At 70.2% G+C, this 57,671-nt stretch carries 49 protein-coding genes and 1 pseudogene (2 of these 50 cut by a window edge); 28 read left to right on the forward strand and 22 right to left on the reverse strand.

Translation table 11 applies throughout. The annotated features are described in order from the left end of the window. Window positions 1–813, forward strand: the 3' portion of a protein-coding gene (locus tag KBX00_RS17480) for an anthranilate synthase family protein (protein WP_210828262.1). It extends 1,095 nt beyond the left edge of the window; only the last 813 of its 1,908 coding nucleotides appear in the window; the start codon falls outside the window, past its left edge; its stop codon occupies window positions 811–813. A gap of 91 nt (window positions 814–904) precedes the next feature. On the opposite strand, the gene wrbA is transcribed toward KBX00_RS17480, so the two are convergent. Continuing rightward, a complete protein-coding gene (gene wrbA, locus KBX00_RS17485; RefSeq protein ID WP_210828264.1) occupies window positions 905–1,522 on the reverse strand; it encodes an NAD(P)H:quinone oxidoreductase in 618 nt (205 codons plus the stop codon). 146 nt (window positions 1,523–1,668) lie between these two features. On the opposite strand from wrbA, the gene KBX00_RS17490 reads away from it, so the two are divergent. The 7 genes from KBX00_RS17490 (at window position 1,669) to KBX00_RS17520 (ending at window position 7,796) form a co-directional block, all read left to right on the forward strand. Further along, window positions 1,669–2,508 (forward strand): ABC transporter ATP-binding protein, encoded by an 840-nt coding sequence (locus KBX00_RS17490; protein ID WP_210828265.1) that lies wholly within the window; start codon window positions 1,669–1,671, stop codon window positions 2,506–2,508. After that, window positions 2,505–3,338, forward strand: a complete 834-nt coding sequence (locus KBX00_RS17495; RefSeq protein WP_210828266.1) for an ABC transporter permease — start codon at window positions 2,505–2,507, stop codon at window positions 3,336–3,338. Before KBX00_RS17490 ends, KBX00_RS17495 begins: the two co-directional genes overlap by 4 nt. Then, a complete protein-coding gene (locus KBX00_RS29705) occupies window positions 3,335–4,609 on the forward strand; it encodes a sensor histidine kinase (protein ID WP_307868792.1) in 1,275 nt (424 codons plus the stop codon). The genes KBX00_RS17495 and KBX00_RS29705 overlap by 4 nt, the downstream gene beginning before the upstream one ends. Continuing rightward, window positions 4,606–5,223 carry a response regulator transcription factor gene (locus KBX00_RS17505; RefSeq protein ID WP_210828267.1) on the forward strand — a complete coding sequence of 206 codons (618 nt, stop codon included), beginning with the start codon at window positions 4,606–4,608 and terminating at the stop codon, window positions 5,221–5,223. Before KBX00_RS29705 ends, KBX00_RS17505 begins: the two co-directional genes overlap by 4 nt. A gap of 63 nt (window positions 5,224–5,286) precedes the next feature. After that, on the forward strand, window positions 5,287–5,775 hold the full coding sequence (locus KBX00_RS17510; protein ID WP_210828268.1) for a GNAT family N-acetyltransferase: 489 nt from the start codon (window positions 5,287–5,289) through the stop codon (window positions 5,773–5,775). Between the two features lie 45 nt (window positions 5,776–5,820). Next, window positions 5,821–6,408, forward strand: coding sequence for an HAD-IA family hydrolase (locus KBX00_RS17515; protein ID WP_301548141.1), 588 nt, complete (start codon window positions 5,821–5,823; stop codon window positions 6,406–6,408). A 317-nt stretch (window positions 6,409–6,725) separates the two neighbouring features. Next, window positions 6,726–7,796, forward strand: coding sequence for a winged helix DNA-binding domain-containing protein (locus tag KBX00_RS17520; RefSeq protein ID WP_210828403.1), 1,071 nt, complete (start codon window positions 6,726–6,728; stop codon window positions 7,794–7,796). On the opposite strand, the gene KBX00_RS17525 is transcribed toward KBX00_RS17520, so the two are convergent. Beyond that, window positions 7,780–8,187, reverse strand: coding sequence for a hypothetical protein (locus KBX00_RS17525; RefSeq protein WP_210828270.1), 408 nt, complete (start codon window positions 8,185–8,187; stop codon window positions 7,780–7,782). The genes KBX00_RS17520 and KBX00_RS17525 overlap by 17 nt on opposite strands. A 343-nt stretch (window positions 8,188–8,530) precedes the next feature. On the opposite strand from KBX00_RS17525, the gene KBX00_RS17530 reads away from it, so the two are divergent. The 3 genes from KBX00_RS17530 (at window position 8,531) to KBX00_RS17540 (ending at window position 17,862) form a co-directional block, all read left to right on the forward strand. Continuing rightward, window positions 8,531–11,425, forward strand: a complete 2,895-nt coding sequence (locus KBX00_RS17530; RefSeq protein WP_307868796.1) for an AAA family ATPase — start codon at window positions 8,531–8,533, stop codon at window positions 11,423–11,425. A gap of 81 nt (window positions 11,426–11,506) precedes the next feature. Further along, entirely contained in the window at window positions 11,507–11,659 is a 153-nt protein-coding gene (locus KBX00_RS17535; RefSeq protein ID WP_210828273.1) for a hypothetical protein, read from the forward strand. Between the two features lie 14 nt (window positions 11,660–11,673). Beyond that, window positions 11,674–17,862: a S8 family serine peptidase gene (locus KBX00_RS17540; RefSeq protein ID WP_210828275.1), complete on the forward strand. Its 6,189-nt coding sequence runs from the start codon at window positions 11,674–11,676 to the stop codon at window positions 17,860–17,862. Window positions 17,863–18,142: 280 nt separating this feature from the next. Here the strand turns inward: KBX00_RS17540 and KBX00_RS17545 are convergent, their stop codons facing one another. The 3 genes from KBX00_RS17545 to KBX00_RS17555 are packed head-to-tail and all read right to left on the reverse strand — an operon-like array spanning window position 18,143 to window position 19,716. Beyond that, the gene (locus tag KBX00_RS17545) at window positions 18,143–18,685 is read right to left on the reverse strand and encodes a GNAT family N-acetyltransferase (RefSeq protein WP_307868799.1); all 543 of its coding nucleotides are present in this window, start codon (window positions 18,683–18,685) and stop codon (window positions 18,143–18,145) included. A 46-nt stretch (window positions 18,686–18,731) separates the two neighbouring features. Further along, window positions 18,732–18,923 (reverse strand): DUF397 domain-containing protein, encoded by a 192-nt coding sequence (locus KBX00_RS17550; RefSeq protein ID WP_210828284.1) that lies wholly within the window; start codon window positions 18,921–18,923, stop codon window positions 18,732–18,734. Further along, complete coding sequence (locus tag KBX00_RS17555; RefSeq protein WP_210828286.1) at window positions 18,910–19,716, reverse strand: helix-turn-helix transcriptional regulator; 807 nt, start codon at window positions 19,714–19,716, stop codon at window positions 18,910–18,912. The genes KBX00_RS17550 and KBX00_RS17555 overlap by 14 nt, the downstream gene beginning before the upstream one ends. 298 nt (window positions 19,717–20,014) lie before the next feature. On the opposite strand from KBX00_RS17555, the gene KBX00_RS17560 reads away from it, so the two are divergent. From KBX00_RS17560 to KBX00_RS17570, 3 genes are all read left to right on the forward strand, one after another. After that, a complete protein-coding gene (locus tag KBX00_RS17560) occupies window positions 20,015–20,314 on the forward strand; it encodes a hypothetical protein (protein WP_210828288.1) in 300 nt (99 codons plus the stop codon). Next, window positions 20,311–20,565: a flavin reductase gene (locus KBX00_RS17565; RefSeq protein ID WP_210828295.1), complete on the forward strand. Its 255-nt coding sequence runs from the start codon at window positions 20,311–20,313 to the stop codon at window positions 20,563–20,565. The genes KBX00_RS17560 and KBX00_RS17565 overlap by 4 nt, the downstream gene beginning before the upstream one ends. A gap of 113 nt (window positions 20,566–20,678) precedes the next feature. Next, entirely contained in the window at window positions 20,679–21,737 is a 1,059-nt protein-coding gene (locus tag KBX00_RS17570) for a hypothetical protein (protein ID WP_210828297.1), read from the forward strand. Window positions 21,738–21,757: 20 nt separating this feature from the next. Here KBX00_RS17570 and KBX00_RS17575 read toward each other — a convergent pair whose 3' ends face one another. After that, the gene (locus KBX00_RS17575; RefSeq protein WP_210828299.1) at window positions 21,758–22,516 is read right to left on the reverse strand and encodes an IclR family transcriptional regulator; all 759 of its coding nucleotides are present in this window, start codon (window positions 22,514–22,516) and stop codon (window positions 21,758–21,760) included. Window positions 22,517–22,680: 164 nt separating this feature from the next. Here KBX00_RS17575 and KBX00_RS17580 point away from each other — a divergent pair, with 164 nt between their 5' ends. The 6 genes from KBX00_RS17580 to KBX00_RS17605 all read left to right on the forward strand — a co-directional run bounded on the left by KBX00_RS17580 (window position 22,681) and on the right by KBX00_RS17605 (window position 30,487). After that, a complete protein-coding gene (locus tag KBX00_RS17580; protein ID WP_210828301.1) occupies window positions 22,681–23,865 on the forward strand; it encodes a fumarylacetoacetate hydrolase family protein in 1,185 nt (394 codons plus the stop codon). Beyond that, window positions 23,862–25,385 (forward strand): aldehyde dehydrogenase family protein, encoded by a 1,524-nt coding sequence (locus KBX00_RS17585; protein ID WP_210828302.1) that lies wholly within the window; start codon window positions 23,862–23,864, stop codon window positions 25,383–25,385. Before KBX00_RS17580 ends, KBX00_RS17585 begins: the two co-directional genes overlap by 4 nt. A 48-nt stretch (window positions 25,386–25,433) precedes the next feature. Next, window positions 25,434–26,774 (forward strand): ABC transporter substrate-binding protein, encoded by a 1,341-nt coding sequence (locus KBX00_RS17590; protein ID WP_210828303.1) that lies wholly within the window; start codon window positions 25,434–25,436, stop codon window positions 26,772–26,774. Between the two features lie 76 nt (window positions 26,775–26,850). Further along, a complete protein-coding gene (locus tag KBX00_RS17595; protein ID WP_210828304.1) occupies window positions 26,851–27,792 on the forward strand; it encodes a carbohydrate ABC transporter permease in 942 nt (313 codons plus the stop codon). Further along, window positions 27,792–28,676 carry a carbohydrate ABC transporter permease gene (locus KBX00_RS17600; protein WP_210828305.1) on the forward strand — a complete coding sequence of 295 codons (885 nt, stop codon included), beginning with the start codon at window positions 27,792–27,794 and terminating at the stop codon, window positions 28,674–28,676. The genes KBX00_RS17595 and KBX00_RS17600 overlap by 1 nt, the downstream gene beginning before the upstream one ends. An 83-nt stretch (window positions 28,677–28,759) precedes the next feature. Further along, window positions 28,760–30,487: an IlvD/Edd family dehydratase gene (locus tag KBX00_RS17605; RefSeq protein WP_210828306.1), complete on the forward strand. Its 1,728-nt coding sequence runs from the start codon at window positions 28,760–28,762 to the stop codon at window positions 30,485–30,487. A 56-nt stretch (window positions 30,488–30,543) separates the two neighbouring features. Here KBX00_RS17605 and KBX00_RS17610 read toward each other — a convergent pair whose 3' ends face one another. The 4 genes from KBX00_RS17610 to KBX00_RS17625 are packed head-to-tail and all read right to left on the reverse strand — an operon-like array spanning window position 30,544 to window position 34,886. After that, window positions 30,544–31,752, reverse strand: coding sequence for an ABC transporter ATP-binding protein (locus KBX00_RS17610; protein WP_210828307.1), 1,209 nt, complete (start codon window positions 31,750–31,752; stop codon window positions 30,544–30,546). A gap of 11 nt (window positions 31,753–31,763) precedes the next feature. Continuing rightward, window positions 31,764–32,600, reverse strand: coding sequence for a carbohydrate ABC transporter permease (locus KBX00_RS17615; protein ID WP_210828309.1), 837 nt, complete (start codon window positions 32,598–32,600; stop codon window positions 31,764–31,766). A gap of 1 nt (window position 32,601) precedes the next feature. Next, window positions 32,602–33,600 (reverse strand): sugar ABC transporter permease, encoded by a 999-nt coding sequence (locus tag KBX00_RS17620; protein ID WP_307868802.1) that lies wholly within the window; start codon window positions 33,598–33,600, stop codon window positions 32,602–32,604. Further along, entirely contained in the window at window positions 33,597–34,886 is a 1,290-nt protein-coding gene (locus KBX00_RS17625) for an ABC transporter substrate-binding protein (RefSeq protein WP_210828311.1), read from the reverse strand. The genes KBX00_RS17620 and KBX00_RS17625 overlap by 4 nt, the downstream gene beginning before the upstream one ends. Window positions 34,887–35,416: 530 nt before the next feature. Here KBX00_RS17625 and KBX00_RS17630 point away from each other — a divergent pair. The 3 genes from KBX00_RS17630 to KBX00_RS17640 all read left to right on the forward strand — a co-directional run bounded on the left by KBX00_RS17630 (window position 35,417) and on the right by KBX00_RS17640 (window position 37,050). Continuing rightward, a complete protein-coding gene (locus tag KBX00_RS17630; RefSeq protein ID WP_210828313.1) occupies window positions 35,417–36,112 on the forward strand; it encodes a VOC family protein in 696 nt (231 codons plus the stop codon). A 190-nt stretch (window positions 36,113–36,302) separates the two neighbouring features. After that, window positions 36,303–36,734 carry a hypothetical protein gene (locus KBX00_RS17635; protein ID WP_210828405.1) on the forward strand — a complete coding sequence of 144 codons (432 nt, stop codon included), beginning with the start codon at window positions 36,303–36,305 and terminating at the stop codon, window positions 36,732–36,734. A gap of 46 nt (window positions 36,735–36,780) precedes the next feature. Further along, window positions 36,781–37,050 (forward strand): hypothetical protein, encoded by a 270-nt coding sequence (locus tag KBX00_RS17640; protein ID WP_210828315.1) that lies wholly within the window; start codon window positions 36,781–36,783, stop codon window positions 37,048–37,050. Between the two features lie 67 nt (window positions 37,051–37,117). On the opposite strand, the gene KBX00_RS17645 is transcribed toward KBX00_RS17640, so the two are convergent. The 7 genes and pseudogenes from KBX00_RS17645 to KBX00_RS17675 form a co-directional block, all read right to left on the reverse strand. Next, a complete protein-coding gene (locus tag KBX00_RS17645) occupies window positions 37,118–37,966 on the reverse strand; it encodes a nucleotidyltransferase domain-containing protein (protein ID WP_210828316.1) in 849 nt (282 codons plus the stop codon). A gap of 164 nt (window positions 37,967–38,130) precedes the next feature. Then, window positions 38,131–38,820 carry a hypothetical protein gene (locus tag KBX00_RS17650; RefSeq protein ID WP_210828317.1) on the reverse strand — a complete coding sequence of 230 codons (690 nt, stop codon included), beginning with the start codon at window positions 38,818–38,820 and terminating at the stop codon, window positions 38,131–38,133. 825 nt (window positions 38,821–39,645) lie between these two features. Further along, window positions 39,646–39,867: pseudogene (locus tag KBX00_RS29365) on the reverse strand (IS5/IS1182 family transposase); the annotation flags it as partial. Window positions 39,868–39,965: 98 nt separating this feature from the next. Next, entirely contained in the window at window positions 39,966–40,670 is a 705-nt protein-coding gene (locus KBX00_RS17660) for an HAD family hydrolase (RefSeq protein ID WP_210828406.1), read from the reverse strand. A 131-nt stretch (window positions 40,671–40,801) separates the two neighbouring features. After that, window positions 40,802–41,707, reverse strand: a complete 906-nt coding sequence (locus KBX00_RS17665) for an acetyltransferase (protein ID WP_210828319.1) — start codon at window positions 41,705–41,707, stop codon at window positions 40,802–40,804. A gap of 196 nt (window positions 41,708–41,903) precedes the next feature. Further along, window positions 41,904–42,485: a WHG domain-containing protein gene (locus tag KBX00_RS29710; RefSeq protein WP_307868804.1), complete on the reverse strand. Its 582-nt coding sequence runs from the start codon at window positions 42,483–42,485 to the stop codon at window positions 41,904–41,906. Window positions 42,486–42,560: 75 nt separating this feature from the next. Then, entirely contained in the window at window positions 42,561–45,257 is a 2,697-nt protein-coding gene (locus tag KBX00_RS17675) for a glucosidase (RefSeq protein WP_210828321.1), read from the reverse strand. Window positions 45,258–45,298: 41 nt separating this feature from the next. On the opposite strand from KBX00_RS17675, the gene KBX00_RS17680 reads away from it, so the two are divergent. From KBX00_RS17680 to KBX00_RS17690, 3 genes are all read left to right on the forward strand, one after another. After that, a complete protein-coding gene (locus KBX00_RS17680) occupies window positions 45,299–47,230 on the forward strand; it encodes an amylo-alpha-1,6-glucosidase (RefSeq protein ID WP_210828323.1) in 1,932 nt (643 codons plus the stop codon). Window positions 47,231–47,370: 140 nt separating this feature from the next. Beyond that, window positions 47,371–48,702: a glycosyltransferase family 4 protein gene (locus KBX00_RS17685; protein ID WP_210828326.1), complete on the forward strand. Its 1,332-nt coding sequence runs from the start codon at window positions 47,371–47,373 to the stop codon at window positions 48,700–48,702. Between the two features lie 55 nt (window positions 48,703–48,757). Continuing rightward, window positions 48,758–50,668 carry a serine/threonine-protein kinase gene (locus KBX00_RS17690; protein WP_307868806.1) on the forward strand — a complete coding sequence of 637 codons (1,911 nt, stop codon included), beginning with the start codon at window positions 48,758–48,760 and terminating at the stop codon, window positions 50,666–50,668. Window positions 50,669–50,674: 6 nt separating this feature from the next. Here the strand turns inward: KBX00_RS17690 and KBX00_RS17695 are convergent, their stop codons facing one another. After that, window positions 50,675–51,052: a VOC family protein gene (locus KBX00_RS17695; RefSeq protein WP_210828327.1), complete on the reverse strand. Its 378-nt coding sequence runs from the start codon at window positions 51,050–51,052 to the stop codon at window positions 50,675–50,677. A 310-nt stretch (window positions 51,053–51,362) separates the two neighbouring features. On the opposite strand from KBX00_RS17695, the gene KBX00_RS17700 reads away from it, so the two are divergent. Then, the gene (locus tag KBX00_RS17700) at window positions 51,363–52,172 is read left to right on the forward strand and encodes a metal-dependent hydrolase (RefSeq protein WP_210828329.1); all 810 of its coding nucleotides are present in this window, start codon (window positions 51,363–51,365) and stop codon (window positions 52,170–52,172) included. 23 nt (window positions 52,173–52,195) lie between these two features. Then, on the forward strand, window positions 52,196–53,119 hold the full coding sequence (locus tag KBX00_RS17705) for an amidohydrolase family protein (protein WP_307868819.1): 924 nt from the start codon (window positions 52,196–52,198) through the stop codon (window positions 53,117–53,119). A gap of 52 nt (window positions 53,120–53,171) precedes the next feature. Here KBX00_RS17705 and KBX00_RS17710 read toward each other — a convergent pair whose 3' ends face one another. The 4 genes from KBX00_RS17710 to KBX00_RS17725 all read right to left on the reverse strand — a co-directional run. Beyond that, window positions 53,172–53,765 (reverse strand): NTP transferase domain-containing protein, encoded by a 594-nt coding sequence (locus KBX00_RS17710; protein WP_164448187.1) that lies wholly within the window; start codon window positions 53,763–53,765, stop codon window positions 53,172–53,174. A 144-nt stretch (window positions 53,766–53,909) separates the two neighbouring features. Then, window positions 53,910–55,157 carry a glycosyltransferase 87 family protein gene (locus KBX00_RS17715; RefSeq protein ID WP_307868809.1) on the reverse strand — a complete coding sequence of 416 codons (1,248 nt, stop codon included), beginning with the start codon at window positions 55,155–55,157 and terminating at the stop codon, window positions 53,910–53,912. Next, window positions 55,154–56,575: a polyprenol phosphomannose-dependent alpha 1,6 mannosyltransferase MptB gene (gene mptB, locus KBX00_RS17720; protein WP_307868810.1), complete on the reverse strand. Its 1,422-nt coding sequence runs from the start codon at window positions 56,573–56,575 to the stop codon at window positions 55,154–55,156. The genes KBX00_RS17715 and mptB overlap by 4 nt, the downstream gene beginning before the upstream one ends. A 157-nt stretch (window positions 56,576–56,732) precedes the next feature. Further along, window positions 56,733–57,671 carry the 3' portion of a hypothetical protein gene (locus KBX00_RS17725; protein ID WP_210828331.1) on the reverse strand. Its footprint extends 168 nt past the window's final position, so the window shows 939 of its 1,107 coding nt (coding positions 169–1,107); its start codon lies beyond the right edge, outside the window; it ends in the stop codon at window positions 56,733–56,735.

Below are 57,671 nucleotides of genomic sequence, written 5' to 3' on the forward strand. Positions count from 1 at the left end.
GCCGCCGAGGTCGCGGAGACCCACGCCAAGGCCGCCGGTGTGCTGGCCGCCCTCGGTCTCGGCCCGCAGGCGCCGGACGGGCCGAACACGGCGCACCGGCTCGCCGACGATCCGCAGGTGCGTGCCGCCCTCGCCGCCCGCAACGCCCCGCTGGCCCGTTTCTGGCTGGACCAGCGGCCACCGGGTGCGCTGGCCCTGCCCGCCCTGGCCGGACGTCGGGCCCTGATCGTCGACGGGGAGGACACCTTCACCGGGATGCTGGCCCATCAGCTCGGCGCCCTCGGGTTGTCGGTGACCGTCCGGCCGTGGCAGGACGAGCAGCCGGTCCGGGCGTACGACCTGGTGGTGGTCGGTCCGGGCCCGGGTGACCCGAGCGGTGACACGGAGAAGATGACCAGGCTGCGCGCCCTGCTCACCGAGCTGCTGGACGCCGGGCACCCGACGCTCGCCGTCTGTCTCGGTCATCAGCTGCTCGCCGGTCTGCTCGGGCTGCCGGTGCACCGCCGCGACGCGCCCTATCAGGGGCTGCAACGCACGGTCACCCTCTTCGGCACGCCCCGCCGGGTGGGCTTCTACGCCACCTTCACCGCCCGCGCCGCCACCGAGCACCACGACGGCCCGTACGGACCGGTGGAACTGGCCCGCGACGAGGCCGACGGCGCGGTGCACGCCCTGCGGGGGCGCGGCTTCGCCGGGGTGCAGTTCCATCCCGAGTCGGTGCTCAGCCCGGACGGGCTGGCGGTCCTGACCGACCTGCTGCGCGAGCTGCTGCCGGCGCCGGCCGGTGAGTTGTCCCCCGCCGCACAGGCATAGCCGGCCCGATCCGGGGTAGCGCTGTGGACGGCCGACGGTCCGGGCGGGTCTGAGAGCCCCCGCCCGGACCGCCGGTCCTGCTGTGCCGACCTTAGCCAGCCAGGCCCTGCTTGAGCGCGGCACCGATGCGCACCGCCCGCTTCGCGGTCAGCGCGGTCGCCCCCAGCGCGATGTGGTCGGGCGCGGTCTCGCCGTTGTTGCTGGTGTGCGAGGCACCGTACGGGTTGCCGGCGGTGAACTGGCTCGGGTCGGTGTACCCGGGGGCGACCACGATCCCGCCCCAGTGGTAGAAGACGTGGAACAGCGACAGCAGCGTCGACTCCTGCCCGCCGTGCTCGGTGGCGGTGGAGGTGAACGCCGAGTAGACCTTGTCGGCCAGCGCACCCTGGGCCCACAGCGGCCCGGTGGTGTCGATGAACTGCTTGAGCTGGGCCGAGACCAGGCCGTAGCGGGTCGGCGAACCGAAGATCACCACGTCCGCCCAGCTGAGGTCGTCCGGCTGTGCCTCCTCCACGTCCTGGGTCTCCATCCGGTGCGCGTGCCATCCCGAGTTGGAGCGGATCGCCTCGTCCGGTGCCAGCTCGCGCACCTTGCGCAGCCGCACCTCCGCACCCGCCTCACCGGCGGCCTCGCAGGCCGCCTGCGCCATCTGGTAGGTGATGCCGGTCGCGCTGTAGTAGATCACCGCCACCTTGACCTGTGCCGCCATCGCTCGTCCTTCCTTCTCGGGATCAACTCCGGCGACTACCCGATGGTTGCGCCGACAAACACCGGCGGTGTCCACCGGTCGACGGACACCGCCGGTCCGTCCACCGGTCGTCCCGTGACGCGCCCCTGCCGGCAGACGATCGGGACATGACCGAAACCCCCACCGTCCGCGTGCGCGGACTGCGCAAGACGTACGGCGACACCGTCGCCGTCGCCGGCCTCGACCTTGATGTCGGCGCTGGCGAGGTGGTGGCGCTGCTCGGCCCCAACGGGGCGGGCAAGACCACCACCATCGAGATCCTGGAGGGTCACCGTCACCGCGACGCCGGTGAAGTGAGCGTGCTGGGTCACGATCCGAACCGCGCCGACCTGGACTGGCGCGCCCGCATCGGCATCGTCACCCAGGACAGCGGCGACCTGGGCGAGTTGACCGTCTGGGAGTCGGTGAGCCACTTCGCCCGCTACTACCCCCGTCCCCGCGATCCAGCCCAGGTCATCGAACTGGTCGGCCTCACCGGCAAGGCCACCACCCGGGTACGGACGCTCTCCGGCGGCCAGCGCCGCCGCCTCGATGTCGCCCTCGGTATCGTCGGTCGCCCCCGGCTGCTCTTCCTCGACGAACCGACGACCGGCTTCGACCCACGGGCCCGCCGCCGATTCTGGGACCTGATCCGGCAGTTGGCCGGTGCCGGAGGCTGCACGATCCTGCTCAGCACCCACTACCTGCAGGAGGCCGAGGCGCTGGCCGACCGGGTGGCCGTCATCGCCGGCGGGCGGATCGTCGCCGACGCGACCCCGGCCGCCCTCGTCGGTCGCGCCACCGCACGCACCGTCGTGCGATGGGCCGACGGCCGGCAGGAAACCGACGACCCGGCCGCCCTCATCGCGACGCTGACCAGCCGGTACGGCGGTGCCGTGCCGGACCTGACAGTCAGCCGCCCCAGCCTGGAAGACGTCTACCTGGACCTGATCGGAGACGTGTCATGACCGCCACCGTCCTACCCGGCACGCCGCGGCGTCCGTCGACGGTCCGGCTCGGGCTGCACCGCGCGACCATCGAGTTGAAGGGCTTCTTCCGCGAGCGCGACGCCGTGGCGTTCACGTTCGCCATGCCGGCGGTGATCCTGGCCCTGCTCGGCTCGATCTTCGAAGGCGTCCATCCCGGCAGCGACGTGACCTCCGCCCAGTACCTCGCACCCAGCATGATCGCCGCCGGAGTCGCTTCGACGACCTTCGTCAACCTGGGCACCGGAATCGCCGCCGACCGCGACGACGGGACGCTACGTCGGTTGCGCGGCGCGCCGATGCCACCGTCGGCGTACTTCATCGGCAAGATCCTGATGGCCCTGGTGGTCACCGTCGGCGAGACGGTTCTGCTGCTCGGCATCGCCGTGGTCGCCTTCGACCTCTCCCTGCCCACTGACCCGGTCCGCTGGCTCACCTTCGGCTGGGTGTTCCTGCTCGGTGCCACCGCCTGCGCCCTGACCGGCATCGCCGCGAGCAACCTCGCCGGCTCGGCCCGCAGCGCCGGTGCCGTGATGAATCTGCCCTACCTGGTGCTGGCCTTCATCTCGGGGGTCTTCTACACACCCGTAGGTCAACTGCCCCAGCCGCTGCTCACGGTCGGCTCGGTATTTCCGCTCAAGTGGATGGCGCAGGGCTTCCGATCGGTGTTCCTGCCCGACAGCATCCTCACGCAGGAGGTCGTACTCTCCTGGGAACACGGCCGGATCGCGCTCGTGCTGGCCGCCTGGTGCGTCGGAGGGACGGTGCTGTGTCTGACCACCTTCCGCTGGCAGGGTCGACGCTTCCGGTGACCGCGTCAGCGCCCGCCGGGGCGGCGACCTCCACCGGCCCGGCGGGCCTTGCCGCCGACGGCCGGGGAGCGGGTGCCGACGAGCCGGTCCTCGGCACAACCGCCGCCACCGACGCGTGGAGCGGACGTTTCCGGCTCTGGGACAGCTACTTCGCACTGGCGGGTGCCGGGGTGGCACTGGTCGTGGCCGCCGACACGTGGTGGTCGCCGGTCGCCCGCGTCGGATGCCTTGCGCTGTTCCTCGCCCTGGCCGGCTGGTACGTCGGCTTCGGCCGGCGACTGATGCGGGAATCCATCGAGGACTGGCGGGGCTACGTCTACCTCGCCGGGGTGGCCCTGCTCTACGTGCCGGCGGTGCTGCTCAACGGCAACGCGTCGTTTCTGTTGTTCGTGCTCTGCCCGCAGGTGTTCATGGTGCTGCCGGCCCTACCGGCGGTGCTCGCGGTGGTGCTGTTCAACTCGGTACACATCGTCGTCCTGGCCATCCGGCTACCGGATCTGAACGACCTCGTCGCGCCTTTGCTGGTGGCGGTGATGATCGTGTTCGTCGTCTGTGTCCTCGGAGTCTGGTCGCAGCGCACCGTCGACGAGAGCGCCCGACGTGCCGGCCTGATCGTCCAACTGGAGCGGACCAGGGCGGAGCTCGCCGAGCTGTCCCACCAGGCGGGGATCGCCGCCGAACGTCAACGCCTCGCCGCCGACATCCACGACACCGTCGCGCAGGGCCTGTCCAGCGTGGTGATGCTCGTCCAGGCCGCCGAGGCCGACCTGGACGGCGACCCCGACCGGGCCCGTAAGCACCTGGCGCTGGCCCGGCAGACGGCCCGGGAGAACCTGATCGACGTACGTACGCTCGTCGCCGCGTTGACTCCCGCGCAGCTCACCGACGCCCCGTTGGAGCAGGCACTGCATCGGCTGGCGCAGCGGTTCAGCCAGCAGACCGGGGTACCGACGAACTGTGTCGTCTCCGGCGCCGGCCCGGCCCTGAGCACGGATCTGGAGGTGGTGTTGCTCCGCGCGGCACAGGAGGCGCTGGCCAACGTCCGCCGGCACGCCGACGCCCGCGCGGTGGCCGTCCTGCTCCGCCGCGACGACCGGCGGATCGCCCTCGAAATCGCCGACGACGGGACCGGGTTCGACGTCGATGCCGCCACCGACGGCTACGGCCTGGCCGGGTTGCAAGCCCGGGTCGAGCAGGTCAACGGCTCGGTGGACGTACGCTCCGTGCCCGGCGCGGGGACCACTGTCCGGGTGGAGGTGCCCTGCCAATGATCACTGTGCTGCTGGTCGACGACCATCCGGTGGTCCGGGCCGGCGTGGCCGGCATGCTGGCGGGCGTGGACGACATCACCATCGTCGGTGAGGCCGGCGACGCCGCCGAGGCGGTGACCCAGGTGCGCCACCGACGACCCGACGTCGTGCTGATGGATCTGCGGCTGCCCGGCGGTGACGGGGTCGAGGCCACCGCCCGGATCCGCACCGAGTCGCCGCAGACCCGGGTGGTGGTGCTCACCACCTACGAAACCGACGCCGACATCCTGCGCGCCGTCGAGGCCGGTGCCGCCGGCTACCTGCTCAAGGACGTCGCCCGCGTCGACCTGATCACCGCCGTACGCACCGCGGCGCGCGGCGGCACGGTCCTCGCTCCGTCGGTGGCCAGCCGGCTGCTGCACCACGTCCGCCGGCCAGCCCGGGGCACGCTGTCCGTCCGGGAGGTGGAGGTGCTGCGCCTGGTAGGCCAGGGCTTGTCCAACGTCGAGATCGGTCGCGAGCTGCACATCAGTGAGGCGACCGTAAAGACCCACCTGCTGCGTACCTTCAACAAGCTCGACGTCTCCGACCGCACCGCCGCGGTCACCACCGCGATGGCCGCCGGCCTGCTCTGAGCCATGCCCGGCCGGCGGATTTCGGTGGCCGGCACCGGCGGCGAGCTGGCAGGCTGACCGGTGATGGAGATCAGGATCGCGACCGCCGACGACTGGCCCGGCGTCTGGCCCTTCCTGCGGGAGATCGTCGCCGCAGGTGAGACGTACACCTGGCCCCGGGACGTCGACGAGGCACGGGCCCGGCAGATGTGGCTGGTGGCCCCGCCCGGCCGCACCGTGGTCGCCGTCGACCAGGACGGCACGGTCCTCGGCTCGGCGAAACTGGCCCCCAACCAGCTCGGCCCCGGGGCGCACGTCGCCAACGCCAGTTTCATTGTCGCACCGGCGGCGGCCGGGCGCGGCATCGGGCAGGCCCTCGGCGAGTACGTGCTGGGCCTGGCCCGCGCCGACGGCTACCGGGCGATGCAGTTCAACGCGGTGGTGGCGGCCAACACCCGCGCGGTGGCGTTGTGGCGGTCGCTCGGCTTCGACGTGGTGGGGCGGATCCCGGAGGGCTTCCGACACCCCGCCGACGGCTACGTCGACCTGCTGGTGATGTACCGGCGGCTCTGAGCGGCGCGCCGACCGTCGGGTGCCGCCGGATAGCCTGGGCCGGTGATGCTGCCCCTGCCGACCGGCGAGTTCCAGGCGTACCTGTTCGACTGCGACGGCACGATCGTCGACTCGATGCCCCAGCACTACACCGCGTGGCGGGACACCCTCGACCGGTGGGGCTGCGCCTTCCCGGAGGACCTCTTCTACGCCTGGGCCGGGCGACCGACCGCGGACATCGTCGTCGCCCTCAACGAACAGCACGGCCTGAACATGCCGGTGGAGGCCGTCGTCGCCCACCGCGAGACGCGTTTCCAGCAACTGCTGCCGACCGCCGCCGGCATCCCGGGGGTGCTGCGGCACATCGACGACGCGCACGGACGCATCCCGTTCGCCGTGGTCTCCGGCAGCACCCGGGAGGCGGTCACCGCCTCACTCGACGCGCTGGGCATCCTCGACCGATTCGACGTGCTGGTCTGCGCGGGCGACTACGCCCGTCCGAAGCCCGACCCGGAGCCGTTCCTGCGCGCCGCCGAACTGCTCGGCGTACCACCGGGGTCCTGCCTGGTCTTCGAGGACGCGGACCTGGGCATCGAGGCGGCGACCGCGGCGGGCATGGCCGCCGTCCGGGTGCCGGCACCGCGCCGGGGCTGACCGGGCGGCTTGCTCAAGATATCCGCAAGTTGCGTGGTTCACAGTTCTCGGACAGGTAGGAAAACGTCATCCTGATGGCACCGGTGCCGGCGATCCCCGTCGCCGCCCCGCACCGGTCGACCTGAACGGGGGATCGCGCTCCGCCACCAATGATGTTGGCGTAGCGCGATCAGGGGAGCCGCCCGGCCACCGGGCAAGTCGTGTTGTCGGTGCCCGCACCTATGCTGCCGTCGACCACCGAATGGAAGGCGGCCGACGTCGTGGCACCTCCTCCCGGCACGATCGCGCTGAGCGGCTCCGAGGCCCTCGCGCTGCGGATGACCAGCCTGCTGCTGCGCCCCCACCCCACCGCCGCCCCGCCGGCCACCGTGGCCGACGTGGTGGAGTGGTTCGGCGCCATGCAGGCCCAGGACCTGGCCAGCGGCATGTGGTCGCTCGGCGTCCGGCTGCCCGGGCTCGACCATGCCGACGTGCACGCCGCCTTGGAGCGCCGGGAGGCCCTGCGGACCTGGCCGATGCGCGGCACCATCCACCTGGTGCCGGCCCCTGACGCCCGCTGGCTGCTGGAGCTGACCGGCGTACGCGCGCTCGCCGGTGCGGCGAAGCGGCGTGAGTTCCTCGGCCTGTCGGAGGCGGAGGCGGACCGCGCAGCCGACGTGCTGGGTGCGACCCTGGCCGGCGGCGGCCGGCTGACCCGGACCGAGTGCGTGGCCGCGCTTGTCTCGGCCGGCATCGACGGTGCCGGCCAGCGCGGCTACCACCTGCTGTGGTACGCGGCCCAGCGCGGGGTCACCTGCATCGCCCCAAACGTCGGCACGGAGCAGACCTTCGCGCTGCTCGACGAGTGGGCACCCGGCCAGCGTCAGCTCGACCGCGATGAGGCACTGGCCACCCTGGCGCTGCGCTACTTCCGCAGCCACGGCCCCACCACCCGGCAGGACTTCGCCGGCTGGACGGGCCTGACCGCCGCCGACGCCAAACGCGGCATCGCCGCCGCCGGTGCCGACCTGACCACCGTGCTTGTCGACGGAGCCGAGGCGGTGCTGCACACGCCGCTGCTCGACGCGCCCCGCACCGTGGTGGACGACGTGCTGACCCTGCCCGGCTTCGACGAGTACCTGCTCGGCTACAAGGACCGCGCGCTGATGCTCGACCCGGGGCACAAGCAGGCCATCATCCCGGGCGGCAACGGTGTCTTCCAGGCCACCGTCGTGGTCGGCGGCCGGGTGGTCGGCACCTGGAAACGTAGCCTGGCCAAGACCCGCGTCACCCTGACCGTGCACCCGCTGGTCGACCTCGATCCGGCCCGCCGCGATCAGGTCGAGCAGGCACTGCACCGGTACGCCGACTTCCTCGCCCTGCCGCCCCGGGTCAGCTGGAACGGCTGAACCGCGAGGCGATCACGGCGGTCAGGCTGGCGAGCGCGGCCAGCACCGCGACCGGCCCGCCGGGGCCGAGCGCCGGACGGACCGCGGGCACGACCGGGCCCCGGAGCACGTCGGCGTAGTTGGCCATCACAACGACGGCGGCCACGATCGTGCCGACGCCGAGCCCACCGGCCACCAGCGGCAGCCACCCTCGACGGCCGGGCTGGACGACCGCCCACCCGGTGACCACGTTGAGCAGGACCGCCGCGCCGACGTACCAGGCCCATCCCGGGAATTCGGTCAGGCGTACGGCCCGGTCGCCGTACCAGGCCCAGGGCAGGCCGAAGATCGCGACGACGGTGGCGACCACACCGGACACGGCAACGGCCCGAAGGACTACCACGGACTTCACGTCTCCCTCCGCAGGTCTGCGTGCCACGACGGCTGCGCGGTGCCGACCCGGGCGGATTCCGGGTCGCCGCGTGCTCAGGATCTCAGGTCGGCGGTGGGGAAGGCACGCCCCGTCTTGGTGATGGGGAACAGGGCAAACGGGTGGTTCAGCGGCAAACTGATCATCGACGTCGGGTGTCCGGGCCGCCCACCGAGGCTGGTCCGGCGCTCCGACTGAGGATCGCGCAACGGGATTCGCCGCGATGGCACTTGTGCCCGAGCCGCCAAAAGCGAGATCATCACGCATGCTCGACCCCTCGCCCGAGGACGACGGGACTTCACCGACTGTTCCTACGCCGGCCTTCGTGGGTCGCGATCGGGAGATGGCGGCGCTGCGGGGCGCCGTGGCCCGGCCACCGGCGATCGTGCTGGTGGAGGGTGAGGCGGGGATCGGGAAGAGCCGGCTGCTGCGGGAGTGGTTGGCGGCACCGGACCAGCGCACCGCCCTGGTCTCGGTGTGCCCACCGCTTCGCGAGTCGCTGACCCTGGGACCGATCGTCGACGCGTTCCGTGGGGTCGACACTCCGGTGTCGCGGTTGCCGCTCACCGCGCTCGCGGGTGCGTTACGGCCCCTGTTCCCTGAATGGTCCTCGGACCTGCCGCCCGCACTGCAACCCGTGGACGATGCGAAGGCGGCACGGCATCGCCTGTTCCGTGCCCTGGACGAGCTGCTGCGGGCTCTGCGGGTCGACGTTCTCGTGGTCGAGGACGCTCACTGGGCCGACGAGGTGACCTTGGAGTTCCTGCTGTTCGTCACCTCCCGGCAGCAAACGGACGGGCCAAGCCTCGTGATCTCCTACCGGCCGGAGGAGGTGGACGACGGGTCGCTGTTGTTGCGACTGACGTCCCGGTTGCCGGCCGGCGTGACCCAGCTGAGGATCGCCCTGGCGCCGATGCGAGCCGACGACACGGCAGCACTGGTGTCCTCGATGCTGGACGGCAACCCGGTATCGCACGAGTTCGCGACGTTCATGCACGAGCGGACCGGCGGCATTCCGCTGGCGCTGGAGGAGTCGGTACGTCTCGCATGCGATCGTGCCGACCTCGTCTTCCGCGACGGGCAGTGGGTCCGGCTCAAGCTGCGCGAACTACGGGTGCCGCCCACGGTGCGCGACTCCACCCGGGAGCGGGTGGGCCGGCTGTCGCCGCCGGCACAGCAGGTGTTGCGGGCCGCGGCCACGTTGGCCGAACGGTCATCGGTGGCCACGATCGCGGCGACCGCCGGCCTGTCACCCGCCGCGTGTCAGGGCGCCATCGCGGAGGCGGCCGACGCCGGCGTGCTGGACGCGGACGACCGCGGCCAGTGGCGATTCCGGCATGTGCTGGCCGCCACGGCTGTCTACGAAGCGATCCCGTTGACCGACCGTAGACGATTTCACCTGCTGGCCGGTCGCGTCCTGGAGCACATCCGTCCGCAGCCGGTAGCACGCCTTGCCCACCACTTCCGGGAAGCGGGCGAAACCACGTGCTGGGCGCGCTACGCCGAGCAGGGTGCCGAGCGGGCCATGGCCTCGGGTGACCACACCAAGGCGGTCGACCTGCTTGTCGACCTGTTGCGGTATGCCGTGCTGCCGCCCGTGGATCGGACCCGGGTCGCGCGCATCGCCGGAGTTGCCGCGCTGGGCCGTCGTGAACCGGTCGACGAGGTCTACCACCGGGTGATCCGTACCTTGCGGTCGGTGCTGGATACCCCCGGCCTCTCCGCCCGCCAGCAGGCCGAGATCCGCAACCCGCTGGGTCGGCTCCTGATCCGCGGGGGTGAGGCGCAGGCCGCACTCAGCGAGCTGGAGCAGGCGGTGGCCAACCTTGACCACGACCCGGTCGAGGCTGCCCGGGCGATGACCTACCTCGGATGGGCCTATGCGGGGCCGTGGCCGGCGTCGACTCATCGGCGTTGGCTTGATCGCGCCGCTGAACTCACCACCGAAGTCGACTCTCCCGCAGAGCGGCTGAACCTGGCCGGCAACCGGGCCGCGGCGTTGCTCATGCTCGGCGAAGAAGAGGCCTGGGACGTCGTCGCTCACCTACCCATCGACGGTGCGACCTCGGCGGAGCGTCTCGACGTGTCCCGCATCCACGCGAATGTCGGGACGGGCGCGCTGATCTGGGGTCGGTACGCCGACGCGCAGGAACACCTCGCCGTGGCCATCCGCCTTGCCGAGGCCGAGCAGGCGTCCCGGCTGCACCACAACGTCCGACTCGAACAGGCCAACCTGGCGTGGCTCACCGGCCGGTGGGAGGGTCTCGCGGACCAGAGCGCGGCACTCGCCGACGCCGACCGAGACCGGCCGGCGCACTACCTCGGCAGTATCCGGCTCGCGGCGCGGCTGGCAGCCGCAGCCGGACGGCGGCGTGCCGCGGAGGAGCAGTTCCGCCTGGTTCTCGAAGAGGCCGCCCGGCTCGGCGCGGCCGACGACACGATGGAGGCCGCCGCTGCGCTCGCCAAACTCTGGCTGACGGACGGAAACAGCGGCCGGGCGCTGCAGGTCACGAACGAGCCGATGGACACCGTCCGGAGAAAGGGCATCTGGATCTGGGCGACGGACCTCGTGCCCGCCCGGATCGAGGCGCACCTCGCCGCTGGTGACCTCACGACCGCGACCCGCCTGGGCGACCAGCTCGCCAGAGGACTGCGTGGCCGAACGGCGCCCGCGCCCCGCGCCGCGCTCGCCGTGTGCCGTGCCCTGCTGCTCGCCGCGGCCGGAGACCACGCCCGCGCGGCGACGGCATACGATCGGGCGGCGCGCGCCTGGAGCGCGTTGCCGCGCCCCTACGACGCCATGCTCGCCCGGGAGCGCCAGGCCGAGGCGCTCATCGCGCAGGGCCAGGTCGAACACGGCCGAGAGCTGCTGGCCGCACAGTACGAGCAGCTGTTCAGGCTCGGGGCCCGCGGCGACGCAGACCGTGTCGCACAGCGGCTTCGCGAACACGGTGCCGAGGTTCCGCGACTGTGGCGCGGTGGCCGACGAGGGTACGGCGACCAGCTCTCACCGCGCGAGCTCGACGTGGTTCAACTGGTTGTCGCTGGCAAGACCAACCGGGAGATCAGCCGGATCCTGGCCAAGTCCCCGGCCACGGTGGATCAACAGCTGCGTGCGGCGATGCGCAAGCTGAAGGTGACCTCCCGGACCGCGCTCGCGGTCAAGGCGGTCGAGGCTGGAGTGTTCGCCGAAGAGGACTCCCTCGACGCCCCGTCGTGAAAATTGACGTATCCGCTGGATAGCGACGGCAACTCGGTCCCCCCGAGCATAGCTCCATGATCCATAGCCCTATGGCAATGCATGCCTGAGCAGCCATCCGCGCGTGACGATGCCGCCATCGAGCACCCGCCACCAACCGAGCTGCCCCGCGAGCCGCGCGTCAGCGCCCCCGACGCCCACGACGCCGACGGTGGCGACGACCACCAGAACCACGACCCCTACCAACCCCTGTAGGCCGAAGGATCCACATGAAACTCAAAGCCCTCGCGGCTTCGCTGGCCGCAACAGTCGGCCTCAGCATGATCCAGGCAGCACCGGCGTCCGCCGCCGAGCCGGATCCAGGCGCCGCCGCCGACAAGATCGCCTCTAATCTGAAGGACCGGTTCCGCACAGCTCCGGCTGCCGACTTCTGGATCACGTTCGACACCAGCGCCGACCTCGAGCCGGCGAAGAAGATCACCGACTGGAACGCTCGCGGTCAGTTCGTCTACGACGCGCTGGCCACAGCGGCGAAGGACTCCCTGGCGTCCGTCTCTGCCGAACTCGACCGGGCAGGCGTCGAATACACCTCCTACCCGATCGTCAACAAGGTGCTCGTCAAGGGGGGCAACGAAGCGCTCGCCCTCGACGTGGCCGCGAAGGTGCAGGTCGCCGAGATCCAGGCGACGCCGCAGGTCGCGCTGATCGAGCCCGTCGACGAGCAGACCCCAGCCGACCAGGCTGCCCGCCCCGCCGACCAGAAGGCCGCCGCCGAGGAAGGCACCTCCACCTGGGGTCTGGACGCCATCAAGGCCCCGCAGGCGTGGGCCATGGGCGCCACCGGTGCGGGCATCACCGTGTCCAATCTCGACTCGGGTGTCCAGTTCGACCACCCCGCCCTGGTCCACAAGTACCGCGGCACGAAGCCCGACGGTACCTTCGACCACAACTACAACTGGATGGCCACCCGGGGCACGTGCACGGACGCACCCTGCGACGACGACGGACACGGCACGCACACCATGGGCACCATGGTCGGCGACGACGGCACCAACCACGTCGGCGTCGCCCCGGACGCGCAGTGGATCGCGACAGACGGCTGCTGCGACAGCACCGGCGTCGAGTCGCTGCTGCGGTCCGGCTGGTGGCTGCTCGCCCCGACCGACGTCCACGGGAACAACCCCGACCCGGCCAAGCGCCCGCACGTCATCAACAACTCGTGGGGCCAGTCCCTCGAACACAGCTTTGACGACTTCTTCCGGGCCATCGACGAGGCATGGAGCGCCGCCGGCATCTTCAGCGTCTGGTCGTCGGGAAACACCGTGCCGTACGCGGCCTGCGACACCGTCTCCTCGCCCGGAGCCGCCGCGAGTGCCTACTCCGTGGGCGCCTACCGGTCGGACGGCAGGCTCGCACTGTTCTCCCGCAAGGGCGAGGGTGAAGATGGCGGGATCAAGCCCGAGATCTCCGCTCCGGGCGACGGCGTCCGTTCGTCCTACCCGAACAACGGCTACGCCCAGTTGTCCGGCACCTCGATGGCGGCACCCCACGTGGCCGGCGCCGTCGCGGCGCTGTGGAGCTACGACCCGACCCTCATCGGGCAGGTCGAGGAAGTCCGCCGGTTGCTCGCCGAGTCGGCCGTCGACGTCGACGACACCGAGTGCGGCGGCACCGCCGACGACAACAACAAGTACGGCGAAGGGCGGCTCGACCTCGTCCGCCTGCTCGAACTGGCGCCCCGTGAGGGCGGCACCCTCACCGGTGTCGTCACCGCCGACGGCGACCCGGTGCCCGCCGTCGAGGTGACGATCAGCGGGCCGTTCAGCCGGTCCATCGGAACCGACGAGGACGGCCGGTTCACCACGAACCTGCCGGCCGGCGAATACCAGCTCAGCACCAAGGCCTTCGGCTACCTGACCGCGACCGCAGAGGTCACGATCTCCCCCGGCCAGGACACCTCCGTCAAGTTGCCGCTCACGGCCGCCGCCAGGCACGACGTCAGCGGCAGGGTCGTCGACGAGAAGAAGCAGCCCGTCCCGAACGCCGACGTCTCCGTCAAGAACACGCCGCTGGAGCCGGTACGCACGGATGCCAACGGCGCGTTCACGATCGACGCCGTCCCCGAGGGCGGGTACACGCTCAACGTCACGCCCAACGCCTGCTTCGCGCCCGCGACCGTCCCGCTGACCGTCGGCGCGCAGAACGAGTCGCCTGAGATCCCCGTCGGGCTCGTCGTCGACGAGGGCGGTTACAGCTGCGCCGTCTCCGAGGGCGAGTACCTGCGCGGCACCGACCCGGTCACGTTCCCAAGTGGCATGTGGGCGACGGTGCAGCTGCCGTTCCCGGTCGCGCTCTACAACGGCAGCCACGACACCCTCGGTGTCAGCCGGCGCGGCGTGATCTCCCCGGACACCAGCACCGGACCCGGCCACGGCGGCGCGGGAGTCTTCCCGTTCTACAGCCAGAGCCCCGTCGAGTTCGCTCCCGGCGGTGGAGTCTTCACGGCGGCCACCAAGGTCAACGGTGAGGACGCGTTCGTCGTCGAGTTCCGCAACGCCAGGATCTGGGCCTATCCGACCCGGTCGGAGCACACCGAGCCGGTCAACTTCTCGGCCACGCTCACCCGCTCCGGCACCGTGATCCTCGGCTACGGCGACGGCATCGGGACCGACGACCCGGTGACCGCCGGCGCCCACGCCGTCACCGGCATACAGGGCTGGGCCGGCGTCGACGGCATCCGGTTCTCCGACAGCGCCCCGGTGCTGCGCGACGGGATGACCGTCACCTACGACCTGCCTGACTTCGGGTACCTCGACGCGACCGTCGTCGACCAGAACGACGGGCTGCCGGTGGCCGGCGCCAAGGTCTCTTTCACGAACCCGGATGGGCTCGTCGAGACCGTCACCACCGACGGGACGGGCATCGTGCACCGCCAGCTACCGCTCGGCGGCTACACCATGACTGTCGACAAGTCGAACTACACGACCGCGGCACACCCCTTCACCCTCGACAAGCTCTACGCGAAGGCCAAGATCGACGTGCGGCTGGCCACGGGTGCCGCTGGCCTGAAGGCCGACGGCCTCGACGCGGTGTTGGGTACCGACCAGAACGGCGTCGGCTCGCTGACGCTCACCAACAACGGTTCCGCCCCCCTCACGTACGACCTGGGCGAGGCCGCGCGCCACCCCGAGCTTGACGCCGCCGGGGCCACCACGCGCACCGGGAAGGGCGCGGACAGCACGATCGACCTCGCCGCGTGGCGGGCCGGTGCAAGCGGCATGAAGCCGTCGAACGTCGACGGCAAGGCGGCGACGGCGAGCGCCGCGGAAGCGCAGGCGGCCGGCAAGGTCGGCGCGACCGCCGGCGGTGACGTCATCACCCGGATCACCATCCCGGGCACCATCGAGGAGAAGGAGCCCACCGGCATCGGGTACGACGGCGACGTCTGGGTCCACGACTACGGCGCGCGGACCAACACCGCCTACACGGTGACCGGCAAGCCGACCGGGAAGGTCTTCGACGCATCGTGGAACCCCGCGTACCGGGCGTTCGACATGGCGCTCGACACCAAGACCGGTGACATGTGTCAGATGGAGGACAGCCCCGCCAGCTACATCCACTGCTTCGACCGGGCGACCGGGAAGAAGACCCGGCAGATCAAGGGTGACTGGTCCACGCTGCCGTTGACCGGACTCGCCTACAACCCGAAGGAGGACGTGTTCTACGTCGGCGGCCGGGCGAACGGCAGGATCGGGACCGTCGCCGGGACGTCGCACGACAACCCGGGTGCGCTGCTGTCCTTCTGCGCCCCACCGCTGCCCGAGGTGATTGGCCTGGCCTACAACCAGACGTCCGACACCGTCTGGTACACCGACCTCACCTCGGATCGGCCCACCCGCCTTTTGCAGATCGACCCCGACGACTGCTCGCTGGTCAACGCATGGTGGTTCCCCGGCCAGAAGCCACGCCAGGGCGGCGGCCTCGAGACCGACTCGACCGGTGCGCTGTGGGCGGCGGACCAGATCGCCGATGACGTCGTGCTTGTCGACGTCGAGGACGACCTGCTGACCGACCTGCCGTGGCTGTCGCTCTCCTCGACCGGCGGCACCCTCGCCCCGGGTGAGTCGACCACCGTCACGGTATCGATCTCCTCGAAGGACACCAAGCCAGGCGTCCTCGGCGCGAACATCGTGCTCAGGTCCGACTCCGGACGCCAGCCCAAGACCTACATCCCGGTGACGCTCACGACCACGAAGTACCAGGTCGGCGTCAACGCCGGCGGCCCCTCGTTCACCGACGCCTCCGGCTACACCTGGTCCGGGGACCGGGCCGCCGGCAAGAAGACGTGGGGCTACGAGGGAAAGACGAAGGTCGCCACCACGAAGGCCGGCATCGAGGGCACGACGGACGACGCCCTGTTCCAGTCGCAGCGCACCACGCGGCAGAAGGAGCTGTTCTACCGCTTCCCCGACGCGCCCGAGGGCACCTACGCGATCGACTTCGGGTTTGCCGAGATCGAGAAGGTGGCCAAGGGGAAGCGGGTGTTCGACGTCCTCGTGAACGGTTCGCTTGCGGAGTACGCGTACGACCCGGCCGCGGTCGTGGGGTCGAACACCGCCGACTGGCGCACCGCCGTCGTGCAGCACGAGGGTGGTCCGCTGACCGTGGAGCTACGGGGCTCGAAGGGACTCCGGGCCCCGACCATTGCCGCGCTGCGGGTGACGCGCGACCCGCGCGCGGACACGGCGGAGCCGGAGCCCCAGCCCGAGCAGCCGGAACCGGGCCCCGTGCCGGTGGCCCCCGCCGGCCGCTCGTACTCGCTGACGGTGACCGACGGGCTCTACCGCCAGGGCACCGAGGAGTCCGGGTGGCACGGCGATGACCTCTGCAGCGTGCTGTGGTTCGACTCCAGCTTCCTGTTCCCGTTCTACGACACTGCCTGGGACGGCGTCTGCGTGTCGACGAACGGCACGCTTGTCTTCGACCGCTACAGCGCGTGGAGAGACAACACGGCACTGCCGTCGCCCGGTGCCATCGACGCGATCCATCCGCTCTGGGACGACCTCGTCGTCGACGTCCAGGCAGGCATCTATCTCGGCACGACGGAGGTGGACGGGCTGGCGGCGCAGGTAATCGAGTGGCGCAACGTCAGCTTCGACAGCGGCCCGACGGCTCGGGTGAGCTTCTCGGTCACGCTGATCGCGGACGGGCGGGTCCAGATCGGGTACGGCGACGGCATCGGCGGCGACAATCCCCTCACCCGAGGGTCGTCGGCGACGGTCGGCCTGCAGAGCCTGACGCGCAACCCCGCGAGCCAGTACTCCTTCAACGAGCCCGTCCTGACGGCCGGCCTGGGGCTGGAGTACACCCTCCCGGCCGCAGGCACGATCGAGGGCACGGTCACCGACGCGAACGACAGCAAGCCGATCGCGGGTGCGATCGTCACGCTCGGCGGGCCGAGCGGCGAACGGGTCATCACCGCCGACGAGCAGGGCCGGTGGAAGGCCCAGGCGCTGGTCGGCGAGAACACCGTGCAGGTCTCGGTGCCGAACTACGTCACCGCCAGCCACCCGGTGACCATCGCCAAGAAGGATCAGGCCGAGGTGGTCGACACGGCGTTGACCACGGGCGTCGCCACCGTCACGGCAGGTGACCTCGACTGGCTCGTCGACCGGGACCAGCAGGCGACGGCCGACGTGACCGTGACCAACAGCGGCTCCGCCCCGCTCTCGGTGCGGATCAGCGAACAGAAGCGCACAAGCGACGGCGGGCACGAGGCCGCCGACCTTCCGTGGCTGACCCTCACCGGCGCGGCCGCAACCGGCACGGTCGAGCTCGCGGTCGGCGAGTCCACCACGGTCACGGCGACGGCTGACAGCGCCGACGTCGAGCCCGGCCTGCTCGCCGGCGCCGTGCTCGTGGCGTCGAACGCCGGCAAGGGCGAGGCCCAGCTCAAGCCGGTCCGCATGGCGACCTCGGCCTACTGGAAGGGCGTCAACGTCGGCGGTGCCGGGTACATCGGCACCGACGGCTTCGTCTGGTCGGGGGACCAGCGGCTCGATTCGCGGCCGTGGGGCTACGTCGGCGGCAAGGCGCGTGCCACAAAGGCCGACATCGCCGGCACCGAGGACGAAGCGCTGTTCCGCACCCAGCGGACCGGCAAGACGTTCAGCTACGTGTTCAAGAACGCGCCCGCCGGGAAGTACCGAATCACCCTCGACTTCGCGGAGATCGAGAAGGTGAAGCCCGGCAAGCGTGCCTTCGATGTGCTGGTCGACGGCAAGATCGCGCTACACGACCACGATGTGCAGGCGAAGGTGGGTGCGCTGACCGCCGACCTGAACACGGTCACCGTCGAGCACGCCGGTGGCGATCTGAGGATCGAGCTTCGCCGCGAGAAGGGCGAGCGCGACCCGATCCTCAACGCCCTCAAGGTCCAGCAGGACCCGCGCCTGTGAGATAACCGAACCTGTCCGTCAACAGTGGTCAGAGCCTCCACGGAAGGATCGCCGTGGGGGCTCTGACCACGACTAGTAGTGCTTTGTCACATTTAGCTGCGACGGACAGACGCTGTCGCTGGCCGAGGAGGCGACAACATCAGGGATGTTGTCGTGTCAAGCCACCGCGAGGCAGCAACATCCCCGTAGTTGTAGACGGCCCGGCGAACGCCCCTCCGCCTCTGCCCGCATCCCGTCCTGGCGCAGCCGAAGCACCGGACTTACCTCCCACCGGGACGAGTCATGGTGGCTGGACTACCGGCGCGAATCCGTCTCCACTGTCCGCTGACGGTGGCAACGGCCGCCGGCCTCGCTCGCTCTCGGCGGGGCCACCCTGGCGAGGTAGCGGCTTACGGAGGATGTAGTTGAGACCGAACTCGGTATCGCTGGTGCGGACGTCGACGTAGCCCAGTCGGTGGTAGAAGCCGTGCCCGGTGATGCTGGCGCCGGTTTCCATGTGGTCGAACCCGTCCGCCGCCGCGAGCTCCTCGACGTGCCCGATCAACCGCCGGCCGACGCCGCGACCGATCGCCCCCGGATGCACGAACATCGTGAAAACCTTGTTGCCGTCGCGGGACACCGTGCCGACGACCTCGTCCCACTCGGCGACGAATACCTGACGTTCCATTGCCAGTTGCGCCAACCGCTCGGCGGTGAAGTGGGCGCACATCCGCTCGATCAGCTCGGCTGGATAGTCACGGCTGTTGACCTCACGCAGACATCGCTCGATCAGCTCTGCCACCGCCGAGGCGTCGTCCTGCCGGAACAACCGCACCCGCGTCACGCGGCCATTCTGCCTCGGTGGCGCCACGACGAACGACCCGTCTGGGTCAGGCCCGATCGGTGACCTGAGCGACGAACGCGCGCCACGCGGCCGGAGCGAAGGTAAGCGCCGGGCCAGCCGGATCCTTCGAGTCGCGGACACCGACGACGCCGGGAAGGTTGCCGGCAACCTCGACACAGTTGCCGCCGCTGGCGCCACTGCGGGTGCTCGTGCGCCACCGAGCGTTACTGAGGTCCATGATGACTCTCAACCTCCTTCAACAGGTCGACGGACTGCCGACGAGGCAGCGCCTCGTTCCGGACACTCTCCCACCTCGCTTGAAGCGAGGCCACCTCATCATCCTTGTCGATGACATCCCCACCGAGCTGATTTTCGAGGTGGCCGACCCAGACACCCTCGCGGGACCGCGCCAGCGCGAACGGCCCGGACAGTCCGACGTGCAGGCCGCTGCCAAGAGGGATGACGTGAACGTGCACGTGCGGAAGCTCGGTCAGAGCGATCAAGTGGGCTACTTGCTGGGCCATGATCCCGCCGAGGCCGTCGCCTGTATGGCGAAGCGCGGTCTCGTCCAGCACCGCGACCAATTGCGGCGGACGTTCTCCGGTAAGGATCGTCTGCCTGTCCACACGTGCCTTGACGCGCTGCTCGACCTCGTCATCGGTCAGGCTGTCCAAGGTCCGCAATACCGCACGGGCATAGTGCTCCACCTGCAAGAGGCCGGGGATCAGGTTGGGCTCGAAGTAGCGGAGCTGCGTCGCACCGCGCTCGGCGTCGAGCCATGGCAGGAACCAGGACGGTGCGCCGAGCTTCATCGCCAGCCGCTCGAACAGGCCACCGTTGCTCAGCGCGCGGTCGGCGCCTCGGGCGAAGTCCAACGTCAGCGCCCGCGTACCGCCTTCAACAGCGCTGACGTGGGACGCGCTGAAGCCGGCACCGCGCCCGAACGCTTCCTGCGTCATGCCGGCCGCGCCCCGCGCCCGGCGGATCTCGCCCACGATGAAGGCCGCCACGGGGTTCGGCATGTCAGGCATCCAGGGCTCCCCACACTAGAGATCGATTACCCACGTCGCCACCGATCTGCCGGCCGTTTCGCCAGCTCAGCCCGGACGCCGGAAGTACCTTCCGAGAGTAGCGGCCTCCACAGCAGAGTGTCACCAGCGGAACCGCAGGCGTGGCACGGCCCGTCGGCGGGACCAGCACGGGGCCGCCCGACGGGCGAGCACTCTCGGGCGGCCCTCCCCAACTCCGTGTCGACTGAGGAGGCCCCGCCGTGCCTGTTCCGAAGCCCACGAGCGCCGTACCCGCCCGGCCCGATCGTCGCCATGTCTGGTGACGCGGGAGGACGGCACGCCTCGGGTCTCCCCCGGCGTGTACCTGCTGGACCGGGCGGCCTCCCCGCAGTTCGCCAGCCCGATCCTGGTGCGGGTGATCCGCGAGCTGCCCGACCGGCACCCGCCGTACGCCTGGACCTGGGTCGACTGCTACCAGCTAGATCGGCACGGCGACGCGACGGAGAAGCGGCAGTTGTTCGTGATGCCGCAGGGGATGCGCCCGGTGCACGTGACACCGGTCCCCTACGCCGCGCGTCGGCCCCCGCCGCGCTCCCGCCCCGCGCGGGCGGGCGGGTGAGCACCGGGCTGGACGAGCACGTCGCATCCCGTCCCACCTGGCGCTGCCGGTCCTGCGGGATCGCCTGGCCCTGTTCCCCGGCGAAGCTTCGTCTGCTCGCGGAGTACCGCGACAACATGCCTGGCCTGATGGTCTATCTGGTGACCTTGCGCGAGGAGGCCGCCGAGCAGCTCGCCGGGCTGGGCGGCGGCGAGCCGCCGACCGACTTGCACCGCCGCTTCACCGACTGGGTGCCGGCCCGGTCCAGATAGCCGCCCGCCCCGCTCCGCGTATTCCCCCGACGCGGACCCGGGGCGGGCTTCGCCCGTCGACCGGCGGCGTCGGTGATCGCCCGATGGTGACCTGGCCTCGTACGCTTCGGGGCATGGCACGGCGATCATCGATAAGGCGGCTGGTGCGGTCGGCCTGGGTGCGCCTGGCTCACGGGGTGCGGACGCGGACGCTTCCGGTTCTGCTGGTCTTTGCCGGGCTGTCCGGGATCATGCTCCTGCTGGCGCGCGGTGCCGCCGAGTACGGCCGCACCCTGGCGATGGAACTGGGCGCCGAGTTCCTGGGGGCACTGGTGGTGATCTTCGCGCTCACACCGATCGTCCGGCGATCCCAGCAGGGCCGCGTCCGCGAACACCGCCACCTTGACTTTTCCTGGTACACCGACCGGGTGATGACCGCGACCGCGTCGGTGCGCATCCTGCACACGTTCTCGCGGCTGTTCTCCCCGCCGTACAGTCAGCGATTCTTTTCCGCGGCAGCGGGCCTGATACGCCGTGGCGGCCGGGTCGAGGTTCTGCTGATGCACCCTGACTCAGTGGCCGCGGTGCTGCGGACAACCGAGTTGGCCGGGCGCCGCGATGTGAGCCAGGAGTCGCGCCGCAATCTGCAGACGCTCGAAGCCTTCCGGCAGAGCCTCGACGAGAACTTCCGCGCACGCTTCGAGATCCGGCTCTACACCGCCTCCGCTTCGGTGCAGATGTACCAGTGGGACGACAGGTTGCTGGCGTCCTTCCTGCCGCTGGGCAAACTCTCCGGTGATCATTCGCAACTGGAGGTTTCGACGGTCTCGCCGCTCGGGAGCTTCGTCACGGAACGCGCCGACGAGCTGTGGGACGGCGGCATGGCGCTCACCGAGTACTGGCTGACAAGTGTCACCCTCACCGACGACGAGGGCCGACGGCAGTACGCCTGCCGGTTTCTCGACATCGGCGACCGGCACTACCTGGCCGACGCCCGGGTCATTGCCCAGCTTGCCCGCGCTCAGAACGGCTCGGTCAGGGTCGAGTTCCGACAGTGCCCGGGGACGGTGCACGGGGTGGACGTGATCACCGAAGGTGACCCGGACCTGGCGTCCGTGCGGCAGCGTTTCCTTGAGAAGTACGGCCAGTCCGAGACCGTCTTCATCCGCCTCAATCCGTTCCCGCCGGCCTGACGGGCGCGGCGGGACTCTGGTCAGCCCAGGTCTGCGGTGTGGCCGAGTTCGCCGGAGATCTGCTTCGCGGTGTCGAGCAGCAGGGGAAGGCTCTCCTTGAGCTGGTCGAGGTTGGCGATGACCTCGATGGCGGTCATCGAGGCGGCGGCGATGACCCGCCCGCGCGAGTCCCTGATCGGCGCGGCCACGCACATGACGTACGTGTCGTGTTCGCCGTTGTCGACGGCCCAGCCATGTTCGCGGATGCGGAGGAGTTCGGCGTCGAGCGACTCGCGATCGGCGTACGTCGTGGGGGTGAACCGTTCGAAGACGACGTGGGACAGGAGACGGTCGCGTTCCTCCGTCGGCAGGTACGCCAGGATGGTCTTGCCGACGGCGCTCGCGTAGATCGAGACCGCGCGCCCGATCCGGGACGGCAGCTTGACCGCGTCGAAGGCCGGGCTGTCGACCTTGTCGATGTAGATGATCTCGTCACCGGTCAGCTGCGCCAGGTGCACGGTGTGGCCGGTCTTGCGCTGAAGCGTACGCAGGGGCGCGGCGGCGAACTGGCGCAGGTCCATCGAGCCGAGTGCGAGTTCCGACAGTTCGATGATGCCGCTGCCGAGCACGTAGGTCCCGGCGCCGGTCCGGCGGACGAAGCGCGCCGATTCGAGCGTCTGGAGAATCCGCAGGGCGGTGGACTTGTGGACACCCAGGACCTCCGCCGCCTCGGTGAGGGACAGCGGATGCTCCGCAGCGCGACGGATCAGGTCGACCGCACGGCGAATCGATTGCGACAAGGTGGCGTCTCCCTCCACGGGGGCGACCCCGACGACCGCCCGTTGCATCATACGCAACGATGTGCGCTCCATTTGCAAGCAGCCGTTGACACCGTTGCATATAGCGCTACGATCGTTGCAGATTCCAGCTCGGCGACACCGGACCTGCGCCCAGGAGAGTGACGATGAGCAAGGAGCCCTGGTTCGGCACTGCCGGCGAGGCGTTGCCGGACGATGCCGAGGACAGCGTCCTCATCGGCCGGATCTGGGATCCGTCCGTCGACGGCCCCTCACCGGTGACCGTCCGCGACGGCGACGTCATCGACCTCAGCCGCCGGTTTCCGACCGTCCGGGACATCTGCGAGCTGCCCGAACCCGCCAAGGCCGTCGCCGGGTCGGACGGGCCACGGGTCGGCGGCTTCGACGAAGTGCTGGCCAACACCGGCGCCACGAACCGGGACCGGGGCCGGCCCTGGCTGCTCGCCCCGGTCGACCTGCAAGCGCTCAAGGCCGCCGGCGTGACGTTTCCGGTCTCGATGATCGAGCGCGTCATCGAGGAGCAGGCCCGGGGAGACCTGACCCTCGCGGCGGACATCCGCGGCCGGATGTTCGCCGACATCGGCGCCGACCTGCACAGCCTGGTCCCCGGGTCGGTCGAGGCGCAGCGGCTCAAGACCGCGCTGATCGCCGAGGGCATCTGGAGTCAGTACCTGGAGGTGGGGATCGGGCCGGACGCGGAGATCTTCACCAAGGGGCAGCCCCTCTCCGCCGTCGGCACCGCCGTCCCGGTCGGCGTACTCGCCGCCTCGACCTGGAACAACCCGGAACCCGAGGTCGCGCTGATCGCCCAGTCCGGCGGCCGGATCGTCGGCGCCACCCTGGGCAACGACGTGAACCTGCGCGACGTCGAGGGACGGTCCGCGCTGCTGCTCCCCCAGGCCAAGGACAACAACGCCTCCTGCGCCCTCGGTCCGTTGATCCGGCTGTTCGACGAGCGGTTTCCACTCGACCGGGTACGCGAACTCGAGGTGGGTCTCCAGGTCCACGGGGCGGACGGCTTCCACCTGACGGCGACCTCGGAGATGGCCCGGATGTCACGCGACCCGGCGGATCTGGTCCGGCAGTTGATCGGCCCGCATCACCAGTATCCCGACGGCGCCGTGCTGATGCTCGGCACCATGTTCGCCCCCACCCAGGACCGCGAACGCCCCGGTGAGGGCTTCACCCACAAGGTCGACGACGTGGTGCGGATCAGCTGCCCGGCGCTCGGCACCCTGGTCAACCGGGTGTGGCACGCGGAGCAGTGCGAGCCGTGGCGGTTCGGCGTCCGCGATCTGATGAGCAATCTGGCGAGGAGAGGACTGCTGTGATAGTCACCACCACCGATCCACGGGACGGCCGGCAGCACCCGACGGATCTCGTCGAGACGGACGAGTCCGGCGTGGCGGCGATCGCCGGCCAGGCGTCCCGGGCGGCACAGTGGCTGTTCGACAGGGGCAGGACCGGCAGGGCCGAGCTGCTGGAGGCGGTCGCGGCCGCCCTGGAGTCCCGTCGGGCGGATCTGGTCGCGACGGCGGAGGCGGAGACCGGGCTGGGCCGGGCGCGACTCGACTCGGAGCTGACCCGGGCGGCGGTCCAGTTCCGGATGTTCGCGGCGGTGCTGCGCGACGGTGGGTACCTGGAGGCGGCCATCGACCACGCCGCCGACACGCCCCTCGGGCCCGGCCCGGACGTGCGACGGATGCTCGTACCCCTCGGGCCGGTGGCCGTCTTCGGCGCCAGCAACTTCCCGTTCGCCTTCTCCGTCGCCGGAGGCGACACCGCCTCGGCGCTGGCCGCCGGGTGTCCCACGGTCGTGAAGGCCCACCCGTCCCATCCGCTGACGTCGCGCGCCTCCGCCGACGCGATCGCCTCGGCCGTGCGCGACCAGGGTGGGCCAGAAGGCGTGATCGCGGCGGTGTACGGAGAACAGGCCGGCCGCTCGCTCGTCCGCCAGTCGCCGATCCGGGCGGCGGCCCTGACCGGCTCCGTCGGCGCCGCCCGCGCCATCCAGGCGGCCATCGACGAACGCGCCGACCCCATTCCGCTGTACGCCGAGTTGGGCAGCGTGAACCCGATCGTCGTGCTGCCCGACGCCGCCGCGAGCCGGTCGGACCAGATCGCCGAGGGGCTGTTCGCCTCGTTCACCGCCTCGGGCGGCCAGCTCTGCACCAAACCGGGGCTGGCCTTCCTCCCGACCGGCCCGGGCGGTGACCGCCTGGTCGACACGCTCCGGGCGCAGGTCGCCGACGCTGGCGGGATGGTCCTGCTCAATGAGCGCATCCGGGACGCGTACGAGAGCGGGGCCGCCGCGCTGGAGAAGGCCGGCGCCCGCCTCGCCGCGCGGCCCCGGATCGACGCCGGCGCGGGCTTCACGGTGGCGCCGACGCTGCTGGAGGTCGACCTGCCGGGCCTGACCGCGGAGATCGCCGACGAGTGCTTCGGCCCGCTGATGGTCGTGGTCCGCTACCGCGACGTCGCCGACCTCGACGCCGCGCTGGCGGCCGTGCCGCCGTCACTCACCGGCTCCGTCCACAGCGGGCCCGGCGACGACATCGAGGCCGTACGCGGGCTGGTCGACGTCCTCACCGCCCGCTCGGGTCGGATCGTCTTCGACGGTTATCCCACCGGTGTGCGGGTGTCGTGGGCGCAGCACCACGGCGGTCCCTGGCCGTCGACGAACGCCGTGCACACCTCGGTGGGCGCCACCTCGATCCGACGCTTCCTGCGCCCGCTGGCCTGGCAGAACGCCCCGGACTGGATCCTTCCCGACGAGCTGCGTGACGAGTACACCGCCATCCCCCGCCGGATCGACGGGAGGTGGGTGCCAGGAATCGATCGCCAGCCCTGATCCCGACGCCTGGAACCTTGCGCACCGAGCCCGAAGGGAACCACGTCAATGAAGACGACACGAACACTAGCCACCGTGGCGATGCTCGCCGCGGCGACCGGCCTGGTCGCCTGCTCCTCGGACGACGGCGGCAGCGACGCGAGCAACTGCACCAACACCATCACCAAGCAGGATCTGCCGGTTGTCACGATGTGGGCCTGGTACCCCAACATGCAACTGGTCGTGGACAACTTCAACAAGGCCAACGACGAGGTCCAGGTCTGCTGGACCAACGTCGGACAGGGCGGCGACCATTACGACAAGTTCCAGACGGCCATCTCGGCGGGCACCGGCGCGCCCGACGTGGTGATGGTCGAGATGGACCGGATCCCGACCTTCCAGATCCAGAACGCGCTCGTCGACATCAGCGGGTACGGCCTCGACGCGGTCCGGGCCAACTACGGCGACGGAGCCTGGAAGGACGTCTCGGTCGGCGACGCGGTCTACGGCGTCCCGGTCGACGGCGGCCCGCTGGCGATGATCTACCGCAAGGACATCTTCGACAAGTACGACATCACCCCGCCCACGACCTGGGCCGAGTACGAGCAGGCCGCACAGAAGGTGAAGGACGCCGGCGGACCGCTCTTCGGCGACCTCGGCGCGAACGTCCCAGCGCTGATGATGGCGCTACAGATCCAGAAGGGCGCGGCCCCGTTCACCTACGACCCCGCCCAGCCGGAGTCGATCGGGGTACGGCTGAACGACCAGGCGTCCAAGGACGTGCTGGACTACTGGGGCGGCCTGGTCCGCAAGGGCCTGGTCGGGACGCAGGACCAGTTCACCCCGGAGTACATCTCCGGGGTGATCAACGGCAACTACGCGACCTACATCTCGGCCGCCTGGGCGCCCGGTTACCTGACCGGCGCGGGCGTCGGGCAGGGAGAGGACACCGGCACGTTCGCGGTGGCGCCCCTGCCGCAGTGGGATGCGAACAACCCGGTCCAGGTGAACTGGGGCGGGTCGGCCTTCTCGGTAAGCAGCCAGTCGAAACAGCCGGAACTCGCGGCCAAGGCCGCCTACGGCCTCTACGCCGACCAGGAGTCACTCACCGACGGCTGGACCAACCAGATCATCTTCCCGCTCAACCTGACCGCACTCAACGATCCCGAGTTCATCGATCTCGAGGTGGAGTTCTTCGACGGCCAGCAGGCCAACAAGGAGGTGTACGTCCCGGCCGCCAACGCCTACCAGGGTGTCGTCTACAGCCCCTTCGGCCAGTACTACTTCGACGCCATGACCAAGCAGATAAGCGAGATGAGCGCCGGCTCCATCACCGGTGCACAGGCTGCCGACCGGCTCCAGGACGACGTGACGAAACACGCCACCGAACAAGGATTCACCGTTCAGTGACCGACCGGGTGGGCCGGCCGTCCTCCCCCGGCCGGCCCACCCTCGACCCCCAGCGGCCCACGTCCCGGAGCCCGAGATGACATCGATCACCGAGAAACGCGCACCGCGCACCCACCATGACAAGCGCAAGACCCGAGGCACGATCCAGCGCCGGGAGCACCTGACGGGGTGGCTCTTCGTCGGGCCGTTCGGGGTGGTCTTCCTGGCGTTTCTCATCGCCCCGCTGGGGTACGCCCTCTACCTCAGCCTGTTCCAGAAGAAGCTGATCGGTGGCACCAGCTTCGTCCTGTTCGACAACTACGTGAAGGCGTTCACCGACCCGAGCTTCCTGTCCGGGGCGTGGTTCGTCATCCGCTTCGCGCTCGTCGCCATTCCGGTCCAGATCGGCGTCGCGCTGGCCATGGCGCTCATCCTGGACGCGGTGACCTCGCTGTTCACCCGCTTCTCCCGGCTGATGATCTTCCTGCCGTACGCGATCCCCACGGTCATCGGGGCCGTGATGTGGGGGTTTCTGTACAGCAAGAGCTTCGGCCCGCTCACCGACGTCTTCGGGTTCTTCGGCGCCACCGCACCCGACTTCCTCAGCAACAACCTGATCTTCTACGGCCTGTTGAACATCGTCACCTGGCAGTGGGCCGGCTACTACATGATCATCCTGTACGCGGCCCTGCAGGGCATCGACCCGACGCTCTACGAGGCCGCCCGCATGGACGGTGCCGGACGGTGGCAGGTCGCCCGGCGGATCAAGATTCCGCTGATCGCGCCCGCGCTGATCCTGATCCTGGTCTTCTCGCTGATCGGCACCCTGCAGTTCTTCAACGAACCGCAGATCCTGCGATACCTCGCGGCCGGCACGATCGGGTCGGACTTCACGCCCAACATGTACGCGTACCAGCAGGCGTTCGGGCTGGCCAACTTCAACTACGGGTCGGCGATCTCGTTCGCCCTCGGCGGAGTCGTCTTCATCTGCGTTTATGCCTTCCTGTTCTTCACCCGCAAGCGGAGGAGCTTCCTCTGATGTCCGAGAGCGCCAGCGCCAGCGCCGGCCACCGCCGCGCGCAGCGCCACCTTCCGCTGCAGATCCTGCTCGGCTTCCTGGTGATCTACTTCCTCGTGCCGTTCTGGTGGGTCGTCGTCAACAGCTCCAAGGACGCACCGGGGCTGTTCGGCGGCGGCAACACCCTCTGGTTCGCCGACCAGGTCGACTACCTCGGCAACCTCAGGCAGTTGTTCACCTACGACGGTGGCATCTACCTGCGGTGGCTGCTGAACTCCACGCTGTACGCGCTCGCCGGTGGAATCGGCGCGACCGTCCTGGCAGTCATGGCCGGCTACGGGTTCGCCAAGTACCGCTTCGCCGCCCGGCGCTTCAGCTTCGCGGTCGTGCTCGGCGCGCTGATGGTGCCCGCCACCGCCCTGGTCATCCCGACCTTCATCATGTTCGCCCAACTCGGCCTGACGAACACGGTCTGGGCAGTGATTCTCCCTTCGCTGCTCAACCCGTTCGGCGTCTACCTGATGCACGTGTACGCGCGCGACGCGGTGCCCGACGAGATCCTGGACGCGGCGCGGGCCGACGGCGCGGGCGAGATACGGACGTTCCTCCAGATCGCCCTCCCGCTGATGCGTCCCGCCGTGGTCACCGTGCTGCTGCTGTCCGCCGTCGCGTCGTGGAACAACTACTTCCTGCCGCTGGCGATGCTCTCCGACAACCGACTCTTCCCGGTCACCGTCGGCCTCGGCCTCTGGCAGGGCGTCGCCTCCGGGAACAACGCGGGCGGCACCTCCCTGTGGAGCCTGATCATCCTGGGCTCCCTGGTGTCGGTCATTCCACTGATCATCGCGTTCTTCAGCCTGCAACGACACTGGCGCGGCGGACTGTCCGTCGGCGGCCTCAGGTAGCTCGCCACCACCAACCGATCAACCGTTCACCCCCTCGACCGCCGCGCACCGCGCGGCCAGACCGTTGACAGGAAGGTGTGCCGATGTCGATGACGAATCGACCGTTGCGCAGCGGCCAGTGGTTCGGTGCCGACGGCCGCAACGGGTTCATTCATCGATCCTGGATGCGCAACCAGGGGTTCGCCGACGACGTCTTCGACGGCCGCCCGGTGATCGGCATCGCCACCACCTGGTCGGAACTGACCCCGTGCAACGCCCACCTGCGCGAGCTTGCCGAATCGGTCAAGCGCGGCATCTGGGAGAGCGGCGGCCTGCCGCTGGAGTTTCCCGCGATGAGCCTCGGCGAACCCCTCATGCGGCCCACCACCATGCTCTACCGCAACCTGCTGGCGATGGAGGCGGAGGAACTGATCCGGGCCAACCCGCTCGACGGCGTGGTGCTGCTCTCCGGTTGCGACAAGACCACCCCCGGCCTGTTGATGGGTGCGGCAAGCGTCGACCTGCCGACCCTGCTGATCACCGGCGGGCCGATGCTCAACGGCAAGTTCCGCGGCCAGGACATCGGATCCGGCACCGCCGTATGGCGCTTCACCGAGGATCTGCGCGCCGGCCTGGTGACCGCGGCCGACTGCGCCGAGGCGGAGGTCTGCATGTCCCGCAGCCGGGGTCACTGCATGACCATGGGTACCGCCTCCACGATGGCCTGCGTGACCGAGGCGTTGGGCGTCCAACTGCCGGGTGCCGCCGCGGTTCCGGCGGTCGACTCGCGACGGTACGCGCTCGCGCACGCCGCCGGCCGGCGCATCGTCGACATGGTCGAGCAGGACCAGCGGCTGTCCACCGTGCTCACCCGCCAGGCGTTCGAGAACGCCATCCGGGTCAACGCCGCGATCGGTGGCTCCACGAACGCCGTCGTCCACCTGCTCGCGATAGCCGGCCGCGTCGGTGTGCCCCTGTCGCTGCAGGACTTCGACACCCTCACCGCCGACGTGCCCATGCTGGTCAACCTGATGCCCTCCGGCACGTACCTGATGGAGGACTTCGCGTACGCCGGTGGGGTGCCGGCGGTGATGGCGGAGATCGCCCCCTTCCTGCACCTGGACCAGGTCACGGTCAGCGGAAAGAGCGTGGCCGACAACATCGACGGCGCCCGGTGCTGGAACCGGCAGGTAATCGGCACCCTCGCCGAACCCTTCCAGCCCGCCGGATCGGGCACCGTCGTGCTGCGCGGGTCGCTCGCGCCGTCCGGGGCGGTGCTGAAGGTCTCGGCCGCCTCGGCGCACCTGCTATCGCACACCGGGCCGGCGCTGGTCTTCGACCGGATCGAGGAGTACGCCGTCGCCGCCGACGACCCGGACCTCGACGTCACACCCGACACGGTCATCGTGGTGCGCAACGCCGGACCCCGCGGCTATCCGGGCTTCCCGGAGGTGGGCAACGTGCCGATGCCACGACGGTTGCTCGCCGACGGCGTGACGGACATGGTACGGATCTCCGACGCCCGGATGAGTGGCACCGGGTACGGCACCTGCGTCCTGCACGCGGCGCCGGAGGCGTCGGTGGGCGGCCCGCTCGCGCTGGTCCGCACCGGCGACCTGGTCCGCCTCGACGTCCCGACGCGCCGCCTGGACCTGCTGGTCGACGAGGCGGAACTCGCCGAACGCCGCGCCGCCTGGCAGCTACCGCCGCCAGTGGCCGAGCGCGGCTGGGTCCGGCTGTACAGCGAGCACGTCCAGCAGGCCGACCAGGGCGCCGACCTGGACTTCCTGGTCGGCGGCAGCGGCAGCGCGGTGCCTCGCCACTCACACTGACCCCGCACCTCCTGCCGGGTGCATCCGCCACTGGCAGATGCACCCGGCAGGGGCTGTCAGTCGGCGAAGGTGCCGGCGGCGCGGCCCTCGTGCAGGGTGAGGTTGCGGCCGTCGGACGGATCGAACAGGTGGATCTTCTCCAGGTTGAACCAGACCCGCCGGTCCTCCCCCTCGGTGACGGTCGACTCCGCCGACAGCCGGGTGACCAGGTTCGACCCGGCACCACTGAAGTCGGCCGCGCCCGCGTCGGCGGCCAACTCCTCAAGCTCGGCGGAGGTGGCCCGCTCCCCCTCGACGCTCAGGTAGACGTACTTGTCCGACCCCATCGACTCGACGATGTCCACCGGGGCGGTGAACTCCATGCCCCGGCGGCGGGTGTCATCGTCGACCAGCTCGGCGTCCTCGAAGTGTTCCGGACGGATACCGAGGATCAGCTCCCGAGGAGCGTCGGCGCCCTCCAACTCGCGGCGGATCCGGTCGCCGATCGGCACGTCGCCCAGGGCGGTACGCAGCGTGCCCTCCTCGACCTTGGCGGTCAGGAAGTTCATCGACGGCGAGCCGATGAATCCGGCCACGAAGAGGTTGTTCGGGTGGTCGTACAGCTCCTGCGGCGGGCCGACCTGCTGCACCGCACCACCCCGCATGATCACCACGCGGTCGCCGAGGGTCATCGCCTCGGTCTGGTCGTGGGTGACGTACACGGTGGTGGTGCCGAGCTGCTTCTGCAGCCGGGACACCACGGTCCGCATCTGCACCCGCAGCTTGGCGTCCAGGTTGGACAACGGCTCGTCCATCAGGAACGCCTTGGGCTGCCGGACGATCGCCCGGCCCATCGCCACCCGCTGCCGCTGCCCGCCGGAGAGGTTCGCCGGCTTGCGGTCCAGCAGCGGGGTCAGCTCCAGGACCTTCGCCGCCTGGTCGACCTTCTGGTTGATCGTCTCCTTGTCCAGCTTCGCCAGCCGCAGCGGGAACGCCATGTTCTCCCGGACGGTCATGTTCGGGTAGAGCGCGTACGACTGGAACACCATGGCGATGTCCCGGTCGCGGGGAGCCTTGTCGTTCACCCGCTGCCCGCCGATGCGCAGCTCACCGGAGCTGATGTCCTCCAGCCCGGCGATCATGTTGAGGGTGGTGGACTTGCCGCAGCCGGAGGGGCCGACCAGGATGACGAACTCGCCGTCGGCGATCTCCAGGTCGACGTCCCGCACCGCCGTGGTGCCGTCCGGGAACTTCTTGCTCACCTTGTCCAGCACGATGTCAGCCACGAGTTTCTCACCTATCCCTTGACGGCGCCGGAGGTCAGGCCGGAGACGATGCGGCGCTGGAAGAAGAGGACGAACAGGATGATCGGCACCGTGATCACCACGGCGGCGGCGCAGATCGCGCCGGTCGGGTCCTCGAACTGCGAGGCACCGGTGAAGAACGACAACGCCACCGGCACCGTGCGCGAACGCTCGGTGGAGGTCAGCGAGATGGCGAACAGGAAGTCGTTCCAGCAGAAGATGAAGACCAGGATGGCCGTGGTGAACAGTCCCGGCGCGGCCAGCGGGGCGATCACCCGCCGGAACGCCTGCCCCTGGGTGGCACCGTCCATCTTGGCGGCCTTCTCCAGGTCCCACGGGATCTGCTTGAAGAACGCCGACAGCGTGTAGATCGCCAACGGCAGCGCGAAGGTGATGTACGGCAGGATCAGGCCCGGCCAGGTGTCGAACAGGCCCAACTGCCGCTCGATCTCGAACAGCGGCGAGACCAGCGACACCTGCGGGAACATCGCGATCAGCAGGGAGACGCCGATCAGCAGCCGCTTGCCGGGGAAGTCCAACCGGGAGATCGCGTACGCGGCCATCGCGCCGAGCACCACGGCGATCGTGGTGGCGATCAACGCGATGCCGATGGAGTTGATCAACGCTCGGACGAACTGGTCGGTCGCGAAGATCGTCCGATAGTTCTCCAGCGTCCACTCCCGGGGGATGAACTTCCCGTCGGTGAGCGTCGCCGGCGTCTTGAACGACAGCGACATGATCCACAGCACCGGGGTCAGCGCGAACACGACCACGGCGACGTCCAGCAGGCCCCAGCGCACCTTGGCCCGGGTGGCGGTGGTGTCAGCCATGTCAGCGCCTCTCTCCGTCGTCGCTGCCCGGGGCAGCGGTACCGAACAGCTTCACGAAGACGAACGCGATGATCGCCACGGTGATGAAGATCAGCACCGACATGGTCGAGCCGATGCCGAGGTTCAGACCCCGGATCAGGTTGTTGTAGGCGATCATCGACACCGACGACGTCTCGTTGGCTCCCGAGGTGAGCACGTAGATGTTGTCGAAGACCCGGAACGCGTCCAGGGTGCGGAACAGCAGCGCCACCAGGATCGCCGGCTTCATCACCGGCAGCATCACCTTGGTGAACCGCTGCCAGGCAGTCGCGCCGTCGGTGGAGGCGGCCTTGAGCAGATCCTCCGGCACCAGCGCCAGGCCCGCCATCAGCAGCAGCGCCATGAACGGCGTGGTCTTCCAGATCTCCGCCAGCATGATGATCGCCAGCGAGCTGGCCCGCTCGGTCAGCGGCGCGGAGTCGGCGAACAGGTTGGCCAGATACCCGGTGCCCGGCGTCCACGCGTACCGCCAGGAGAAGGCGGCCACGACCGTGACGATGCCGTACGGGATCAGCGCCGAGGTCCGCACGATCCCCCGCCCGACAAGCGTACGGTGCATGATCAGCGCGAGGCCCATGCCGAGCACCAGCTCCACGGCCACGGTGACCACCGTGATCAGCATGGTCACCCCGAATGCCGTCCACCAGAACTCGTTGCTGAGCACGGTGGCGTAGTTCTGCAACCCGATGAACTCCCGCTCGGCGGGGAACCGCAGGTCGTACCGCTGCAACGACAGCCAGACCGAGTACAGGATCGGATAGGCGGTCACCGCCAGCATGACGAATGCCGCCGGGGCGCACAGCAGCCAGCCCAGCCGCCGCTCGGCCCGCTTGTTCTCACTCAGCGGCGGCTTACCGCGCCGGTTGTTTCGTTGCGCGGGCACCGCAGCGTGCCCCCCGTTGCGGGTGTCGGTGCCGTCGGCGGCCACGTCCGCGCCGGCCGGGGTGGAGTTGACACTCACGGCAGGACTCCCCTCGACTCCAGGGCGGCGGCGACCGCCTCGCGCAGCTCGTCGGCGGTGGCCTGCGGGTCGATCGCCGACGGCGGCGACAGGATCGCCGAGGTCACGGTGGAGATGCTCTGGTACGCGGGGGTCAGCGGTCGCACCGCCGAGTCCCGCAGCTGTTCGAGGATGGTCTCCTTCATCGGGTACGCCTCGTCCATCTCCGGGTCGTCGTAGACGCGCTCGATGGTCGGCGGCACCCCGTCGTTGATCGCGGAGAACTTCTGGTTCTCCGCGTTGCGCAGGCACCTGGCCGCCTCGAAGGATTCCTGCGGGTGCTCCGAGTACCGGCTGACAGCCAGGTTGATGCCGCCGATCGTGACCCGACCCGGCGTGCCCTCCTCGACCCCCGGCACCCGGGCCCAGGCGACCTGCTCCGCCAGTTCCGGGTTCGCCTCCTGCATCGCCGGGTAGACGTACGGCCAGTTCACCTGGAACGCGCCGTTGCCGCTCTGGAACTCCAGTCGCACCGGATCCTCGGTGGCGTTGCTGAACGACGGCGAGGTCACCCCGGAGGTGGCGAAGTCGTGCAGCACCTCAAGTGCCCGCACCGCACCGTCGTCGACCACGGCCTCGGTGCCGTCGTCGTTGAGGATGTTGCCGCCCGCGCTGGCCACCAGCGTGTTGTAGAGGACCACGAGTCCCTCGTACTGGGCACCCATGGTGAGCACCTGGTGCGGCTGGCCCTGGTCCCGCAGCCGCTGCGCCATCGAGATCATCTCGTCCCAGGTGGTCGGTGGCTCGGGCACCAGATCCTTGCGGTACCACAGCAACTGGACGTTCGTGTGCTTCGGCGCGGCATAGAGCTTGTCCTGGTAGCGGGCGGTCTCCAGCGGACCTTCGAGGGTGCCCTGCTCCGCCTCGGCCCGGTCCTGCCCGGTCCATTCCAGAATCCAGTCGGCGCTGGCGAACTCCTGGGTCCAGGTCACGTCGAGGCCGAGCACGTCCATGCCGTCGTCCTCGGCAGCGAGCCGCCGCACCATCTGCACCCGCTGCTCGTCGGCCTCCCGCGGCAACACCCGGTTGACGATGCGGTACCGCCCGGCGGCCTCGGTGTTGCACCGGTCGACCACCTGCTGGAGGTTCTGCTCCGGCGGGTAGTACAGGTTGATCGTGGGCACGCCGCCGTCGTCACCGGCGGCACACGCCGCCATCGGTGCCAACAACGTCAGTGCCGCGGCCGTCGCCGCCATCCGTACGCGGGGCCGGCGTCGACCGCCGGCCGGATCACTCCGCTCGCTCATGACCCTCCCCTCGTTCTCGGCCAACAGCCGGGGAGGTCTCCGTGCCCCGGCGCACGGCGAGACGACCAGGGCGTGTGACCTGCGGCTTCGCACGCCTGCGTTTCGTGGCTGAAACACTGCCCGACCGGTGGAGCCGCGAAACCTGCCCGGGGCAGGGCGCGCTAAACACCAAGATTTGTTGCCCACGTCACACGCCCGCACCCGCGCACCTGGCTATGCGGTCCGGCCCACTGGCGACCCGGCCGGCCGCGGCCGTCACAGCCCGGCGCCATCGGTGTGGGGCCGGGCCGCGGCCGCCACAGCCCGGCCCCACGCCTACGGGTACGCGGTCCTGTCGAGCTGAGAGCGCGAACGGATCGCGGTCACCTGCGTACACCCGGGACCCGTCGGCGACAGCACAGACGGCTCAGCTCGACAGTCTGCCAAGGAAAGGATGACCCCCCCGGTGGGGCAGACGGTGACATGCTGATCACGACTGGGGGCCGCGGGCCCCTCGGAGGCGGATGTCGGTGCCGGCCGGCATGATCGGGATGATCGCACGCTTCAAGGCCCTCTGCCTCGACGCCACCGACGCGCACGCCCTCGGCAGGTTCTGGGCCAGGGTGCTCGACAGGGAGATGGCCGACACCGGAGACGGCGGCGTCCGGGTCGACCCGCGCACCGGTTCGAGCACCGAGTCGATCTGGGTCGACCCGGTCCCAGAACCGCGTACCGTCAAGACTCGCGTACACCTGGACCTGCGGTTGGCCGAGGCGGGCGCGGCGGCGCTGCTGGCAGCCGGCGCCCGCCTGGTCCGCGAGCCGGACTCGGAGGTGAGCTGGTGGGTGCTGGCCGACCCGGACGGCAACCTGTTCTGCGCGTTCGCCCCCGGTGCCGAATCCCGCCCGGGGCCCTTCGAGCTGGTGGTGGACTCCGCCGACCCGGTCGCACAGGCCACCTGGTGGGCCGGCGTCGTCGGTGGCGAGGTCGAGGTCAGCGAGGAGGGGCACGCCTCGGTCACCGGTGCGGCCGGCTTTCCCTGGGACTACTGGGTCTTCGACCCGGTTCCCGAGCGCAAAAGCGTCAAGAACCGGATGCACTGGGACGTCGACCTGACCGCCCCCGAGCCGTCCGCACTGATCAGGGCCGGGGCCACCCTGCTGCGGGAGCCGGACGACGCGGTGTCCTGGTGGGTGCTGGCCGACCCGGAGGGCAACGAATTCTGCGCCTTCCCACCACGGGACTGACCGGCCGGTGCTACCGGGCGACCGTCAGGTGGACTAGCGTTTAACAAGCTCCGCCGCCAGCGCGTACGCCGTCGCCGTCGATACGCCACCGGCCGACCCCGACCCGCCCGATCGGTTGGTTCTCGCGGGAACAGCCCCTCACCGGTTACCGGTTGGGCAGGATCGTCCCCAACGAGGAGGTGCCGCCGTGGTGCAGGACACCCGCGCTCTCACCCTGACGTTCGAGGTGAGCGGCCTGCCACCGGTCAAGACCGAAGCGCTGTCCATCTTCGCCGCCGGGCATCGGCAGGCGACGAGGGTACGCGCCCTGTTGCAGGCCGCCTGTGCGGCCGCGCAGGAGACCGGCTGGACCCCACTGTCCGGCCCGATCGAGATCGACCTGACCCTGCGCTGCCCGCCCGGGCACCGCACCTCCGACGCCAGCACGCTGCTGGGCGGGGTGTGTGCGGTGCTCCAGGACAAGAAGCGGGTTTCCAGCATCGGGCTCGCCCACCTCGGCGTGCTTGTCGACGTCGCACTCTACGACGACGACAAGCAGATCCGCCGGCTGTCGTACCTGGAGCAGCCAGCCGAGGAGTTCTCGTACCAGGTGCGTGTCGCCGCCATACCGGACGGGGTTTGACCGACGGCAGCGGTGGGGTACCGCAGCCGCCGACGAAGGGAGCGCCATGTCGGAGCCACACGTCACGCTGGATCCACACGACCCGGTGCAGGAGAAGCTGCGCGGGCCGCTGGAGGAGCAGCTGACCTCTGCCCTGCAGGTGGCCACCGACCGGGTGCGCGACAGCTACGCCGGTGAGCCGGTGGAGCAGGTCTGCCAGCGGCTGCTCGACGAGACCCGCGCCGGCCTGCACCCCGACATCGCGGCCGGCTTCGAACCCGACATGGACGAGTTGTGCCGGGTGGCGGTCGCCATCGTCCGCGGCGCCGCCACCTGAGGTTCATGCCGCGACCGGCCTCGCCCGAGATCCCGTAGTCGTCGGCCGGGCCGCCAGTGAAGGGCTCTCACTCCTCAGCCTTTGAGATCGTCGAAAAGGTTTGATGGCGGCGACTTCCGCCGCTAGAACACTCAAATGCATCTTCGCCGAAGCGACGCCAGGCATCGTTGGCCACCACGTTCACGCTGTCACACGCAACGATAATATCGTTGGCGGTGAACCGTTCTGCCTCCCCCGCGCGCCAGCGGATAGCTTTCTTCGCCAGATAGGTGTATTGGGGGAACACCTGCGAGAGGTATTCGGCGGCTGCGGTCTTTGAAATGATGTCACCGTGGGCCAGCGTGTAGTGCAACCGCGCCGGCCCGAATACGAACCAGCTCACTGTCTCAGCCTCGACGGCCGCGTCGGGAGCGACATCGGCCAGCTCTGGCAGGAGCCACGCGACCGTCGCCTGCCAGTACTCCCGCAGGTTATCGAGGCAGTAGCGGCGCAGCTTGACCGGATCGACCCGGATCCCCAACTGTGCGACGGCTACGCCGCGAACCGCTATGCCGTACCGCCGTAAGGTCAGCCACAGCACTGGCGTGAGCTCACCGCAAGGCTTGTCGGTCTTGAACTCACCGTTGACCACGAAGGGCACGACCCGCCTGTCTGTCGGCCAGGACTTTGCCAACGCGGGCTCAAGGTAGACCCCGTCGAAGTGAGGTGACCGAGGCAGACTGGAGTGGATCTTCGTGAGTTGGACGACGTCTTGGCCGCTCGCGGGCCGCGACGTCATGATCACCGTGTCTACGTCACTGATACCACGCCGCCATTCGGCGAGCGCGACGGAGCCGACGACGTAGAGGGCTCGCACGTAACCGGGCAGTGCCCGATCGACCGCTTTAAGGTACTCCCGCGTCAACTCCTCAATCACGTAAGCGACCGTAGCAGCTGGGCTACCGGCATCAGCCCTGACAGGGCCATCGATGCCTGGCGGTTCATGGCGATCGTCGAGTTGAGCTGTTCGTCAGCCTCTAGTGGGCGGAACTGCCAGCTACCTGACTTTCTGAGGACTGCCGCCATGAACGACCAGTACCGTCATCTGCCTGGGTGGTTACTCAAGCCGCGATCGTTATTGAGAAAACGAACGTCCCGCATTGAGCAGCGCGGCAGGACTATTCGGCCGACGGGTTCGAAGCGGCGGTCGAACACTTCGATGTAGCCGTCATCGTTGTCGCGCTGTGCATACTCTTTCGCGAAGACCGATCCACCGATCAGGATGTATTCTCCGTCGTACGCAATCCCTCGATTGAATCCCTTGACCCGAGCGACCTCCCGACCATCCAGGAGGACGGTCTGCTCGAGCGAGTGGTTCGTTATCAACCCCTCTTCATGGCTCACCACATTGTGGCAGCAGTTCCCTCCGGTCTTTAGGATGCCGAGCAGCCGCCAAGCGCTGTCGAACACCCATATCTCACTTTCCTTGCCGGTAACGATACTATGGTTGTGCGCGACAACGTAGATCTTGCCGCCGTGTCGGTAGATAGAATTGAAGTGCCGGTAGTGTGGCGACAACCTACCTTTCCGGCCGGTCGCAGCTGGAGCAATAATCCGGCGGTTGACTGAGCAGTGCCTGGAGCTCAGGGAATCGATGTCAGGATAGACTAGTATCCTATTTCGAAGCGTGTCAACAACAGCCAGATCGTCATCAATAAAATCGATCTGGTGAACCCAGCGATTCAATCCCCAGATGTGATAGACAGGATCTCCTTCGAGGTTCGCCCCCAAATTGAAGGATACGATACACCCGTGTCGGCCAGTCTCCCGAAAGGCAAAAACCCTCCCATTCCTTATGGTAACTCCGAAGAAGCGACCAGGTCGCCAGGCCTGGACGGCACCCTTACGCCAGACGATCATTCCATTGCTGGTTGTGGCGACAAATTGAAGTTCCGTAGGTATGCTTCCAGTCGTTGACGCCCTCATCTCCAGGGAGGCGTCCCCTGGGGCGTCAGTTAGCCTGGCTATCTCCCATCGACCCCGAATGCGATCCACCCATAGAAGATCCGAGTATCGGTCATAAAGATCAGAAAGACGGGAACGGGAAGGCTGCGTGGGTACGCGCCGGAGACGACGACGGAACACCGGAACTCCCTCGAAAGATCCAGCGGAAGGGGCGGCGGAGAGCAGAACGCATCCTCTCGGCACCATCGGCCGAAGGTTGCCATCACGTTGCTCGTACCAGCGGTGCCCACTTCGACGCCAGCCAGCAGAGGGCCTCGCAGTCAGCTCACCGCAATGCTGCTAATCAGACACCAAGGCTGGTTGCCGTTGGAGCAGAGTGCAGCATCGGGTGGTAGTGAGAGGTACGTGTCTACTCCCAACTGATCAACGCGATACAATCTAGCAAACGTTCCGTGCCGTACAAGCCTTCGAGCGGGTAGGCCCGAACGTACAGGCCGTCGGGCAAGAGCGTCGCCATTGAAACCCGTTAACGTGGACGCCTGCCTGCCGGAGCCGGCAGCATCCCGTCGGTTCGAACTCAGCGAATTGACGATGACCTGTACGGCAGCCGCCAATAGCAGTCTGACCTGCTGGGATGCGGCGGGGTGGGTGTGCAAGGTACAGGTAAGAGTCGATGATCTTGACGATGCGATCGGTGCAGCGGCGGATTTTGCCCAAGCCGTTCAGCCACGAGTTCGTGCGCTCGACCACCCACCGCTTGCCGACCTGGACCGGCGCGGGCACGCCCTTACGGGCGTTCTGCGCGTCGAAGCCGATCTCATCGAGCAGCTCACGTTTCCGCTGACTGCTTACCGCCCCCGGGTACCCGCTGTCCGGACCTTGGACCTATTGCCGGTCGCTCTTACGCGAGTCCTGTCTCGCCTCGAAGTGAGGATTGCGCGGACGCTTTGCGGCGGGCGGCCAAACGCCGCTCAGAAATGGCGCAGCAGGTCCGGGAAGGCGTCCAGGTGCAGCACACCGGCATCCGCCGGATCCAGCTCGTCGTGCTCCAGCACCCAGGTGTTCGCGTTCGGGATGAACACCGCGTTCCAGCCGGCGGCCCGGGCGGGCAGGATGTCCGAGCGTGGCGAGTTGCCGATCATCCAGGCACGGCCCGGGTCCAGGGCGTGCCGCCTGGCCAGCCACCGGTAGGTCTCGACATTCTTCTCCGCCACGATGTACGCGGCGGAGAAGTGGTGCAACAGCCCGCAGGCGTCCAGCTTGCGCTGCTGCTCCTCGTGCTCGCCCTTGGTCAGCAGCAGCAGCTCGTGCCGGCCGGCCAGCTCGTCGAGGGCGTCGGCCACCCCCGGCATCAGCTCGACCTGGTGGGTCACCAACGCCACCGCCAGCTCGTCGATCTCCCGGCGCTCCGCCTCGGTGGCCGGCCGCTGACGCAGCCGCTCCAGGCACTCCCGCAGGCTGCGCAGGAAGACCCTGCTGCCGTACCCATGGGTGACGGCGTTGGCCCGCTCGATGTCGTCGAGCACGGCCCGCAGCTGCGTCCGGTCGAGGGTGGGATGGTCCAACCACTCCAGGAAGTCGTCGATCACCCGCTCGAACACGACGTTGTTCTCCCAGAGGGTGTCGTCGGCGTCGAAGACCAGCACCCGCCCCGACTCAATGGCCACCCCACGCATCACCACGCGGACTCTAGGCGAACCGGCGCCCGGCGGGCCACCGGATAACCGGGGACCCGTCCTTGATCGTCTGCATTCCAGTGACCGTCGTGCCGGCGTTTCGGGTCACCGGAATGCAGACGATCATCGGCTCAGACCGGGGTGAAGACCACCCGGGAGCGGATCCGCCGGAAGCCGGTCCGCTCCAGCTCCGCCACCACCGCTACCCGGTGCGCGTCCACGTCGGCGACCACCTCGTACGCCCCGCCGCCGGCCAGCGCCGCGACCGAGTCGGCCAGCAGCTCACCAAGCACCGACTCGTCCAGCAGGCCGAGGTAGGCGATCATCGGGAAACAGGCGTCGGCCGTCGGTCCCGCCAGTGCCACCGGTTCGTCGCCGTGCAGCGCGACGCGCCAGTTTCCCAGCGGCGTGCCGGTCAACCAGGCCAGCGGGTCGCGGGCCAGGTCAACCCCGGCGACCTCCCGAGCGGTCTCGGCACCGGTCAGCACGACCGGCTCGACGATCCGGGCCACCAGCGCCTCGATCTCCGCAGCGTCTTCGGCGGGGCGGAAGGAGAACCGGCCGGACGGAGCCGGCAACGGCCCACCCGCCCAACTGAGCCTGAGCCGCTCCCCCCGCTCGACCAGTCCCGCGAGCCGGGCCGCGGCCATCGTCGCCTCGGCGACCGCCCGCACCTCGGGTTGTCGACGCCAGTACGCCGGCAGCGCCGCGTGATACACCTTCGGGCCGCCGAGCGCGTCATGTGCGGCGCGCAGCAACGCAGCACCCACGGCGCTTGCGGTTTCGGTGGCGTGTGCGAGGTCCAGGTCGAAGCGTTCCAGCCACGGTTCACCGACGGAACCGGGTAGCAGCAGCCACGCGGCGCGACCCACCACCCGGTCGCCGCGTAACGCGACGAATGTGCGCTCCGGCCGGTAGCCGCCACCGGCGATCCCGTCGGCGTAGCTGATCTGTCGCAGTTGCGGCAGCGGGTCGGGCATCGAGTCGAACAGTTTCTCCTCGCCCGCGACGAGCGGGCGGATGACCAGATCGGTCATGGCAGATCCTCCGGGACAGCGACGCCCCGGGTCAGATCCGCGTGGACGCCGGGCCGCGGACGGGGCGCAGAACATCGGACATTGTTCTGACCTCCTCTCCACTCGATCGGCGTGCCAGCCAACCTACGCCCCCACCGCCCGGTGATCAAGAAGGTTTGGTCGTCCCGGCTCACGAAATCCGACGCAAACTTCTTGATCAGCGGGCGTCAGTGTGGGTGAAGAGGTTGGTGCTGAGGAGGTGTTCGCGGTGGTCCTGGGTGTCGGGGCGTAGTCGGCCGCCGCGGGTGAGCATCACCATGCCGTGCAGCAGGCTCCAGCCCAGCTCGGCGAGGATGTCGGCGTCGCGGCCGGCGGCCAACGGCGTGAGCGCGGTGCGCAGTTCACCGAAGGTGGCCGCGACCGTCTCGGGAACCTGCTCCGCGCCGAGGGTCAGCTCCGGCGTGTGGGCGAACATCGCGTCGTAGACCTCGGGATTGGCGTACGCGAAGTCCAGGTAGGCCGCCATCACCGCCGGCCAGACCTCCGCCGGGCGATCGGCGGACATGCGTGCCCCGGTCAATGCGGCGGCCAGGTCGGCGAAGCCGCGCACCGCGACGGCGGCCACCACCGCATCCCGGTCGGCGAAGCGCTGGTAGAGGGCGCCGAGGTCGACGTCGGCGCGTTCGGCGAGCCGGCGGGTGGTCATCGCGGCCAGGCCCTCGGCCTCAGCCAGCTGCCAGGCGGTGGTGACGATAGCGTCGCCGTCCCGCCCGGTGCCTGGTTCGTCTGCTCCGGACACGCCGCCGATGCTAGCCCCTGTCACGCAGGGTCATCACCTCGCGACGGATTGGCGACTGACGGCCGGGCAGCCCGGTCAGCGGCGCAGGGTGAGGATGAGGTCGGCGACCAGGGCGGTCCAGCCCGTCTGGTGCCAGGCCCCCAGGCCGGCGCCGTTGTCGCCGTGGAAGTACTCGGGAAACGCGATCAGGTCACGCCAGTCCGGGTGGGTCTGGAACAACTGCGCCGCACCGTAGATCGGCCGCCGGCCCCAGCCGTCGCGGGTGAACAGCGCGATCAGCCGGGCCGACAGGTCGTCGGCGATCTCGTCGAGGGTCTTCTTCACCCCGGAACGGGTCGGATACTCCACCTGAAGGTCGTCGCCGAAGAACGCGGCGTAGTCCCGCAACGCGCTGATCAGCAGGAAGTTGGTCGGCATCCAGATCGGACCGCGCCAGTTGGAGTTGCCGCCGAACAGGCCGCTTGTCGACTCGGCGGGCTCGTAGCCGACGCAGAACTCCTGCCCGCCCAGGGTCACCGCGAACGGCTTGTCCAGGTGGGCGCGGGAGAGTGTACGCAGCCCGTACTCGGAGAGGAACTCGTCGGTGTCCAGCATCCGGGCGAGCAGCCGCACCACCTGCTCCGGGCCGCACATGGACAGCAACCGTTGCTGCCGCCCGTCCGGACCGAGCCGCCGCGCGCCGACCACCGCGGCGTACTCGGGCCGGTTGGTGAGGAACCAGCGCAGCCGGGCGCCCAGTTCGGGCAGCCGGTGCAGGGTCCGGGCGGTCAGTCGGGTCACCGCGGCCAGCGGCAGCAGACCCACCACCGAGCGCACCTTCAGCGGCACCTTCGTGCCGTCGGCCAACCGCAGCACGTCGTAGAAGAACGCGTCCTCGTCGTCCCAGAGTCCCTGGTCGTACGCGGCCGCCGCGATGTAGGCGAAGTGTTCGAAGAACTTCGTGGCGGTGTCCACCCAGGTGCGGTCGTGCTCGGCCAGCACGATGGCGATGTCCAGCAGGTTGAGCGCGTACATCGCCATCCAGCCGGTGCCGTCGGACTGCTCCAGCACCCCGGCCACCGGCAGCGCCGCCGAACGGTCGAACGGGCCGACGTTGTCCAGCCCGAGGAACCCGCCCTCGAAGACGTTGTTGCCGCCGGTGTCCTTGCGGTTGACCCACCAGGTGAAGTTCATCAGCAGCTTGTGCATCATCCGGGCCAGGAAGTCGTGGTCCCGGCTGCCGTCGATCTCGAACACCTTCAACGCCGCCCAGGCGTGCACCGGCGGGTTGACGTCGCCGAAGGCCCACTCGTACGCCGGGATCTGCCCGTTGGGGTGCAGGTACCACTCGCGCAGCAGGAGCAGAAGTTGCTCCTTGGCGAAGCCGGGGTCGACCCGGGCGATGCTGACGCAGTGGAAGGCCAGGTCCCAGGCGGCGTACCACGGGTACTCCCACGGATCCGGCATGGAGATGACGTCGAAGCTGGTCATGTGCCACCAGTGGCTGTTGCGCCCGTGCCGGCGACCGGCCGGCGGGTTCGAGCCGGGGTCGCCCTCCAGCCACCGTTTGACGTCGAAGTGGTAGAACTGCTTGCCCCACATCAGCCCGGCGATGGCCTGCCGGGCGATCAACGTCTCGTCGGCGCTGGCCTCGGCCGGGATGACCGCGTCGAAGAACCGGTTCGCCTCGGCGCGACGGGCCCACACCACCGCGTCGTAGCCGTCGCCCAGCTCGGCCGGCGGCGGGGCGCCGCCGCCCGGCGGCGGGGCGGTACGGGTCAGCCGCAGCCGGATCCGCCGCTGCTCGCCAGCCGGCACGTCAAGCACGTAGTGCAGCGCCCCCTTGGTGCCCTCCAGCTGCGGGTTGACCGTCTCCGCCCCGTCGACCACGTGGTCGTTGATGCCGTCCTTCGGGTACGGGGTACGACTCGGCAACCCCCACAGCCGCTCGGCATTGGTGTCGTTGTCGCAGAGCAGCGGCGTCGGCTCGCCATCGCCTTCGAGCACGATCTGACCGAGCACCCAGTGCTCCCCGACGAGCCGCCGCCCGGCCCCGACGATCCTGGGCACCCGGTCACCGCCGGGCAGGTTCCACGCCCAGGTGTTGCGGAACCACAGGTGCGGCAGCACGTGCAGCCGGTCGGCCTCCTCGCCACGGTTGGCCACGGTCACCACGATGCACATGTCGGTCGGGCCGGCCTTGGCGTAGTCGACGCTGACCGCCCAGTACCTGTCGTCGTCGAAGATGCCGGTGTCGACCAGTTCGTACTCCGTGTCGTCCCGGCCGCGCAGGCCGTTGACCGCGACCAGCTCGTCGTAGGGGAAGGCGGCCTGCGGATAGTGGTAGCGCCACCGCATCCAGGAGTGGGTGGGGGTGGAGTCCTCGTACCACCAGTACTCCTTGGCGTCCTCGCCGTGGTTGCCGCCGTCGCCACCGAGGCCGAACATCCGCTCCTTGATGATCGGATCGCGTCCGTTCCACAACGCGAGCGCGAAACAGAACGTCTGCCGGTCGTCACACACGCCCGCCATGCCGTCCTCGGACCACCGGTAGGCTCGGGACCGCGCATGGTCGTGGGGAAAGTAGTCCCAGGCCGTGCCGTGCTCGCTGTAGTCCTCCCGTACCGTCCCCCACGCCCGCTCGGACAGATAGGGACCCCATGCGCGCCAGTCCTGCTCCCCGGCATCGGCCTGGGCGAGCCGGATCCGCTCGACGTCGGGGGCGGAGGGCGAACCGTCATTGATCACCTGAACATCTTCGACGCCGCCGGGGTACTTCTCCACAGCGGCCATTGTCGTCGTGTCGTGTTACACCTCGCCGCCGTGGAGGAAAGTTGATCGAGATTCGCTACGGTTCGCAGGTCTGCGGCGAGCTGACCAGCGCCGCCAGCCGCGAATGGCTGGTGCCGGACGGCCTGGGCGGATTCGCGATGGGCACCGTCGGTGGGTTGCGCACCCGCCGCTACCACGGGCTGCTGGTGGTCCCGGGTGAAACGCCGGCCTCCCGCAAGGTGGGACTGGTCAGCCTCGATCCGGCGGTGTCGCTGCCCTCCGGTGCCCGGGTGCGCCTCGGCGCGCACGAGTGGGTCTCCGGTGACGTGGATCCGCGCGGCTTCGAGCTGCTGGAACGCTTCGACCTGGCCGACGGGTTGCCGCGCTGGCGGTGGCGCGTCGGCGACGTGGTGATCGAGCGGGAGCTGGCCATGCTGCCCGGCCGTTCCTGTGTCGCGGTGGTACACCGGCTGGTGAGCGGTGGTCCGGTCGAGCTGGAGCTGGCCGCCGCCGGCACCTGGCGGGACGCGCACGGCGAGCGACGCGGCGACGGGCCACCATTGCGGATGGAACCGGTCGACGGCGGCGCGGTGATCGAGGGGGCATACCGGCTGTCCGGGCCCGGCTGGTCGCCGCAGGGCCACTGGTGGCGGGGCGTGTACCACCGCGAGGAGGCGGCGCGGGGCCTGCACCCGGAGGAGGACCTGTGGTACGCGGGCCAGTTCCGCGACACCCTGCACCGCCCCGGGGACACGCTCTCGGTGCTGGCCTGGGCCACGGACCTGGAGCACGAACCGCCGCCCGGCCCGCAGGTGGTGGCGACGGCGCGACACCGCAACCGGCAGGTGGTCGCGGCGGCCAGACCGGCCGACGCCGTCGACGCGACCCTGGCGCTCGCCGCCGACGCGTTCGTGGTGCGGACCGCCACCGGGCCGGACGTGGTGGCCGGCTACCCGTGGTTCGGCGCCTGGTCCCGGGACACGATGATCTCGTACGAGGGGCTGTTCCTGCGTACCGGTCGAGCCGACCTGGGCCGGGAGCTGCTGCGCTCGTACGCGGCGACGCTGTCGGAGGGGATGCTGGCCAACACCGCCGACACCGGACGGGTCGAGTACAACACCGTCGACGGCACGCTGTGGTTCCTGCACGCGGTCAGCCGGCACGTCACCGTCACCGGCGACACCGACCTCGGCGACGAGCTGCTGCCGGCGCTGCGCGCGGTCATCGACGCCCACGTGGCCGGCACCCGGTACGGCATCGCCGTCGACCCGGCCGACGGACTGCTCACCTGCGGCGCCCCCGGTGCCGCGCTGACCTGGATGGACGCCCGGGTGTACGGAGTGCCGGTCACCCCCCGGCACGGCAAGCCGGTCGAGGTCAACGCCCTGTGGGTCAACGGAGTGGCCGGGATCGCCGAGCTGGCCGAGCTGGCCGGACAGGACGCCGACGGACTGCACCGGCTGCACGAGCGGGCGGTCAAGGCGTTCCGGGACCGCTTCCCCACCCCGGCCGGCTGGCTGCACGACGTGGTCGACGCGCCCGCACCGGCGTACCCGCTCGGCGGTGCGGCCCACCACGACGACGACCTGCTGCGCCCCAACCAGCTGCTGGCCTGGTCGTTGCCGTTCGCGCCGATGGGACCGGATGTCGAGGCGCTGGGTCAGCTCGGCGCCGGACTGCTCACCCCGCTCGGCCCGCGCAGCCTCTCCCCCGACTGTCCCGGCTTCCTGGGCCGGCACCGGGGCGGACCGGCCGAGCGGGACACCGCGTACCACCAGGGCACGGTCTGGCCGTGGCTGATCGGCCCGTACGCCGACGCCGTCCGGCGGGCCGGTCTGCCGGTCGACAACCTGTTCACCGGTCTGGAGGCGCACCTGACCGAGTACGGTCTCGGCTCGGTAAGTGAGACCGCCGAGGGTCTCGCCCCGCACCCCGCTACCGGGTGCCCCTTCCAGGCGTGGTCGGTCGCGGAACTGCTGCGCGTCCGCCGGTAGCGCTTTACACCCCCGCAACGGTTACGTCTCCGCTGGTTAGCCAGCTACGACCAGGATTGGTCCCGATCCAGCCGCAACGCGAACGCCACCCGTCAGGGGGCTTCCCAGGGGTGCGCGGAGACAAGTCGAAGGGGGCGCGTATGTCACCGAACGCCGACGTGATCGACATCAACCCCGCACGCTCGCAGCGGGTGCTGATGCTGTCGTGGGAGTACCCACCCGTTCTCGTCGGTGGTCTCGGCCGACACGTGCACGCCCTGTCGGTGGCCCTGGCCGCCGCCGGTCACCAGGTCACCGTCGTCACCCGCCACACCGACGGCGCCCCCCTGGAGGAATACGTCGACGGCGTCCGCGTCGTCCGCGCCGCCGAAGACCCCGTCACCTTCCCCCTCGCCACCGGATCACTACTGGCCTGGACCATGGCCTTCAACCACACCCTCACCCGCGCCGCCCTGCACGCCACCACCACCGGCACCTACGACGTCATCCACGCCCACGACTGGCTTGTCGCCCACACCGCCATCACCCTGCGCGACCACCTCCACCTTCCCCTCGTCACCACCATCCACGCCACCGAAGCCGGCCGACACCAAGGCTGGCTCCCCGACGACATGAACCGCACCATCCACGGCGTCGAGCACTGGCTGAGCAACGCCTCGAACCGGGTCATCGCCTGCTCCGGCTACATGCGCGATCAGGTCACCACCCTGTTCGACACGCCCGGGCACCGCGTCGACGTGGTGCCCAACGGCGTCGACGACCGGGCCTGGCGGGCCCGGCCCCGCGCGGTCGCCTCGGCCCGCGCCCGGTTCGCCGGGGACGGTCCGCTGGTCGGGTACGCCGGCCGGCTGGTCTACGAGAAGGGCGTGCAGCACCTGGTCGACGCCGTGCCGAGACTCCGCACGCGGCACCCCGGGCTGCGGGTGCTGATCGCCGGAGACGGTCCCTACCGGGGCGAGTTGGAGGACCGGACCCGTCAGCTCGGGCTCGGCGGCACCGTCCGCTTCACCGGCTTTCTCGACAACACCCAACTGCCGGCGGTGCTCGGCGCCACCGACGCGACGGTGGTGCCCAGCCTCTACGAACCCTTCGGCATGGTGGCGCTGGAGGCGGCGGCGGCCGGAGCGCCGCTGGCCGTGGCCCGCACCGGCGGGCTGGCCGAGATCGTCGAGCCGGGCGTCACCGGCGTCACCTTCCCGCACAGCGACCCGTCGGCGCTGGCCGGTGCCGTGGGGCAGCTGCTCGGCGACGAGGTCTTCGCCCGCCGGGTCGCCCGGCAGGCACGCAGCATGGTCGGAAGACGGTACGGCTGGGCCACCATCGCCGCCCGCACCGCCGAGGCGTACGCCGCAGCCCGCCGCGAGCACGTCGCGCCGCAGCACCGGCGCGTCGCCGCCGAGTTGCCCGCGCGCCGGCAGACGATTGCCATCCCGGACGGCAACCTACTCTCGGTGGGAGGGGCCGCCTCCTGAATGGACCTGTCGGATAGGTGAATCCCGATCCGCTGGCTAGGGTGTACGCCGGACCGTGGCGGATGGGAGCGATGTGCGAGCGGTGATCGCCGGCCGGTACCGGCTGCTCGATCAGGTCGGGCGCGGCGGGATGGGGACGGTCTGGCGGGCCGAGGACGAGCTGCTGCACCGCCAGGTGGCGATCAAGCAGGTGGTGCTGCCGGCCTGGCTCGGCGGTGACGAGCTGGACCAGTCGCGGGCCCGTACCCTGCGTGAGGCGCGTACCGCGGCACGGCTCAACCACCCCAACGTGGTCCGCGTCTACGACGTGATCGTCGAGGCCGACGAACCGTGGATCGTGATGGAGTACGTGCCGTCGCGCACCCTCCAGGACCTCCTCGACGCCGACGGGCCGCTGTCGCCGCAGCGGGCCGCTCGGATCGGGCTGGCGCTGCTGGACGCGCTGCGGGCGGCGCATGACGCCGGGGTGCTGCACCGCGACGTCAAACCGGCGAACGTCCTCGTCGCCGACGACGGCCGGGTGCTGCTCACCGACTTCGGGCTGGCCGTGTTCGACGGTGGCGATCAGACGATGACCGGGCCCGGCACCATCCTGGGCTCGCCGCAGTACGTCGCGCCGGAGCGGGCCGCCGAGGGGGTGTCCAGCGAACGCGCCGACCTCTGGTCGCTCGGCGCCACGCTGCATACCGCCGTCGAGGGTCGCGCCCCGTACGCCCGCAGCACCGCCATGGCGACGCTCAGCGCGCTGGCCGCCGCGCCACCGGACCCGGCGCCGCACGCCGGGCCGCTGTCGGCGGTGCTGGCCGGGCTGCTGCGCCGCGATCCCGCGCACCGCACCGACCACGCCGAGACGCGCCGCCGGCTGCTGGCCGCGGCCGGGCCCGACCCGACCGACGAGCCCGACCGGCCAGGTGCGGACACCGCTCCCCTGCCCACAGCCGGACCGTCTTCCGCCGGCACCGCCACATCGCCCGGAGCCGCAGCCGCTCCGGCGACGTCAGCCGCCTCGCCCACTCGTGAGCCGACCGGGCACCCGACTGCCGACGAGGCGACCCGGCCGCCAGTCGGACACCTTCGGAACCAGACCAACCGGCACGAGCCGGACCGGAACCACCGGCACGAGCCGGACCAGGCCAGCGGGGACGGCCCGGACCGGATCGGCGGCTCCCCGTCGCCCACGTCGTCCGCCGGCAACTCGACGGTCAGGCCGGACGCCGGGCCACGCCGGGATGCCGTGGCCCGGCCCTGGGCCCTGGCTGCGGTCGCCGTGCTGGTCGCCATGGCGGCCGGGATCGGCGCCGCCCTCACGGTGGTCGGCACGGGCGCGGACCAATCCTCGGAGCCGGGCAGTCCTCAGTCGTACGACGTGGGCGCGCCCGGGCCCGACAACCCGTTCCCACGCGACGGCCGACGCCCGCCCGGTCCGCCGCCCGGCGGCGTCGTCCCTCCGCCGCTGCCCTGCGTACGGCCGTGGGTGGACGGTGCCTCGCTACGCTCCGCCCCGCCCCGGCCCGTCGACGGCTTCCGGCCGCCCGCCGGGTGGGTGTGGCATGCCGACGCCGACGGGTTCCGGGTGGCGTTGCCCGCCGACTGGCGGCACTCCCGCGACGACGACGTGGCCTGCTTCCAGGATCCGGCCACCGGTCGCGCCTTCACCGTGGCGGACAGCGCGGACGTCACCACCGAGCCGACGGCCCGGCTGCGCGCGGTGCGGGACCGGGAACTGGCCGACGGCACCCTGCCGGGCTACCGGGAGTTCCGGCTCGGTCGGGTCGGCGACGCGATCGAGTGGGAGTTCAGTTGGCTGACGCCGCACGGTGACCGGCTGCGCGCCACGCAGATCGTGCCGGACGCTCCGGCGCCGGGCCGCTTCTGGACGTTGGGCTGGATCACGCACGAGCGGGATTGGACGACCGCGGTGAGCCAACTGGCCACCGTCCGGCTCGGCTTCCAGCCCGACCGCTAGCCGGTGTCAGCCGGTGAGCGCCACGATGCCGGTGATGGTCCAGCGATTGCCCTCCGCGTCTTCCGTGGTGAATTTACAGTCACCGAAGATCTCGTCGGTGAGCACGTCCGTGACCGGGGCACCGGCCGCTCGTACCCGGTCCAGGAGAGTCTCGACCTCCCAGCCGTTGTTACCGATGGTGAATCCGTGGTGCGCCCCACCGGAGGCAGCCGGGGCGTTCGGGCCGGCGCCGGCCTGACCGATCGTGACCCGGTTGTAGTAGCCCAGCGAGAGGTCGACCCGGTGCACGACACCGGTCTCGTCGGTCTCGACCGCCTTCTCCTCGAAGCCGAGGACGTCGACGAGGAACCGCCGACCGATCTCGATGTCCCGGTAGAGAACCATGAGACCTCCTGGCGCCGGAGAACCGAACGGCATGGGTCGGCTCAGCGTAGCGACCGGCGGCAACCGCCCGACACCGCGCCGGGAATCGGGGAGCCCACGCGGCGCCTCGGGCGGCACCGCCGTCCCATGGCCGACAGATCGTGCCGGACGACCGCTACGCGCTGCCATACTCCCTGGTGGTCGGCCCGGTTCACCGACCGGCTCCGACAATCGTCCGAAGTGGACGGCCTGGATGGTCCCCCTGCGGCGCCGTAGCGAACTACAGTGGCGTAGTTTTGGCGCTCAAGATCCCTGGGGAGGGCGAGCCGAGATGATGGGACCGTCGCACGCGCTGTCTGGCGCGGCGGTATGGCTGAGCGGGTCCTGGGCGCTACAGCACTTCTACGACTACGAGCAGTCGCCGTTGGCGTTGGCCGTCGGCACCGCCGTCTGCGCCGGTGGGGCGCTGCTGCCCGACCTCGATCTGTCCGGCAAGGTCACCCGCAACCAGGGTGGGGCAACCGTGGCCCGCACGTTCGGCGTCTTCTCGCTGTTCCTCGCCGAGGTGGTGGAGAAGGTCTCGCTGGGCGTCTACTACGCCACCAAACTCAGCCGCGATCCCAAGCGCAGCAACGGTCACCGCACGCTGACCCACACCATCCCGTTCACCGTGCTGGTGGGTTGGGGCACCACCACGCTGTGCGCCCGGTACGGCAAGTGGGCGGTCATCGGCATCCTGTTCTTCATGATCGGTCTAGCCCTGCGTGGCCTGTTCGACGAGTGGGCCGAACGCGCGGGCTGGGTCATCGTCACCCTGGTCTCGGCCGGCGCGGCCGTGTTCACCGCCGCGAACCTCCCCGGCGACCGGGGCTATCCGATGATCGGACTGGCCGTCGGCGTGGGCTGTTTCGTGCATATCATCGGTGACATGATCACCCGGGCCGGCGTACCGATCCTGTGGCCGATTCCGATCAAACGCCGGATGTGGACACCGATCAGCCTGCCCGACAGCATCGCGCTGCGGGCCGGCGGCAAGACCGAGATCGTGGTGGTCCGCACCGCGCTGACGATCGTGTCGGTGCTGGCCACGCTCGGCCTCGTCGCTCCCTCGGTGTTGCAGAAGTTCAACCTCGACCTGTGAGCGTCCAGCCCGTCGATCCGTCGATCGTGGCCGCCGACGAGGCGGTGCCACGATTCTGGCAAGGGCTCGGTCTGCCCGGCCTGGCCGACGTGCACGTGCACTTCCTGCCGCCGAGGCTGCGCCGCCGGGTGTGGGACTACTTCGACTCCGCCGGCCCGCTGGTGGGGTTGGAGTGGTCCATCCGGTACCGGTGGAGTGACGCCGAACGGGTCGCCCACCTCCGTCTGCTGGGGGTACGAGCGTTCAGTGCGCTGGCGTACGCCCACCGGCCCGGCATGGCCGAGCAGCTGAACCGGTGGACGCTTGACTTCGCCCGCGACACCCCTGGCTGCCTGCCCTCGGCGACCTTCTTCCCCGAGCCGGCGGCGCCGCGCTACGTCGCCGAGGCGATCGACGCCGGTGCGCGGGTGTTCAAGGTGCACTTCCAGGTCGGTGGTTTCGCGCCCACCGACCCGGCATTGGCGCCGGTGTGGGATCTGCTCACCGAGGCTGGCGTGCCGGTGGTCGTGCATGCCGGGCACGCGCCGGTGGGCACCGCGCACACCGGGCCGGAGCCGTTCGCCGCGCTGCTCGCCCGGCACCGGCGGCTGCCCGCGATCGTCGCCCACCTGGGTGCTCCGGACTACCCCGCCTTCCTGGACCTCGCCGACCGGCACGAGCGGGTACGACTGGACACCACCATGGCGTTCACGCCCTTCCTCGACCGTTTCGTGCCTTTCCCGGCCGAGGAACTGCCGCGACTGCGCGAGCTGGGGCTGGCTGGCAAGGTGCTGCTGGGCAGCGACTTCCCCAACATCCCCTACCCGTACGCGGACCAGTTGACCGGTCTGACCCGACTCGACCTGGGCGACGACTGGCTGCGGATGGTCTGCTGGCAGGCTGCCGCCACCCTGTTCGACCTGCCCCCACCCAGCCCTGTTGATCATGAGGTTGGCGACACTCCCTGATCTTCAACCTGCCGCCAACCTCATGATCAACCAGCGGAGAGGGGTGGGTGGGTTAGACGCCGACGCGCTGTTCGGGGACGGTGAGGCCGTAGAGGGCCATCAGTTCGGGGGTGTCGACGCGGCTGCCGTCGGCCACCGCGTCGCAGGCGATGTCGACGATCTGGTCCTTGTGCGCCAAGAGGTACGGGCGGGCGCCGACGTCGGCACTGGCCAGGGTGGCGATGCCCGGCCAGTGCCGACGGCCGAACAGCATCGGGTAACCGCGCAGGCCGTTGTAGGTGGCACAGACCAGCACGTCGGGGAAGGGCAGTGCGGCCACCCGACGGACCGCCGCGGCGGTGAGCCCCGGCATGTCCACCGGCACCACCACCGCTGCCTCGACCCGATCGTCGTCGATGCCGGCGAGGCCGGCCCGGATGGACGAGCCCACGCCGGTACCCCAGGCGCGGTTGACCACCACCGTGGCGCGACTCAGGTCGGCGGTCTCACGGACCTGGTCGGCCGCGGCGCCGAGGACGACCACGATCTGCCCGCAACCCGCCTCCGTCAGCGTGTCGATCATCTGGTCGACCAGTGGCTTGCCACCCTGGTGCAGCAGGGCCTCCGGCCCGCCGATCCGACGGCCGCCCCCCGCAGCGATGATCATTCCTGCGATCCGGTTCAGAGCTGCGCTCCCTCCAGCGTGGGAGCGGTCGGGGCCGCACGACCCCGACCCTCCCGTCCTACGCACACCGTTTGCAACGACAGCGGTTGGAGGAGAGTGGCGGGGCATTTGGTGTAAATTGGGTATCTATCCGGACCGTACGGACGTCTTCTCCGCCGCACTATGGTCCGGATCGCACGAAATCGGCAGCAGCGCCAGCATCCCCACCGCCACCAGCAGATAGGCGTTGCCGCCGAGAAAGCCGTGCGGCCCGCCGAACCCGTTGGCGAAGATCCACACGACGCCGCTGCAGAGCACCGCGTACCCGACGACGAAGGCCCGCAGCCGCCGCCGCGCGACGGGTCGGGTCGGCGGCCACGGCAGCGTCGCACCGACGAGGACGATCAATCCGGGTACCAGCCACACGAGATGGTGCACCCAGCTGACCGGACTGACCAGCACCCCGAGGACCCCGGTGAGGGCGAACCCGACGCGCTCGTCGCCGGCGGCCCGCCGGACCCGGAACCACCAGACCGTGAGCGCCGAGGCCACCAGGCAGAGCCACAGCAACCGGTCGGGGTGCGCCGGGTCGAGCCGGGCGACCAGGCCCAGCAGCGACTGGTTCGACACGTACTCCAGCTTCCCGACCCGGCCGGTGTCCCACAGCGCCTCGGCGAAGAAGGTGCGGGTGGCGTTCGGTGCCACGACCGCCGCCAGCAGCGTCGCCACCGCCGTGGTCGCCGTGGCCGTCGCGGCGGCCCGCCACCGTCGGGTCACCAGCAGGTACGCGACGAAGACCGCCGGCGTCAGCTTGATCGCGGCGGCCAGGCCGATGCCGACGCCGGCCAGCCGATGCCGACGCTCCAACAACCACAGGTCGACGTAGACCAGGGCCACCAGCAGCAGATTCACCTGCCCGAAGCTGACCGTGTCGCGGACCGGGTTGAGCGCGGCGAACAGACAGGCCGCCAACGCCATGGTCTGCCACCTGGGCCGGCCGGCGCGCCGCGCCACGGGGTCCACCAGCAGGTTCAGCAGGAAACCGGCCGCCACGACGGTGAGCGCCAGGTTCGCCGCGATCGCCGGATGCCAGGGCAGGGCCGCCACCGGCCGCATGACCAACGCGGCGAACGGTGGATAGGTGAAGCCGTACTGGTTCCAGGTCACCCACTCGTAGAGTTGGCCGCCGCTTGCCCAGTGTCGTACCGCGCCGTGGTAGACACCGATGTCGAACCAGCCCCGGTGCCCGGGCAGCACGGCGATCGCCACGCCGATCGCGGTGGCCAGCCCGATGATCAGCAACGCCGGCTGCCAGGTCGGGGTGGCCGGTCCGGCGGCCGTGCCGGCCCCAGGTGCGGCGGTGCCGTTGCCCCGGAAACGTCCGGTGGTGGTCACCGGCGCCCCGCCAGGGCCAGCGGGGCCGACCGGGTGAGCAGCCGCAACACGCCGACGATGGCCAGGCCGACGAGCACGCCCGCCGCCGCGAGCACCGCCTGACCGAGGTCCGGGCCGAAACCGCTGGGCAGGACCGCGAACGCCAGCACCGTCGCGGCGAGCGCCGCGGCCTGCCGCAGCCGCCCGGGCGGGGCCGCCGCGGCGACCAGCACCAGTCCCCACAGCGCGTACCAGGGCCGGGTCGCCGGGCCGAGCAGCGCCACGGCGAGCAGGACCAGGCCGACGGCGTACGGCGGACCGAGCCGATGCCGCTGGTGCCAGGCGGCCACGGCGACGGCGATCAGGCCGAGCAGGCCCACCAGGACCCCGGCGCGCATCGGCGCGGTGCCCAGATCCAGATCGAGCGTTTCCGCGAACCGCTGGACGCCCCGGCCGAGGGCGGTCGAGATGGACCAGCTGTGCCGGTACACGGGCGTGGCGAGGGCGTCGATCCAGCCGTATCCGATTCCGCTCGCCCAGGTCACCGTCACGCCGCTGGCCACCGCGAGGCCGGCGACCCGCACCACCGCCCGGCCGACGCCGACGCGCCGGGCGGCGAGCGCGCCCACCACCAGCAGACCCAGCAGCGCCGGCACCTTGACCAGCGCGGCGAACGTGACGAGCACGGTCGCCGCACCGAACCGGTCGGCCAGTGCCAGCCGAAGGCCGAGCACCAGCAGACCCAGCATCACCGCCTCGTTGTGCGCACCCGCGACCAGGTGCAGCGGAACCAGCGGGTTGAGCACCCCCAGCCAGAGCGCGGCCGCCGGGTCTACCCCGCAGTGCTGTGCCAGAGCCGGCAGGTTGATCACGAGAAGGGCCACCCCGGCCACCGCCACGAGCCGCAGTGTCAGCACGCCGAGCGCCAGGTTCCCACCGGTGAGCCAGGAAACTCCGGCGGCGAGGGACAGGAAGACCGGCCCGTACGGTGCGGGCGTCTGCTGCCACATCTGCGGCACCTCGACGGCGAGGTGTCCACCGAGGTGCGCCACCCCCACCCGGTAGACATCCAGGTCGGCCAGGACCATCGCGCCCTGGGCCAGATAGCTGTAGACGTCGCGGGAGAACATGGGCGGTGCCAGCAACAACGGCGCGGCCCAACAGGCAAGCGTGACGGCTCCACCGCGCCGGTGGGCGGGGTCGTCCGGTGTGCCGCCGGGCCGACGCAGGTCGCGGCCGGCCCACCACCAGGCGAGCGTGAGCAGGGTCAGCCCGGCGTAGCCGGCCGCCAACGCGGGCCGGTCGGCGTGGCGGAGGGCTGTCCACCACAGGGCGTCGGGTACCGGGAGGGCACCGGCACCGCAACCGGCGACCGCCAGCAACGCGGTGCCCGCGCCACCCAGGAGTCGGTACGCCAAGACGCTCGTCGGTGTCAGCACCGGGGAATGGTGGCAGCGCGAGCTGACCATGAGACGGCCACCGGTCGGTCAACAGGAGGCCCTCGGATGTCCCCTCGGGACCGGGCCTGGCCGCCGGGTGGGCGGCGCCACCGGCCACCCGCGTCACATCACCCAAGCCGGCAGATACCGGGCCGGGTTACGGCTCCCGACGGGTGGCCAGCCGCAACCGGCGTTTGACGCCGCCGGCCGCGCGGGTCCGCAGCCGGGAGAGGACGTTCACCTTGTCGGACGGGGCGTTCAGTTGCTGGCTGAGGAGGTCGGCGTGGTCCAGCATGCCGACGATCGTCTCGACGGCGACCTGGAGCAGCTGGTCCTCGGTCAGTTCGTCGGGGCTGACGCTTTCCCGCATCACGGTCGGCCGCAGCTCGTCCAGGTCACCGACGATTCGACACGGATAGTCCTGAAGCTCCTTGATCTGCTGCTCCGCCAGCTCCCGCACCCAGTCGGCCCGGTCCAGGCCGACGCCGAAGGGCACCCCCTCACGCCGCTTGAGCACGGCGTCGACCAGGTGCTGGTGGACCACCTTCTGGTACGGCGTCCGCAGCGGATAATTGTCGCCCAACGCCAGGTTGACCCGGCGGAGCAGCTCGATCTCGGCCGCGCCGAGCGACGGATTCGAGGTGGGTTCCGCCAGTTCACACAGCCCGTCCGGAATACCCAGGATCCCGGCGAACCGGTGCCACAGCAGGTCCCTCGGCGCGCCGGGCGGTGGAACGGTCACCAGGTACCGGTGCTGCGGGGGCACCAGATCGCCCCAGCGGCGCAGCATGCTCGGTGCGGTGTGGTTGTCCCAGAAGGTGTCGGCCCGGCCCTCCTCGACGGCACGCAGGAAGGCACCGAACCGCCAGCCGCTGCGCGCCCGGATGCTCTGCTGCCAGAAGGACGGGAAGGTCCGCCACAGGTCACGGCCGGCCGCGATGACGTGGACCTCGGCGGCCTCCAGGCTCTGCACCGCCCGGGCAGCCTGCGCATCGGTCGCCGCGCCCAGCCCCTCGTTGCTGATGATCGCGTCACCGGGCCAGTCGCGTACCTTCTCGGCCAGCCGATCCCACGTCCAGTAGGCGTCACTGTCCCG

Source organism: Micromonospora sp. C95 (assembly GCF_018070465.1).
GTDB lineage: Bacteria > Actinomycetota > Actinomycetes > Mycobacteriales > Micromonosporaceae > Micromonospora.

Bases quoted from the DNA above. Each gene is read 5' to 3' on its own strand.
- wrbA (WP_210828264.1), bottom strand. From the start codon at position 1,522: ATGGCGGCACAGGTCAAGGTGGCGGTGATCTACTACAGCGCGACCGGC.
- KBX00_RS17490 (WP_210828265.1), top strand. From the start codon at position 1,669: ATGACCGAAACCCCCACCGTCCGCGTGCGCGGACTGCGCAAGACGTAC.
- KBX00_RS17495 (WP_210828266.1), top strand. From the start codon at position 2,505: ATGACCGCCACCGTCCTACCCGGCACGCCGCGGCGTCCGTCGACGGTC.
- KBX00_RS17505 (WP_210828267.1), top strand. From the start codon at position 4,606: ATGATCACTGTGCTGCTGGTCGACGACCATCCGGTGGTCCGGGCCGGC.
- KBX00_RS17510 (WP_210828268.1), top strand. From the start codon at position 5,287: ATGGAGATCAGGATCGCGACCGCCGACGACTGGCCCGGCGTCTGGCCC.
- KBX00_RS17515 (WP_301548141.1), top strand. From the start codon at position 5,821: ATGCTGCCCCTGCCGACCGGCGAGTTCCAGGCGTACCTGTTCGACTGC.
- KBX00_RS17520 (WP_210828403.1), top strand. From the start codon at position 6,726: ATGACCAGCCTGCTGCTGCGCCCCCACCCCACCGCCGCCCCGCCGGCC.
- KBX00_RS17535 (WP_210828273.1), top strand. From the start codon at position 11,507: ATGCCTGAGCAGCCATCCGCGCGTGACGATGCCGCCATCGAGCACCCG.
- KBX00_RS17540 (WP_210828275.1), top strand. From the start codon at position 11,674: ATGAAACTCAAAGCCCTCGCGGCTTCGCTGGCCGCAACAGTCGGCCTC.
- KBX00_RS17550 (WP_210828284.1), bottom strand. From the start codon at position 18,923: ATGGACCTCAGTAACGCTCGGTGGCGCACGAGCACCCGCAGTGGCGCC.
- KBX00_RS17555 (WP_210828286.1), bottom strand. From the start codon at position 19,716: ATGCCTGACATGCCGAACCCCGTGGCGGCCTTCATCGTGGGCGAGATC.
- KBX00_RS17570 (WP_210828297.1), top strand. From the start codon at position 20,679: ATGGCACGGCGATCATCGATAAGGCGGCTGGTGCGGTCGGCCTGGGTG.
- KBX00_RS17580 (WP_210828301.1), top strand. From the start codon at position 22,681: ATGAGCAAGGAGCCCTGGTTCGGCACTGCCGGCGAGGCGTTGCCGGAC.
- KBX00_RS17590 (WP_210828303.1), top strand. From the start codon at position 25,434: ATGAAGACGACACGAACACTAGCCACCGTGGCGATGCTCGCCGCGGCG.
- KBX00_RS17595 (WP_210828304.1), top strand. From the start codon at position 26,851: ATGACATCGATCACCGAGAAACGCGCACCGCGCACCCACCATGACAAG.
- KBX00_RS17600 (WP_210828305.1), top strand. From the start codon at position 27,792: ATGTCCGAGAGCGCCAGCGCCAGCGCCGGCCACCGCCGCGCGCAGCGC.
- KBX00_RS17605 (WP_210828306.1), top strand. From the start codon at position 28,760: ATGTCGATGACGAATCGACCGTTGCGCAGCGGCCAGTGGTTCGGTGCC.
- KBX00_RS17615 (WP_210828309.1), bottom strand. From the start codon at position 32,600: ATGGCTGACACCACCGCCACCCGGGCCAAGGTGCGCTGGGGCCTGCTG.
- KBX00_RS17625 (WP_210828311.1), bottom strand. From the start codon at position 34,886: ATGAGCGAGCGGAGTGATCCGGCCGGCGGTCGACGCCGGCCCCGCGTA.
- KBX00_RS17630 (WP_210828313.1), top strand. From the start codon at position 35,417: ATGATCGCACGCTTCAAGGCCCTCTGCCTCGACGCCACCGACGCGCAC.
- KBX00_RS17640 (WP_210828315.1), top strand. From the start codon at position 36,781: ATGTCGGAGCCACACGTCACGCTGGATCCACACGACCCGGTGCAGGAG.
- KBX00_RS17660 (WP_210828406.1), bottom strand. From the start codon at position 40,670: ATGCGTGGGGTGGCCATTGAGTCGGGGCGGGTGCTGGTCTTCGACGCC.
- KBX00_RS17665 (WP_210828319.1), bottom strand. From the start codon at position 41,707: ATGACCGATCTGGTCATCCGCCCGCTCGTCGCGGGCGAGGAGAAACTG.
- KBX00_RS17675 (WP_210828321.1), bottom strand. From the start codon at position 45,257: ATGGCCGCTGTGGAGAAGTACCCCGGCGGCGTCGAAGATGTTCAGGTG.
- KBX00_RS17685 (WP_210828326.1), top strand. From the start codon at position 47,371: ATGTCACCGAACGCCGACGTGATCGACATCAACCCCGCACGCTCGCAG.
- KBX00_RS17695 (WP_210828327.1), bottom strand. From the start codon at position 51,052: ATGGTTCTCTACCGGGACATCGAGATCGGTCGGCGGTTCCTCGTCGAC.
- KBX00_RS17700 (WP_210828329.1), top strand. From the start codon at position 51,363: ATGATGGGACCGTCGCACGCGCTGTCTGGCGCGGCGGTATGGCTGAGC.
- KBX00_RS17710 (WP_164448187.1), bottom strand. From the start codon at position 53,765: ATGATCATCGCTGCGGGGGGCGGCCGTCGGATCGGCGGGCCGGAGGCC.